Here is a 56,837-nt window from a genome sequence, read left to right as displayed (position 1 = left end):
ATCGTTCGCATCTATCAACCGACGCGGATAGTCAAGAATCCGAGGACGTAACATCATGCCCGAGGCAGAAAAGCTCGCCACCTGCTCCATTGAGGATGTGCAGGCCCGTCAGGACAGCCGCCGCATCCCGATCAACAAGGTGGGCATTAAAGATGTCCGCCACCCGGTCCGGGTGGGCGTCAGGGACGGCGAGGAGCAGCATACGGTTGCAACCTTCAACATGTATGTGAACCTGCCTCAGCACTTCAAGGGCACGCACATGTCCCGCTTCGTGCAGATCCTCGAGGGGCACGACACCGAGATCACGGTGCAGTCCTTCCGCGAAATGCTGCACGAGGTGGCCGAGCGGCTCGAGGCGGAGTCCGGCCACATCGAGATGGACTTTCCGCTGTTCGTGCGCAAGTCCGCGCCGGTCACCGGCGTACAGAGCCTGATGGACTACCAGGTGACCTTCATCGGCGAGATCCACGAAGGCGAGCCGGAACTGGGCATCCGCGTGGTGGTCCCGGTCACCAGCCTCTGTCCCTGCTCCAAGGATATATCCCGCTACGGGGCCCACAACCAGCGCTCGCACATCACGGTCACCGCCCGCACCCGCGACCTGCTGTGGGTGGAGGACCTGATCGACCTGGTCGAGGAAGAGGCCTCCTGCGAGTTGTACGCGCTGCTCAAGCGCCCGGACGAGAAGTACGTCACCGAGCGGGCCTACGAGAACCCCAAGTTTGTCGAGGACCTGGTGCGCGACGTGGCCATCCGCTTGAATGACGAAGACCGGGTCTTGGCCTACAACGTCACCGCCGAGAACTTCGAGTCCATTCACAACCATTCTGCCTTCGCCGAGATCGAGCACGACAAGACCGGCGAGCCCCGACGCTGACCCCGCGACAGCCTTCCCTGGCGCCACCGCCCGGGCAATAACGGGCGGCTGTGGTTACAATGGGCCAAACAGCAGCCCCGGCGAAAGGGATAGAGCGTCCATTGAGAAACCTGCTGATCGCGGCCCTGCTGGCTACCGTGCCGGTGGCCCACGCCACCGAGCACGACGCCAGCCTGGTCGACATCTACCAGAATGCCCTGGAGTACAACGCCCGCTTTGCCGCAGAGCAAGACCGCCTGCGCGCGAGCCGCGAGGCCCTGCCCCAGGCGCGCTCGGCGTTCCTGCCCCAGGTGGGTATCGAGGCCCAGTGGGGTTACACCGATGAGCGGACCCGCCTGGACCTCGGGCTGGATGACACCGACATACCGGGTATCGGCCCCGCCTCCGGAATCACCGACGAGATCGGCATCTCCGACCGCTTCGATAGCGGCTACGAAACCCGCCAGGGGGCGGTGCAGGTGGTCCAGCCCCTCTACCGGCGGGAGAACTTCGCTCGCCTGGAGCAGGCCCGCAGCCAGGTCTCCGCAGCGGAGCTGGGGCTGGACCTGGCGCATCAGAACCTGATCCTGCAGGTAGCCGAGGCCTACTTCCAACTCCAATTGGCCAATGAGACCGTGCGCCTGGTGGAAGCCGAACTGGAGGCCGTGGAGGCGCAGCTGGCGCGGGCGCGCAGCAACCTGGAGGCGGGCATCGGTAGCCGCACCGACGTGGACGAGGCACGCTCCCGCCGCGACCAGGTCCGCGCCGAGCGGGTCAGTGCCCACAACGACCGGGACCTGGCCCGCGAGCAGTTGCAGCAGCTGGCAGGCCCGCTGCCTGGCCCTCTGGCCCCAATCAACCCCGAGTTCCGCCCCTCACCGCTGGACCCGCCGCAGCCGGACCACTGGGCGGGGCTGGCCGAGCGCTACAACCTCACGGTGCAGGTAGCCCAGCGCGACCTGGAAATCGCCCGCCAGGAGATTCAGTTCAGCCGCGCAGCCCATCAGCCCCAGGTGGACCTGGTGGGCCGGTACAGCCGCAGCTGGCAGGACGAGGGGCCGTTGGGCGTCGGTGACCGGCTGGACGTGGAAGGCGCCAGCGTCCGCGTGCAGCTCTCCATGCCACTTTATACCGGTGGCCGCACCCGCTCACGGGTGCGGCAGAGCGAGGCGGAGCGGGATGCCGCCCGGCAGGAGTTGACCGAGATCCGCCGCGGGGCCCGGCTGCAGGCGCAGGAGGCCAGCCGCAACCTGAATAGCGGGCGCGAGCGCATCATGGCCCTGGAACAGGCCCTGCGCTCCGCACGCAGCACCGAAGAGGCCGTGGCGGAGGGCCTGGAGGCCGGCATGCGCACCACCGCCGACCTGCTGCAGGCCAAGCAGCGTCATTACGCCGTGGCGCGCAACCTGACCGCCGCCCGCTACGCTTACCTGCTCAGCTACCTGGAACTGCAGGCGGCGGTGGGCCTGGCCATGGACGCCAGCACCGTCAACGAGGTGGACGATTTTCTGCTGGGCGCCCGCGAGCCCTAACCCACCGCCCCTCTGGTGATCGTGGGAGCTATGGGCCGGAGTCGGCGGTACGGACCTCGTTCACCGGCACGTCCACCGCCGGGAAACCCTCGCCGCCCCCGTGGGGCGTCTCCAGCGCCGAGACGGGGTCTTCACCCGGCTGCACGCTGCCCACCAGGTTCACGAAATCGTGCAGATTCTTGTCCGCCAGGTGCGAGGGCTGCACGTTCTGCAGGGCGCTGAAGATATTCGCCAGCCGCCGCGGCTCGATCTCGCCCCACTCCTTGAGCATCGCCTTGATCATCTGACGCTTCAGGTCCGGCTGCGAACCGCACAGGGTGCAGGGGATAATCGGGAAGGCCATGCGCTCGGCGTACCGCTCCAGGTAGGGCTCCGGCACGTAGGCCAGGGGCCGGGTCACCACGTGCTTGCCGCTGTTGGAGCGCAGTTTCGGCGGCATGGCCGCCAGGCGGCCGCCGTAAAAGAGGTTCAGAAAGAAGGTCTCAAGGATGTCATCCCGGTGGTGGCCCAGGGCAATCTTGCTGCAGCCCATCTCCTCGGCCGCCCCGTAGAGGAGCCCCCGACGCAGTCGGGAACAGAGGGAGCACTTGGTCTTGCCCTCGGGGATCACCCGCTCCACGGTCGAATAGGTGTCCGCCTCCAGAATGCGATAGGGCACGCCCACCGATTCCAGGTACTCGGGTAACACGTGCTCCGGGAAACCCGGCTGCTTCTGGTCCAGGTTCACCGCCACCAGTTCGAAGCGCACCGGCGCCCGCTTTTGCAACCGCAGCAGGGTATCGAGCAGCGCATAGGAGTCCTTGCCCCCGGACAGGCAGACCATGATCCGGTCGCCCTCCTCAATCATCCGGTAATCACGGATGGCGGTACCGGTCAGATGACCGAGACGCTTCTGCAGGGTTTTCAGACCCATGCCCATGACGAGACCTCGCAAGATTGGAATACGGCGCGGCGGTTGCCCCCGTTCGACGGGTGCGGGGCGCGGGCGGTGCCCCTCCCGGCGCCCGAAAACCGCACATAGTAACAAAGACCGGCAATAAACCCTCGACACCGGGCGCCAACTACCCGATGATAGCGCCCCCAAATCAGCAACGACCCCACGGACTCCATGACCGAACGCCTTCGCAACATCGCCATCATCGCCCACGTTGACCACGGCAAGACCACCCTCGTCGACAAGCTCCTGCAACAATCCGGCACGCTGGACGGCCGCGGCGACGCGGTTGAACGGATCATGGATTCCAACGACCTGGAGAAGGAACGGGGCATCACCATCCTCTCCAAGAACACCGCCATCCAGTGGAACGACTGGCGCATCAACATCGTGGACACCCCCGGCCACGCCGACTTCGGTGGCGAGGTGGAGCGCGTGCTCTCCATGGTGGACTCAGTGCTGCTGCTGGTGGACGCCGTCGACGGCCCCATGCCCCAGACCCGCTTCGTCACCCAGAAGGCGCTGGAGCGCGGCTTGCAGCCCATCGTGGTGGTCAACAAGATCGACCGCCCCGGCGCCCGTCCCGACTGGGTGGTGGACCAGACCTTCGACCTGTTCGACCGGCTGGGCGCCAGCGACGACCAGCTCGACTTCCCCATCGTCTACGCCTCTGCCCTGCAGGGCTACGCCAGCGAGGACAGCACCGCCAGCGACGGTGACATGACCCCGCTGTTCCAGACCATCACCGAGTACGTCCCGGCCCCCGACGTGGACGCCGACGGCCCCTTCCAGATGCAGGTGAGTTCTCTGGACTACAACAGCTACGTGGGCGTGATCGGCATCGGCCGGATCACCCGGGGCAAGGTAAAGACCAACACGCCGGTTCGTATCATTAGCCGTAATGGCGAAGAGCGGAACGGCCGCATCCTGCAGGTACTCGGCTTCCACGGGCTGGAGCGGGTCGAGGTGGAAGAGGCGCGGGCCGGTGACATCATCGCCTTCACCGGCTGCGAGGGGCTCAACATCTCCGACACCCTCACCGATCCGGCGGCACCCGAAGCGTTGCCCCCGCTGACCGTGGACGAGCCCACCGTCAGCATGACCTTCCAGGTGAACACCTCGCCCTTTGCCGGCCGCGAGGGCAAGTACGTCACCTCCCGCCAGATCCGCGAGCGGCTGGAGCGCGAGCTGATCCACAACGTGGCCCTGCGGGTCGACCCGACCGACGACCCGGACCGCTTCCGCGTTTCCGGTCGGGGCGAACTGCACCTGTCCGTGCTGATCGAAAACATGCGTCGCGAGGGCTACGAGCTGGGTGTCAGCCGGCCCGAGGTCATCGTGCGCGAGATCGACGGCGTCAAGCAGGAGCCCTGGGAGCAGCTCACCGTGGACGTGGAGGAGCAGCACCAGGGCGGCGTCATGGAGAAGCTGGGCGAGCGCGGCGGCGAGCTGCAGGACATGGTGCCCGACGGCAAGGGCCGCGTCCGGCTGGACTTCATCATCCCGGCCCGTGGGCTGATCGGCTTCCGCACCGAGTTCATGACCGCCACCTCCGGCACGGGGTTGATGTATCACGTCTTCGACCACTACGGCCCGGTAAAACAGGGCGACTTCGGCAGCCGCCACAACGGCGTCATGGTCAGCATGGCCCAGGGCAAGGCGCTGGCTTACGCCCTGTTCAACCTGCAGGACCGGGGCAAGCTCTTCCTTGGCCACGGGGTCGAGGTCTACGAGGGCATGATCGTGGGCATCCACGCCCGCGACAACGACCTGGTGGTGAACCCGCTGAAGGCCAAGCAGCTCACCAACGTCCGGGCGGCCGGCTCCGATGAGAACCTCATCCTCACCCCGCCCATCGACCTGACCCTGGAGCAGGCGCTGGAGTTCATCAACGATGACGAGCTGGTGGAGGTCACCCCGGAGAACATCCGCCTGCGCAAGAAACTCCTGAAGGAGCACGAGCGCAAGCGCGCCGCCCGCTGACCACCATCGGGGTCCCGGTCACCCCCGACCGGGACCCGCCGTACCGCCCCCCTAGCCCCCGAACCCGCCCAGCCCCTCCCGCCCGGCACACGGTCCGCTGCTCAGTGGTAAGATGTACGGATACGCATGGTATTTCCCAAACAACACTCAGGTTGCCAGCACACAAGACTATGGACGAGAAAACCCGTACCGAGTTGGAGGCCGCTGCCTTCCGCGCCCTGGTCGAGCACCTGCGCGAGCGCACCGATGTGCAGAACATCGAGCTCATGAACCTGGCCGGGTTCTGCCGCAACTGCCTGTCCAAGTGGTACTTGGCTGCCGCCGAGGAGCGCGGGCTCGACATGGACTACGACCAGGCGCGCGAGATCGTCTACGGCATGCCCTACGACCAATGGAAGGCCCGCTATCAGCGCGAGGCCACGCCCGCGGAGAAGGCGGCCTTCGCCCGGACCGAGGCCGGAGGCGGGCAAGGCTGATCGCCCAAGGCGACGGGGAACCGGCATGACCAGCGACAAGGGCAGCCAGAACAGCGCGGACAGCCAGCGCCGACAGGAGCGGCTGCGGCACAGCGGGTTGCGTAATACCCGCCCGCGACGCCATGTGTTGCAAGTCCTCGCCGTGGCCGAGCAGCCCCTGAGCAGCCGGGAGATCCACAGCCGGATGGGCGCGGAGGCCTGCGACCTGGTGACGGTCTACCGCTGCCTGGCCGACTTTGAACGGGTGGGCCTGGTGCAGCGCCACGAGTTCGGTGACAGCAACGCGCGTTTCGAACTGAATGACCAGACCGGCCACCACCGGCACTACGTGGTCTGCCGCGTCTGCCACGGCAAGGAGCCGATGGATGTCTGCCCGCCCCATTGGCTGGAGGAAGAACTGCGCGCCCGCGGCTACAGCGACATCAGTCACAGCATGGAGTTCTTCGCGGTATGCCCCCACTGCCGTGACGATAGCCATCCGGGAGCGCCGCAACGGCAATGAGCGCTGAATCGCTGTTGAACGGGGACGACTACCAGGCCAAGCGCCGGGTGACGCTGGTCGGCTCCCTGGTCAATGTGCTGCTGGCGATCGGCAAGATCATCGCCGGTGTTATCGGGCACTCACAGGCCCTGATCGTGGACGGCGTCCACTCCCTCTCCGACCTGGTCAGCGACGCACTGGTACTCTGGGCTGCCCGCGTGGGCAGCTACGGCGCCGACCTGGATCACCCCTACGGCCACGCCCGCATCGAGACCGCCGCCACCGTCGGCGTCGGCGCCCTGTTGCTGCTGGTGGCGGGCGGCTTCACCTACGATGCCGCCATCCGCATGATGAACCCCGAGGACCTGCTCACCCCGGGCTGGATCGCACTGGCGGCCGCCGTCTTCTCGGTACTCGCCAAGGAGGGGCTCTACCATTACACCAAACGCGTCGCCCGCGTGGTCCGCTCCGACCTGATCCACGCCAACGCCTGGCACCACCGTTCCGATGCCCTGTCCTCGGTCGTCGTGATTATCGGTGTCGCCGGGGCCATGGCTGGCGTCCCGTGGCTCGACGCCCTGGCCGCGCTGGTGGTCGCGCTGATGATCGGGGCAGTCGGCTGGCGGCTGGCCTGGCACTCCGCCCGCGAGTTGGTGGATACCGGGCTGGACCCGGATGAGCTGGCCTACATAGGCCGAATCATCGACAGCGTAGACGGGGTCGAGGGGCACGACGATCTACGTACCCGCCGCATGGGTTCCGACACCCTGGTGGACGTGCATATCCGGGTCGCCCAGGACATCAGCGTCTCGGAAGGCCACCGCATCAGCGATGCCGTCCTCTACCGACTGTGCCGGGAGGTGGATCACGTGGCCGAGGTGCTGGTACACGTGGACCACGAAGGCCTCCCCGAGGCCCGGCGCAGCGCCAAGCTGCCGCTGCGCCGGCGGGCCGAGGCCGAGCTCCGCAGCGCTTGGGGGCAGCTGCTGGATGACTACCCCCACAACCGCGCGATCCTCCACTACCGCGATGGCCACCTGGACGTAGACCTGATCATCACGGGCCTCGATGATGCCCCACAGGCCGGTCGGCTGCCCGCCCTGCAACAACAGTTACAGGAGCGCGCGGAACATATCCCCTACGTGGGGCGCATCCGCCTGCTGGCCCACCTGGGTAGCTGACCGATGGACCTCGGGCCACTGGTCAAAGCCCTGGCGGACAGCCCGTTATGGCTGGCCGCCGGGCTGTTCGTCATCGTGATGCTGGAGTCGTTGCTGGTGATCGGCTACCTGATCCCCGCGGCGAGCATCGTCTTCGTGGTCGGTGCGTTGGCGGCATCCGACCCCCTATTGCTGCTCCCCGCCTTCGCCGGGGCGGCCTCCGGCGCCCTGGTGGGCGGGGCAGCGAACTATGCGCTCGGTTACCGGTTGCGTGACCGAACGCCCCGGCTCTGGCCCTTCAGCCACCACCCGGGGCTGCTGGAGCGCAACCAGGCCTTCCTCGCCCGCCATGGCGCGCTCAGCCTCATCGTCTGCCGCTTCGCCAAGCCAATGCGCTCTACCCTGCCCGCCGTGGCGGGCATGCTGGACATGGACCGGCGCCTGTTCTTCATCAGCAATCTGCTCTCCGCCCCCCTGTGGGCAGTGGTTTGGCTGGGGCTGGGGTTGGGCGCGGGCACGTCGCTAGAGGCCGCACTGGGCGAGGCGGGCCGAGCAGCGCTGCCGTTTCTGGCGGCCGCCGTGCTACTGGCGGGGCTCGGCTGGCTGTGGGGGCGGCGCCGCCTCCGCAAGGGCCTGCCCAGCGGCGCGCGGCATTGGCGGCTGGCGGTGATTGCCCTGGTCACGCTGGGCATGGTGGTCTCGGTCCTGGAACTGGTGGCCTGAGGTCAGACCATCAACGGCGGCTCCTCCATGGCCGCCACCTGCTCCCGCAGCGCCAACAAGTGCTCCTCCCAGTACCGATCGCTACCAAACCAGGGGAAGGCCTGCGGAAACGCCGGATCGTGCCAGCGCCGCGCCAGCCAGACGGCATAGCCCATAATCCGAAGGGTGCGCAGCGCCTCGATCAAGTGCAGCTCCCGCCGATCAAAGTCGCGGAATTGCTCATACCCCTCCAGCAGGTCGCAGAGCTGTTCCGTGCGCTCCGCACGCTCACCGGAGAGCAGCATCCAGAGGTCCTGCAGCGCCGGGCCGGTGAGACAGTCGTCCATGTCCACGAAATGCGGGCCCTCGCCGTCGCGCCAGAGAATGTTGCCGGCGTGGCAGTCACCGTGCAGCCGGATCGCGCGCCAGGCACCGGCATCGGCGAACCGGGCCTCCAACAGCATCAGCAGGTGGTCGGTCACGCCCCGGTAGGCCTCCTGGATGTGCACCGGTATCCACCCCGCCTGGAGCAACCAATCCCGATGGTCGCGGGCCACGCCGGTCTCCCGGATCGCCGGGCGGTGGTGGAAGTCGGCGGCCTCTCCGACGGTGTGGATGCGGGCAAGGAACTGCCCCAACCGAAGGCGCACCTCCGGGTTATCCAGAGCGGGTGCCCGGCCACCGCGGCGCTCGTAGACGGCCAGACGGAAGCCTTCGTGCCAATGCAACGTGCGACCGTTGATCCGCATCGGGGGCACCACCGGGATTTCGGCCGCGACCAGTTCCTCACACCAGGCGTGCTCCTCGAGGATGGCCTCGTCACTCCAGCGCTCCGGCCGGTAGAACTTCACGACCAACGGCGCGGCCTCCTCCAGGCCCACCTGGTAGACGCGGTTCTCGTAACTGTTCAGTGCCAGAAACCGCCCGTCCGGCAGGAAACCGAGGGCCTCGATGGCGTCCAGCACCTGGCCGGGCCCCAGGGCTGCGTAGGGGTGATCGACGGGCGCGGGCATCAGGATGCCGGCGGGTCGCCGCGCAGTTCCGCCTCCAGGCGGTGCAACGCGGCCATGGGATCGTCGGCCTGGGTGACCGGCCGCCCCACTACCAGGTGGGTCGCGCCACGGGCCAGCGCCTGCGCCGGCCCCAGCACCCGGGTCTGGTCCCCGCGGGCGGCCCATTGGGGCCGGATCCCCGGCGTGACCCGCAGGAACGCCCCTCCGCAGGTTTCCCGAACCAGACCCGCCTCCTGTGCCGAGCAGACCACGCCGTCCACCCGTGCGCCCTGGGCCAGGCCGGCCAGGCGCCGCACCGCCCCGTCCGCAGGGCCTGCCAGTCCGATCTCGTGAAGGGTCGCATCGCTGTGGCTGGTCAGCACCGTCACCGCCGTGAGCAGCGGGCGGTCATTGGAATCTCCCAAGGCCTCGCGTGCTGCCTGCATCATCTCGCTGCCGCCCAGCGCATGGACGTTGACCATCCACACACCCAGTCGCGCGGCCGAGCGACAGGCACCCGCCACGGTGTTGGGGATGTCATGAAATTTGAGATCGAGAAAAACGCGGTACCCTCGCCCGACAAGCTGCTCCACCAGCCGGGGCCCTTCGGCGACGAACAGCTCCTTGCCCACCTTCAGCGCGCAACGCGCCGGGCTCAGCCGGTCGGCCAATGCCAATGCCGGGCCCGCCTCCGGGTAATCCAGGGCAATGATCAACTTCGGGTCAGACACCAATCACTCTCCCTCTACCCCGCGCAGGGGGCGAATGCTGCCCCAGCTCTTGCAGCCGGGGCACTGCCAGAACAGCGTCCGGGCGGTGAACCCGCACTGGCCGCACAGGTATTGGGCCCGTACCGCCAGGAGGGCTGACAGCACGTGCTCGACCGCCTGTTCCAGCCGCTGGTCCTCCGAGGGCCGCTCGGCGCCCTCGGTAAGTTCCACCAGGCGGAGCAGCCCTCGCACCGAGGGCTGCGAGTGCAACTGCCCGGCCAGCCACTTCGCGGCCACGTCGGCCCCCGATTCGGCACAGAGCCAGTCGACCTTTGCCAAGACCACCGGCGCGGGCGCCTGGCTGGTGGCCAGCAGGCGGTCCAGGAAGGCCGGGTACCGCTCCAACTGGTTCAGGCTCGCCAAGGCCGCGTGGAGCCCCTCCAGGACTTCGCCGATAAACTCCGGCGCCTGCTGGGGTACCTGTTCGTACAGGCGCACCGCCTGTCTCGGGTTACCCATTTCCAGGTGCAGCGCCCCGGACTCGATGCTGGCACGCACGCAGCGCGGGTCATGCGTCAAGGCCCGCTTGTACAGGGCACGCGCGCGGCCGAGGTCGCCCTCGGCCCGCGCCTCCCTGGCCATCTCGCAATAGAAGTGCGCCACCTGCGGGTGCATGTTCTGCGACACGCTTTTCTCAAGGCGGAGTGCCGCACCGATCGCCTGGTCCCACTCCTTCTCCTGCTGGTAGATGGCCAGCAGCTGGCGCAGGGCCGGCTCCACGTGGTGGTTGAGTTCGATGACCTCCTCGAACAGGGTCTCCGCCCGGTCCAGCAGGCCTGCCCGCATGTAATCCTCACCCAGTTCCAGCAACGCGTAGGTCCGCTGCTGACGACTGAGGGCGGGACGGGCAATGAGGTTCTGGTGAATGCGGATGGCGCGATCCACCTCGCCGCGCCGTCGGAACAGACTGCCAAGGGCCAGGTGGGTCTCAACGGTGTCACTGTCCACCTCCACCATGCGGGTGAAGACTTCCAGCGCCTTGTCGCGCTCCTCGTTAAGGAGGTAATTGAGCCCCTGGAAATAGGCCTCGGGCAGTTGCCGGGAGTTGGTGCTCGAGCCACGGGTGGCGCTCCGACGTCCAGCGAACCACCCGGACATCGCCGCCACGGGCAGCAGCAGCCATAGCAACTCCAGCATGGGGTTTGCTCAGCGCCCTTCCTTCAGCGGCAGGCGACGCAGTTCGTTGAGCTCTTTCTGGGCGTCGTTGACCTGGCGCTTGAGCTTCCGGATCTCGCGCCGTTTGCGGAAGACCACCACCTGGCTAGCCAGCACACCCAGGATCGCCCCGAGGATAAGGGTGACGACAAGCACAAAGGAAAGGGGCAGATCGGCCTCGCCGAAGAAGAAGTCCACCACCACGTCGTCGGCGTTGAGGGTGGCAAAGCTGAGCCCCAGGGCGGCCACGATGAGAACAAAGACTATTATTATTGGCTTTCGCATGGTGTCTTACCCTACCCTGGCGTATTCGATGCCGTTCAGGACTGAATGGGGTTGTGCCGACCCTCGTTTACACGGTCGCGCAACTCCTTCCCTGGTTTGAAGTGTGGCACGTATTTGCCAGGCAGTGCCACCGGTTCGCCGGTTTTCGGGTTCCGGCCGATACGCGGGGGACGGTGATGGAGGGAAAAACTGCCAAAACCCCGGATCTCGATCCGCTCACCACCGGCCAGGGTTTCGCTCATCTGCTCGAGCAAGGTTTTTACGGCGAGTTCGACATCCTTGTGAGCCAGATGATGCTGTTTACTCGCAATGACTTCGATCAGTTCGGATTTGGTCATTGGCTGTCTGCCTGAATCCCGGGTACTGAAGCAAAAACGGCGGGACCCCGGTTACCAAGGCCCCACCGACGACAATGCAGCGCACGGGCGGCCGTGGTGGCCACCCGTCAACGTTGCGGGACGACCGATCAGCGGTCGTCGTTCTGCTCGCCCAGCTGCTCCTTGAGCAGGTCACCCAGGGCCGTGGTACCGGCGGGACCGGTGGGCCGGGCGTGATCCTGCACCAGGCGCTGCTCGTCAGCCTGGTCCTTGGCCTTGATGGAGAGGTTGGCCATGCGGTTGCGGCGGTCCACGCCCACGAACTTGGCCTCGATCTCCTCGCCCTCGTTCAGCACCGTGCGGGCGTCCTCGACGCGGTCGCGGGCAATGTCGGAAGCGCGGATGTAGCCTTCCATGTCGCCTTCGAGCAACACGGTGGCACCCTTGGCCTCCACGTCCTTGACCGTGCCCTTGACGATGGAGCCCTTGGGGTGGTCCGCCAGCCAGGAGCCGAAGGGATCCTGGGCCAGCTGCTTGATGCCCAGCGAGATGCGCTCACGCTCAGGGTCCACCGAGAGCACCACCGCCTCGACTTCCTCGCCCTTGCGGTAGTTGCGCACGGCTTCCTCGCCGGCCTCGCCCCAGGAGAGGTCGGACAGATGCACCAGGCCGTCGATGCCGCCGTCGAGGCCGACAAAGATACCGAAGTCGGTGATCGACTTGATCTGGCCGGCAACCCGATCGCCCTTCTGATGGGTGGCCGCAAACTCGTCCCACGGGTTGGGCAGGCACTGCTTCATGCCCAGCGAGATGCGACGACGCTCCTCGTCGATGTCGAGGATCATTACCTCGACCTCGTCGCCGATGGCGACCATCTTGGCGGGGTTGACGTTCTTGTTGGTCCAGTCCATCTCGGAGACGTGCACCAGACCCTCGACGCCCTCTTCGATCTCGACGAAGGCACCGTATTCGGTGATGTTGGTGACACGGCCCGGGACGCGGGCACCCTCGGGGTAACGACCACCGATGTTCTCCCACGGATCGGCGCCCAGCTGCTTCAGGCCCAGGGAGACACGGTTGCGCTCGCGGTCGAACTTGAGGACCTTGACCTCGATCTCCTGGCCGACCTCGACCACCTCGGAGGGGTTCTTGACCCGGCGCCAAGCCATGTCGGTGATGTGCAGCAGGCCGTCCATGCCGCCCAGGTCCACGAACGCCCCGTAGTCGGTGAGGTTCTTGACGATGCCGTTGAGCACCTGGCCTTCCTGGAGCTTCTCGAGCAGCTGCTCGCGCTCGGCGGAGTACTCTTCCTCGACCACGGCACGGCGGGAAACCACGACGTTGTTACGGCGCGGATCGAGCTTGATGACCTTGAATTCCAGGTCGCGCCCTTCCAGGTAGGTGGTGTCGCGCACCGGCCGGATATCCACCAGGGAGCCGGGCAGGAAGGCGCGGATGTGGCCCAGATCGACGGTGAAACCGCCCTTGACCTTGCCACTGATCTGGCCCTTGACGGCCTCGCCCTTGTCGTAGGCGTCTTCGAGGTAGCGCCAGGCGTACGCCCGCTTGGCCTTCTCGCGGGAGAGACGCGTCTCGCCGAAGCCGTCTTCCACGGCATCCAGGGAGACCTCAACCTCATCACCCTCATCTACTTCGAGGTTGCCTTCCTCGTCGTAGAACTGGGAGACGGGGATGACCGCCTCGGACTTCAGCCCGGCGTTGACCACCACGTGATCGCCGTCGATGGCCACGACCATGCCCTTGACGATTGCGCCGGGGCGCATATCGGTGTTGGCAAGGCTCTCCTCAAACAGTTCTGCAAAGCTTTCGGTCATTGCTCGATGTGTCCCGGACCGCGTACGGACCGTTCGGTTGTCTGAAAACCACGAAAGGCCTGGTCACCCGGCCCTGAACCGGTCTGGACCACGCCTTCCCCCTTAACGACCGCGATATCGGATTATCGCGATACTCCACTGCGTTTCATGTGCCGGCGAGACGCGCTCGCACCTGCGCCAGCACCCGCCCTATCACTTCATCCACGGGCACGCCCGTGGTGTCCAGCTCGAGGGCGTCTCTGGAGGGCCGCAGGGGCGCGGCGCTGCGCTCGGCATCGCGACGGTCCCTCTCGGCAATCTCCTCCGAAAGACTCGCAAGCGTAACACCCACCCCCTGCTCCTTCAACTGATTGTAGCGCCGGCGGGCCCGCTCCTCCGCGCTGGCTGTCATGAAGATCTTTACCTGCGCGTCGGGGAAGACCACCGTACCCATGTCACGACCGTCGGCTACCAACCCCGGGGACTGCCGGAAATCGCGCTGGCGCTGCAACAGCGCCTCGCGGACGACGGGGATGGCGGCCACGCGGGAGGCCGCATCGCCGACCTGCTCGGTGCGGATCTGCCAGGTCACGTCCTCCTCGGCCAGCTGGATATGCGGCTCGCCCTGCTCATCCTGCAGAAAGGCAACCGGGAGGCCTGCCGCCAGATCGGCCAGGGCGTGCTCATCGTCAAGGGGCACGTCCTGGCGGCAGGCGTGCAGTGCCGTCAGGCGGTAGAGCGCTCCGCTGTCCAGCAGGTGCCAGCCCAGCTCGGCGGCCACGGCCCGGGCAATGGTCCCCTTCCCGGACCCGGATGGGCCGTCGATCGCGAGCACCGGGGCCTTGTTGTCAGCCTGTCCTGTCATGTTGGTTCGCTCCTTCCCGGGTGCCTCATTGGCGGGCCACGGCGACCCCGGCTTCGCGGGTCAGTTCAACAAAGCCGGGGAACGAGGTGTTCACATTATCGCAGTCTTCGATGTGGATGACGTCGCGGGCCCGGGTGGCAGCCATGGTGAAGGCCATGGCGATCCGGTGGTCGCTGTGGCTGTGCACCCGGCCGCCGCCCCACTCCGGTTGACCGACGATGCGCATGCCGTCCGGCCGCGGCTCGGCGGTCACGCCCAGGGTGTTCAGACCGTCGGCCATTACCGCGATCCGGTCGCTCTCCTTGACCCGCAGCTCTTCCGCGCCAGTCAGCAGCGTCTCGCCCTCGGCACAGGCGGCGGCGATAAACAGTGCCGGAAACTCGTCGATGGCCAGCGGCACCAGGTGCTCCGGGATGGCAATACCCTTCAGCGGCGCGCTGCGTACCCGCAGGTCAGCCACCGGCTCACCGCCCACGACCCGCTCGTTCTGCACCTGGATATCCGCACCCATCAGGCGGAGGATGTCCACCACACCGGTGCGAGTCGGGTTCATGCCCACGTGCTCCAGTGTCATATCGGAGCCCTCGGCGATGCTGGCCCCGACCAGGAAGAAGGCAGCCGAGGAGATATCCGCCGGCACCTCGATCTCGCCCCCCTGCAGCCGGCCACCGCCCTCGACACAGACCCGGCTGCCGTCCCGCTCCACGCGGTAACCGAAACCGCTCAGCATCCGCTCGGTGTGGTCCCGGGTGGGGGCCGGCTCGGTGACGCAGGTCCGCCCACTGGCGTACAGCCCAGCCAGCAGCAGCGCCGATTTGACCTGGGCACTGGCCACCGGCAGTTCGTAGTCGATGCCGTGCAGCGGCTGCCCACCGCGCACCGTCAGTGGCGCGGTACCCGCCCCGGCACTCTCGATCACCGCCCCCATAGCGGTGAGCGGGTCGATCACCCGGCGCATGGGGCGGCGGGACAGGGAGTGATCCCCGGTCAGGGTGGCGTCGAAGGACTGCCCGGCCAGCAGACCGCAGAGCAGACGCATGGACGTGCCCGAGTTACCCAGTTCCAGTGGGGCACCGGGCGCCTGCAACCCGCGCAAGCCGACCCCCTGCACCGTGACCCGCCCCTGGTGAGGGCCGTCGATATCCACCCCCATGGCGCGGAAACAGCGGAGGGTGGCCAAGGCGTCCTCGCCCTCCAGGAAGCCGCTGATGCAGGTCGCTCCATCGGCCAGGGCGCCGAGCATGATGGCGCGGTGGGAGATGGACTTGTCGCCGGGGACGCGCAGCCTGCCACGCAGGGCCCCGCCGGGTTGCACATGAAATTCCACGGTGTTCTCCAGAAACTAGTGTTTGTCTTCTAGCAGCGCGACGAATCGGTCGCGACGCGCCTTGGCGTGCTGGAAGATGTCTTCCAGCGCGGCCCCGTCGCCCCGTTCCACCAGTTCGGTCAGCCGCTGCAGATCCTCGGTGTATCTGCGCAGCGCCCGGGCCAGGGCCTCCCGGTTCGACAGGCAGATGTCCCGCCACATCACCGGGTCGGACGAGGCGATGCGCGTGAAATCGCGGAAGCCACCGGCCGCGTATTCGAAGATCTCCTGCTCGCCCTCCCACCGGGACAGGGTATCCACCAGCCCGAAGGCCAGGGCGTGGGGCAGGTGCGAGGTGGCGGCCAGCACGTCGTCGTGGTGCTCGGCGGACATGGAGGTCACCCGCGCCCCGGCTGCCTCCCACATCCGACGGGTGCGGTCCACTGCCCACTCGGCACTCTCCGCCACGGGCGTGAGGATGACCCGGCGGTGGTTGTAAAGCCGCGAAAAGGAAGCCTCCACGCCGCTCTTCTCCGTGCCGGCGATGGGATGGCCGGGCACAAAGCCGGCCGGCAGGTCGCCGAAAGCAGCGCGGGCATCCTCGATGACCGATGCCTTGGCGCTTCCCCCATCGGTCAGCACCGCGTCCGGCGCCAGGTGGCCGCGGATCTGCTCGAAGACCCCGCGCATGGCCCCCAATGGCACGCAGACCACCACCATGTCGGCACCGGTCACCGCATGCGCCGGGTCGGTGGTGTAGTGGTCCACGACGCCCAGCGCCTCGGCGCGCTGGAGGGTATCGGCGTTGCGCCCGCAACCGACCACCTGGTCCACGGCTCCGGCGTGGCGCAGCGCCCGGGCCAGGGAGCCACCGATCAGGCCGACGCCAATGACACAGAGGCGATGAATCAAGGCACGATCAGTCATGCCGGCGCAGTGATGAGCTGATCCAGGGTATCCAGGAAACGCCGGTTCTCTTCGGGCAGCCCGACGGAGACGCGCAGGTATCCCGGCAGTTCGTACCCCCCCACCGGGCGCACGATGACGCCGGCCCGCAACAGCCCCTCGTTGACCGATTGGGCACCGCCGCCCACGTCGAAGCAGAGGAAATTGCCGGCGGAGGGCAGAGCCGCGAGCCCCATGCGCTGCAGTTCCTGCTCCATCAGGCGCAGTTGCTCGGTGTTCAGCGCGATCGACCGCTCCAGGTGCGCCGCATCGTCCAGCGCCGCCAGGGCCGCCGCCTGGGCCACGCCGTTGCAGTTGAAGGGCTGGCGCACGCGGTTGAGCAGATCCGCCACGTCGGGGTGGCTCAACGCATACCCCACCCGCAGGCCGGCCAGCCCGTATGCCTTGGAGAAGGTACGGCTGACGATCAGGTTGGGGAACTCGTCCAGCCACCGGCTCGCGTCCGGGATATCGTCAGAGAGGGCGCGGGCGTACTCGAAATACGCCTCGTCCACCACCACCAGGACATCCGTCGGAACCTGTTCGATGAAGCGGCGCAGCGCACCCTCGCCCACCCAGGTGCCGGTCGGGTTGTTGGGGTTGGCGACAAACACCACCCGGGTGCGCTCGCCGATCAAGCCCTGCATGGCCGCCAGGTCGTGCCCGTGGGGCTGCCCGCTGTCACCCCCCAGCGCCGGCGCCACCCGCGCCACCGCACCCGCCGCCTGGGTAACAATGGGGTAGACGGCGAACGCATGCCGGGAGAAGACCGACTCGCGATCGGGGCCCAGAAAGGCCTGGGCAATCAGTGCCAGCACGTCGTTTGAGCCGTTGCCCAGCGTGATGCACTCCGGCGCCACCCCGTGCTGGGCGGCCAACCGCGCCTTGAGCTCAAAGGCGTTCCCATCCGGGTAGCGGTGCACCTCGGCCACCGCCTCCCTGGCCGCGGCCAGGGCCTTGGGCGAGGGCCCCAGCGGGCTCTCGTTGGAGGCCAGCTTGATGACGTCACTGACACCGTACTCACGGCGCAGCTCCGAGATGGGCTTGCCCGGCTCGTAGGGCGCCAAGGCCCGTACGCCGGACACGGCCAGGCGGGTCCAATCGGTCCGGTTGTCGCTCATGATCTGATCCTCTCCCCTGGCCGCGCAGGGTGCCAACACGGGCACCCCGCAGACAGGGCTTGTCGTGGTGTAACGACCCGGCTCCCCCGGGGGGTCACAGCGCCCTGGGGTAGGAGCCCAGCACTCGACAGAGGCTGGCCTGCTCCTGGATCTCCGCCAGGGCAGCGCGCACGGCCTCATCCTCCGCGTGGCCGAGCAGGTCCACGAAGAAGACATACTCCCAAACCCCCTGCGGCGCCGGCCGCGACTCGATCCGGGTCATGTTCAGGCCATGCCGGGCCAGCGGCTCCAGCAACCGGTAGAGCCCGCCCGGCTGATTGGCCCGGCTGATGACCAGCGAGGTCTTGTCATCGCCGCTGGGCGGCGGTGACTCGGGACCCACCACCAGGAACCGGGTGGTGTTGCCGGGTTCATCCTCGATGTGGGTGGCCAGCACCGGCAGCTCGTACAGCTCGCAGGCCGCCTCGCTGGCGATGGCGGCCGCCCCGCCCTCCGCGGCCGCCATGCGCGCGGCCTCGGCGGTACTGGTCACCGGGACCTGCTCCACGCCCGGCAGATGGGTGTCCACCCAGGCCCGGCACTGGGCCAGCCCCTGCTGGTGGGAGTAGATCCGCTGTATCCCGCTCCACTCCGTCTCCCGGCTGGCAAGCGCATGGTGGATCGGCAACTGGACCTCTCCGACCACCTGCAACGGCGAGTTCAGGAACCGGTCCACGGTATGGGTGACCACTCCTTCGGTGGAATTCTCCACCGGCACCACCCCGTAGTGGGCGGCCCCGGACTCCACCTCGCGGAAGACCTCCGCGATGGTGCTCAGGGGCGCAGTGCCCATGGAATGGCCGAAGTGCTTGAGCGCCGCTTCCTGGGTGTAGGTGCCCTCCGGCCCCAGGAAGGCCACCCGCAGGGGCAGCTGTATGGCCAGGCAGGCGGACATGATCTCGCGGAACAAGCGGGTGACGGCCTCATTGCCCAACGGCCCGGGGTTGGTCTGACGGACCCGCCGCAGTACCTGCGCCTCCCGCTCGGGGCGGTAGAAATCGCTCGTATGGCCGGCCTCGCGCTTCACCCGCGCCACTTCCTCGGCCATCCGGGCGCGCTCGCTGACCAGACGGAGGATCTCATCGTCCAGCGCATCAATGCGCGCCCGCACCTGCTGCAGGGCGGCCTGATCGTCCAGTGGCGCCTGTTCCTCACTCATGCTTGCAAAAGCCTCACTCGATCACCCGCACGCGCAGCACCCCCTCCACGGCGCCTATGGTCTCGACCACCGCTGGGGGGATGGCACCCTCCACGTCCACTACCGTGTAGGCCAGCTCGTCACGGGACTTGTTGTACATGTCTTCGATATTCAACCCGGCATCGGCCAGCGCCGTGGAGATCCGGCCGAGCATATTCGGCACGTTGGCGTTGACCACGCACAGCCGATTACCCTTGCCGCCCCGGGGCATCACCACCTCGGGGAAGTTCACCGCGTTGCGAATGTTGCCGGTCTCCAGATATTCGCGCAGCTGGTCGGCAACCATGATGGCGCAGTTCTCCTGCGACTCCACCGTGGAGGCCCCCAGGTGCGGGAGCGCGATCACGTTGTCGCGCCCCTTCAGGGCGTTGCTGGGGAAGTCGCAGACGTAGCCGGCCAGGTGCTCTCGGTCCAGCGCCTCCAGCACCGCCTGCTCCTCCACCACCTCGGAGCGGGCGAAGTTGAGCAGGACCAACCCCGGGTTGGCCGCGGCCAGGCGACTGCCGTTGATCAACCCCCGGGTGGCCTCGTTGAGCGGCGCATGAACGGTGACCATGTCCGCCCGGCTCATCAGTTCGTCCACGCTGTGGGCCTGGTCCACCCGACTGGAGAGCTGCCAGGCGCGGCGGACGGTGATCTCGGGGTCGTAGCCCACCACGTTCATGCCGAGGGCGATGGCGGTGTTGGCCACCTCCACCCCGATGGCGCCCAGCCCGATTACGCCCAGGGTGCGGCCGGGCAGTTCGAAACCGGTGAAGCGCTTCTTGCCCTGCTCCACCGCCGCGTTGATCTCGGCATCGGTCCCGTCGAGGTCACGGGCGAAGGCCCAGGCCTGGCAGATATGACGCCCGGCCAGGAAGAGCCCGGCGATGGTCAGCTCCTTGACCGCGTTGGCATTGGCGCCGGGGGCGTTGAACACCGGGATGCCCCGGCGGCTCATCGCCTCCACCGGGATGTTGTTGACACCGGCGCCGGCGCGCCCGACGGCCAGCACGGCCTCCGGCACCTCGCTCTCCTGGAGCTTGTGCGAGCGCAGCATGACGGCATCGGGATGGGCGATATCGGACGAAGTCTCATACTGATCGCGCGGAAACCGCTCCAGCCCCTTCACCGAGATGTTGTTAAAGGTCAGGATCCGGTACATGGGACACCCCCTCAGGCATTGCGCCGTTCAAAGTCCTGCATGAACTCAATGAGCTTGTCGACGCCTGCCTCCGGCATGGCGTTGTAGATGCTCGCACGCATACCGCCGACCGAGCGGTGCCCCTTGAGCGTGGTCAGGCCCTGCCGCTTGGCCTCGTCCAGGAACGTGGCATCCAGCTCCGGCTTGGCCAGCACGAAGGGGACGTTCATCCAGGAACGGCAGTCAGGGTCCACGGGGTTGCTGTAGAAGGGAGAGTCATCGATCGCCCGGTAGAGCTTCTCCGCCTTGCGACGGTTGATCTCGCCCATGGCCTCCAACCCGCCGTGGCGTTTCAACCACTGGAACACCAGACCGGCGATGTACAGCGCGTAGGTCGGCGGGGTGTTGAGCATGGAGTCCGCCCCGGCCTGCTTGGCGAAATCCCAGACCATGGCGGTGTCGGGGCGGGCTTCGCCGATCAGGTCCTCGCGCACGATCACCAGGGTGATGCCGGCCGGGCCGATGTTCTTCTGGGCCCCGGCGTAAATCAGCCCGAACCGGGAAACATCCACCGGGCGGGAGAGGATGGTGGAGGACATGTCCGCCACCAGGGGCGTATCTCCCACCTCCGGCACCGCGTGAAACTCCACCCCGCTGATGGTCTCGTTGGGGGTGTAATGCAGGTAGGCCGCGTCATCAGACAGCTGCCAACCGGAGCGGGCGGGAATGCTCATGAAGTCGCTGGCCTCGCCGCTGGCCGCGACGTTGACCTCGCAGTACTTCTTCGCCTCGGCGATGGCCTTCTTCGACCAGGCCCCGGTGTTGATGTAGTCCGCCTTGTTCCGGCCGCGCAGCAGGTTCAGCGGAATGGCCGAGAACATCCCGGTGGCGCCCCCCTGCAGGAAGAGCACCTTGTAGTTGTCGGGGATGCCCATCAGCTCCCGCAGGTCCGCCTCGGCCTGCTCCGCGATGCTGACGAACTCCTTGCCGCGGTGACTCATCTCCATGACACACATACCGGAGCCCTGCCAGTCCAGCATCTCGTCCCTGGCCTGACAAAGGACCTCTTCCGGCAGCATGGCGGGGCCGGCACTGAAGTTATACACGCGGGACATCGGCAGTCTCCTTCTGGTGCTGTGTGTCAGATCCGAAAGGGATTAGAGGGCCATATCACTCCGAGGGCTCCGGCGCACTGCCGGATTCAGGCCCGGCCTCAGCGGCCTCGTCATCGTCCTCGTCGCCCAGGGCCTCAATGCGCGCCAGGCCCACCAGGGTCTCGTCAGTGTCCAGACTGATCAGCTTGACCCCCTGGGTGTTACGGGACAGCCGGGAGATATCGGCCACCGGGGTGCGGACCAGGGTCCCGTGGCGGGTGATGAGCATGATCTCGTCTTCATCCACCACTTGCACCGCACCGACCACCTCGCCGTTGCGGTCGCTGGTCTGGATGCAGATGACGCCCATGCCGCCGCGACCCCGCAGGGGGTATTCCTCCACCGGGGTACGCTTGCCAAAGCCGTTGGCGGTGGCCGAGAGGATATCCCCCTCGCCGAGGATCAGCAGCGCGATCACCCGCTGACCCGAATCCAGCCGGATGCCACGGACACCGGCGGCGGTGCGGCCCATCGCGCGCACCTCGCTCTCCTCGAAGCGGATCGCCTTGCCAGCGTCCGAGACCAGCATGACGTCGCGGCTGCCGTCGGTGATGGCCACATCCACCAGCCAGTCGTCGCCCCGCAGATCCAGGGCGATGATGCCGTTGCTGCGCGGCCGGGAGAAGTGGGACAGCGGCGTCTTCTTGACCGTGCCGTTGCGGGTGGCCATGAAGACGAAGTGCGCCTCATCGAACTCCTGCACCGGCAGCACGGCGTTGATGCGCTCGTCCTTCTCCAGCGGCAGCAGGTTGACGATGGGCTTGCCGCGGCTCTGCCGACTGCCCTGGGGCAGCTCGTAGACCTTGAGCCAGTAACACTTGCCGTGGCTGGAGAAGCAGAGCAGCGTGTCGTGGGTGTTGGCCACGAACAGCTTGTCGACGAAGTCCTCTTCCTTCATGGCCGTGGCGCTCTTGCCCCGCCCGCCGCGACGCTGGGCGCGATAGCTGTCCAGCGGCTGCGACTTCGCATAGCCATTGTGCGAGAGCGTGACCACCACGTCCTGCGGGGTGATCAGATCCTCCAGGGTCAGGTCCAGCGCCTGCGGCATGATCTGACTGCGGCGCTCATCACCGTACTGCTCGCGGATGGCCACCAGCTCCTCGCGGATGACCTCCATCAGGCGGTCGCCACTCTCCAGGATATGGATCAGCTCGGCGATCTGATCCAGCAGCCCGCGGTACTCTTCGAGGATCTTGTCCTGCTCCAGACCGGTCAGCCGGTGCAGGCGCAACTCGAGAATCGCCTGCGCCTGGGCCGCACTCAGGCGGTAACCGTCCTCTCCCAGCCCCACGCCGGGCTCCAGGTCGTCCGGGGTGGTGGCGTCGGCGCGATCGAGCATGTCGGTGACCATGCCGGGCGCCCAGACCCGGCCCATCAGTGCGGTCTTGGCCTCCGCCGGGCCGGGCGAGGCCTTGATCAGGGCGATCACCGGATCGATGTTGGCCAGCGCCACCGCCAGCCCCTCGAGGATGTGGGCGCGGTTGCGCGCCTTGCGCAGCTCGAAGATGGTGCGGCGGGTGACCACCTCGCGGCGGTGGCGGACGAAGGCGTCAAGGATCTGGCGCAGGTTGAGCAGCTTGGGCTGGCCATCCACCAGCGCCACCATGTTGATGCCGAACACCGTCTGCAGCTGGGTGTGCTGGTAGAGGTTGTTGAGCACCACCTCGCCCACCTCGCCCCGGCGCAGCTCGATGACCACGCGGATACCGTCCTTGTCGGACTCGTCGCGCAGTTCGGTGATGCCCTCGACGCGCTTTTCCTTGACCAGCTCGGCGATCTTCTCGAGCAACCGCGCCTTGTTCACCTGGTAGGGCAACTCGGTGACGATGATGCGCGGCTTGCCGGACTTGTCGTCCTCTTCGATCTCGGCCCGAGCCCGCATTACCATGCGGCCGCGGCCGGTACGGTAAGCCTCGTGGATGCCGGCGGTGCCGTTGATGATGCCCGCGGTGGGCAGATCGGGCCCCGGCAGGTATTCCATCAGCCCGTCGATGTCGAGGGTGTCGTCATCGATCAACGCCACGCAGGCATCGATGACCTCGGCGATGTTGTGCGGGGGGATGTTGGTGGCCATGCCCACCGCGATGCCGGAGCCCCCGTTGACCAACAGGTTGGGCACCCGCGTCGGCAACACCGTCGGCTCGCTCTCGGAGCCGTCGTAGTTGTCGAGGTAGTCAACGGTCTCTTTTTCGATGTCCGCCAGCAGCTCGTGGGCCAGGCGGGCCATGCGCACCTCGGTGTAACGCATGGCGGCGGCCGCATCACCGTCGATGGACCCGAAGTTACCCTGACCGTCCACCAGCATGTAGCGCATGGCGAAGGGCTGCGCCATCCGGACGATGGTGTCGTAGACCGCGGAATCGCCGTGCGGGTGGTACTTACCGATCACGTCACCGACCACGCGCGCGGACTTCTTGTACGACTTGTTCCAGTCGTTCCCCAGCTCACGCATGGCGTAAAGCACGCGCCGGTGCACCGGCTTGAGGCCATCTCGCACATCCGGCAGCGCCCTGCCCACGATCACGCTCATGGCGTAATCCAGGTAGGACTGCCGCATCTCGTCTTCCAGGTTTACGGGCAGTATCTCTCTAGCGACGCTCGCCATCCGGGATCTCGACTCGCTGCAAAACAGGTCTAAGGCGCACAACGCCACCCCGCGGCCCGAGTGGCCGGGGGCAGGCTGCGCGCCCGCGTAAAGGCGGTCATTCTAGCACAGGAGCGGGGGGCACCCGCGCCTGCAGAGGGGGTGGTTACTCGGCGCCCTTGCGGTAGGCCCGCTGCACGACGATGTCCTCTTCCGGGACATCCTGGTGCATGCCACGGTTACCGGTCCGGATCTGGGCAATCTTGTCCACCACGTCCATGCCGTCCGTGATCCGCGCGAACACCGCGTACCCGAAATCGCGCGTGCCGTGGTCGAGGAAGGCGTTGTCGGCCAGATTAATGAAAAACTGCGACGTGGCGCTGTCGCGCTGCTGCGTGCGGGCCATGGACAGGGTGCCGCGCTCGTTCTTCAGACCGTTATCAGCCTCGTTCTTGATCGGATCACGGGTAGGCTTCTGCTGGAAGTCCTCGTCGAAGCCACCCCCCTGAACCACGAAGCCGGGGATCACGCGGTGGAAGATAGTGCCATCGTAAAAGCCGTCATCAACGTACTGGAGAAAGTTCTCCACGGTGATGGGTGCCTCTTCGGGGAACAGCTCCAGGGTGAGCTTTCCGTGGCTGGTCTCGAATACAACCATGGGGGTCTCCGTTTGCTGGTTTTGACTATCCGGGTGATCCATCTCGCCGCCGACGGCCTTCGCCACGGCAACGGACAGACCGATAAAAAACATGAAAGTAATCACCTTACCGGCTGCGCGCAGTGCCATTATGATTCTCTCTAAACCGCGTGACCCCTTAGAATACCCCAGCAGCACGCGCTTGGCAGCCGCAGACGCCTGCCGCTTGCGTTAGACTGCGGCCGGATGCCGCACCAATCAAGCTAACCGGAAGGCCCTTTTGGACTTCACCAGCCAGGTCATATTTTTCGGCAGCCTGCTCCTGCTGATCAGCATAATCGCCAGCGTCATATCCAACAGGATTGGTGCACCGCTGCTGCTGGTCTTTTTGGTCATCGGCATGCTGTTGGGCGAAGAGGGTCTGGGGGGGCTGGGCTTTGACGACTTCCAGACCGCACACCTGATCGGCAGCCTGGCCCTGGCCGTTATTCTGTTCGACGGCGGTCTGCGCACCCGTACCAGCAGCTTCCGGGTGGGGCTGCGTCCGGCGGTTGCCCTCGCCACCGTAGGGGTCGTGATTACCGCCGGGCTGACCGCCCTGGTGGCCCGCTACGCCATTGGCCTCGGCTGGCTGGAGGCAGCCTTGATCGGCGCCATTGTCGGCTCCACGGACGCCGCTGCGGTCTTCTCCCTGCTCCACTCCAAGGGGCTCGAGCTCAAGCAGCGGGTGGCCGCCACCCTGGAGATCGAGTCGGGCAGCAACGACCCCATGGCCATCTTCCTCACCGTGGCACTCATCGAGTTGCTGATGGGCCAGCACGCGAGTCTTGGTTGGGGCATGGGCCTGGAGTTTGTCCAGCAGATGGGCCTGGGGGCGCTGATCGGGGTACTGGGCGGCTTCCTACTTGCCTACACCATCAACGGCCTGCAACTGACCCCGGGCCTGTATCCATTGCTCGCCCTGGGGGGCGGGCTGGTGATCTTCGGCGCCGCTGCCGTGGCCGGGGGCAGCGGCTTCCTGGCCGTCTACCTGGCCGGGTTGATCGTGGGCAACCGGCGCATCCAGGCAGCACAGAACATCCAGCGCTTCAACGACGGCATGGCCTGGCTGTCGCAGATCACCATGTTCGTGATGTTGGGGGTACTGGTCACCCCATCCGAGCTGCTGCCGGTCGCCCCGAAAGCCGCCATCGTGGGCCTGGCGCTGATCTTCTTGGCCCGGCCCCTGGCGGTGTTCACCTGCCTGGCCCCCTTCCGCTTCCCCTGGCGGGAGCAGCTGTTCATCGCCTGGGTGGGCCTGCGCGGTGCCGTCCCCATCATCCTGGGCATCTTCCCACTGGTGGCCGGGCTTGCCGGGGCCGAGCAATTCTTCAACGTGGCCTTCTTCGTGGTGCTGCTCTCGCTGGTGGTCCAGGGCTGGACTATCGCGCCGGTGGCACGGCTGCTCCGCTTGGAACTGCCGCCGGATGCCGGCCAGACGGAGCGGGTGGAACTGGATGTGCCGCAACAGGCGGACTACGAGTTCGTCTCCTACCGCATTAAGGCGGATAGCCCGGCACTGTACAAACCCGTGCACAACCTTCGGCTCCCCAACAGCGCCCGCGTGCTGACCCTGTTCCGGGGCGGCACGCCGGTACACGAGGAGCAGGGCGACATCCTGCGCCCCGGTGACCAGATCTACCTGCTCAGCCTGCCCGAGGACCTGCCGGCACTGGACCGCATGTTCGTCGCCCCCGCGGGTCCGGCGCACCTGGAGGAGCAGCGCTTCTTCGGTGAATTCACCCTGGACGGCGACACCCGGCTGGGCGACCTGGCCGCGGTCTACGGCTTCAACCTCCCGCCCCGGGTGGAGCCCGGCCAATCCCTGAGCGATTACCTGCTGCACCTGTTCCGCGGCAAGGCCGTGGTCGGCGACCGGGTCCGGCTGGACCACCTGCAATTTACGGTGCGGGAAATGGAGGGTAACCGCATCGTAAAGGTCGGCCTGAAGCTAAGCTAGCGGTGACGGCATGGGTGCATGCGCGCCCGAGGGCAAAAACAACCAAGATTCCGTTGTTTTTGTTGAATAGCATTCACACCAGACAATACTTGAGAGTCGAACCGCTCACCCCCGATCAGAGGCCCGGCCCCGGTGGACAACATCTTCGTAGCCCGCCAGCCCATCTATAACCGCGAGTTGGAAGTCGTCGCCTATGAGTTGCTCTACCGCGGCGACCAGCCGGGACACGCCGGTGTAGTGGACGGCGACCAGGCCACCAGTCAGGTGTTGGTAAACACCTTCACCGAGATCGGCCTGGAGCGCCTGGTGGGTGATGTCCCCGCCTTTGTGAACCTGACCCGGCCCTACCTGACCGGCGAATACGAACTCCCTTTCCCTCCCGGCCAGGTCGCGCTGGAGGTCCTTGAGGACATCCGACCCGATCCACCGCTCGTCGAGGGCATTCGGCAGCTGTCCGACCAGGGCTACCTGATCGTCCTGGATGACTTCGACTACCGGCCGGAGTTCGACCCGGTGCTGGACTGCGCGGACCTGGTCAAGCTGGAGGTACAACAGGCCTCGGAGACCGAGCTGGCACGGACGGTGGCGCAGATGCGGCGCTTTAACGTGCAGTTACTGGCGGAAAAGATCGAAACCGACTGGCAGTTTCGGATCTGCCGCGATCTGGGCTTTGATTTCTTCCAGGGCTATTACTTCAGCCGCCCCAACCTCGTCTCTGGCAAACGGCACGCCAACAGCAAGATCGGACTGATGCCGTTGCTGGCCAAGCTCAACGATGAGGATGCCGATTTCGCCGAACTGGAAACCCTGATCGCGCAGGACCAGGTGCTGGTCTACCGGCTGCTTCGCTGCGCCAATTCCGCCGCCGTCGCCCCCCGTCGCCCCATCGAATCGCTGCGCAACGCATTGCTGATGCTGGGCACTCGCACCGTGCGCACCTGGATTCTGCTGATCTCGCTGTCCGCGGTGGACGACAAGCCGCCAGAGCTGTGCCGTATTGCCCTGGCGCGGGCCCGCATGTGCGAACTGCTGGCACGCGAGTTCCGGACGGCAAGCCCTACGGCCTGCTTCACCGCCGGCTTGCTCTCCCTGCTGGACAGCCTGCTTAATCAACCCATGGAGGAGGTGGTGTCATCGCTGCCCCTGACCGACGAGATCAAGGAGGCCCTGCTGCACCGGGCGGGCCCGCTGGGCCGGGTACTGCAGTGCGTCTGCGATTACGAGCAGGGCCATTGGCACGCACTGGATTCCACACCGGCAGAAAGCAGCCTTGCCAAGGCCTATCTCCAGGCGCTGACCTGGGCCGACGACATCATGGACGTCATCACCCCCACCCGTTCCCCTCACAGCCTCGCCGGCACTTAAGTGCGCCCCCGGCCGGGGGCTTGTCGCCGGCCGCCCCATGCTGCACTTCGGAAACACGCCACCTTGACCTCCCTGCAAAGGGCTACAAGACTGAATTCAGGAGACCCCGCGTAACGGGGCGCGAAGGACACCCCTGATAACGGCACCAGGGCGCGGGTTGCCCTCGGGGCCAGCCCCAAGAAGAACGATTTAAAACACAGATGGAGGAGAGCCATGAGGTGTCGAACCATCCAGACGGTTGCTGCCGCCGGAACCCTGGCCCTGATCGGGGGGCTGACCTCCGCCGCCACCGCCCAGGACGTGACCCAACTGCGCTGGGCCACATCGGCCACCGGCTCGGCCGGGTACGCGGTGAAGGTGGATTTGATGACCATCCTGAACCGCGAATGGGAGGGCTATAACATCACCGTTCTGCCCACCGCGGGTGCCGTGGCCTCGGTGCGCGGTTACGCGCTCGAGGAATTCGACGGCTACTACGGGGCCGACGTAGCGTTTGCGGAACTGGCCGATGACTCGGGCCGCTTCAGTGGTTTCCGTGACCAGATGAAGCGGGAACCGGTCCAGTCCTTCTGGGCCTACACCATGGAAGTCGGCCTGGCTGTCCGGGCGGACGAACTCGATGACTACGATGGCTGGGCAGACCTGGCCGGCGCGCCGGTCTTCACCGGACCAGCTCCGTGGGACGTGCGCGCCCAGCTAGAGCGCGCCATGGGCGCCGTGGACGTAGGCCACGAGTACACCGAGATCGACCTGAGCATTGCCGGGTCGTCGCTCAACGAAGGCACCATTGACGCCTTCATCGCCTACACCAGCGGCCAGACCAGTGTCGCCCCCTGGGTCAACGAGGCGATGCTGTCCGCCGACACCGGGATCCTCAACCCCTCCGAGGAGGAACGGGCGGCCATTGAGGCCGCGGGCATGGAGGTGGTCACCGTCGCGGCGGACCGCTTTGACACCGACATCGGCGTCGACGAGGCGCACTTCGTACCCTTCTTCTACGGCTTTCACCTGGGCCCCGACGTCCCCGAGGATGACCTTTACGAGATGCTGACGATCATCAAGGAGAAGGCCGGGGAGCTGCGGGAGGCCAACGAATCCTTCGCCCAGGTGGACGATGACATGGTAGGCCTGCAGCACCGGGGCGTGGCCGCCAGTGGCGGGAGCGTACCGATACACCCCGGCCTTGCCCGCTTCCTGCAGGAACACGATGCCTGGGAAGAAGAGTGGGACGACTGGGTCTACCGGTAAGGCCCGCCGACCCTGCCGGGCTGAACCGGACGGGCGGCTAGCGCCGCCCGTTGCCTGACCATTCATCCCTCTGCCCGTCGCCTCCGCTGGTGGAGCGCGGCGGGCCTTCCCGGACCGGGCCAGGCAATGAGCCAACAGCAAGCGACGAGCAAGGCGGGCGCACCCCCTCAAGTCGACGCCTCGCGCCGGCGGAGCCCGGTGCACCAAGGTTGCCACATCCTTTCCCAACTGCTGTTCTACGGCCTGTCGCTCTATTTCTTCGGCTATCTCAGCATCTATTACTTCACCGGCGCGGGGGGCGCCACGCTGCTGGCCGTCACCATGGTGCCGATCGCGGTGGCGATCGCCTTCATCAACGACCTGCGCCACGACAATCTCTACCCCCTGCTGCCGCCGCTGATCGCCACCCTGATCGGTATCGTCTACGCCGGGGCGTTGGTCTACGCCTCATACTACCTCGTCACCGAGTTCGAGCAGATCCGCGTTTACCGGGTGGGGTTCTGGAATGACGCCGACAAGGTGGCCGGTGGCATCGTGGTGGCGCTAACCCTGGAGTACACCCGCCGACGCTACCTGGCCCTGGCCATCGTGATCGCACTGCTCATCCTGTATACCGCCTACGGGCAGTTCGTACCCGGCATGTTCAACCACCCGGGCATGAGCTGGAACCGCATTTTGACGGCCACCAGCCTGGAGATCTCCACGGGGGTGTTCGAACGCCTGCCACAGCTCGGCCTGACGCTGATCGGCTCGTTCATGCTGGTGCTCGCCGCCCTGCGGGCCTTCGGCTGTATCGAGTCGATACTGGCCGGCAGCTCGCGACTGGCCACCCGCGCACCCCGGCTGCTGCCGCAGGCTGCGGTGATAGGCAGCTTCTCGGTGGCAGCGGTATCCGGCAGCGGCGCCGCGAATGCGGCGACCACCGGCTCGGCCACCATCCCGGTCCTGATCCGGGCGGGTTTTCCGCGGGTAAAGGCGGCCGCCGTCGAGACCGCCTCGTCCCTGGGGGGGCAGCTGATGCCGCCGCTGATGGGCATTGGTGCGTTCCTGATGGCCGAGTACATGCGCGTCAGCTACTTCGACGTGGTGGCGCGGGGCTTCGCCCCGGCGATCCTCTACTTCATCGGTGTCAGCGTGGCCGTCTACCTGCTGGCTGGACGCTACATGCAGCGGGAAGTCGCTCCACGCAAGGAGCCCATCAACTGGGTGGACATCGTCAATCTCTCAGCCTACGCGCTCGCCGTGATCGGGCTGATCTGGTTCATGGGCGTGGAGCGGCGCGCGGCCATGTCATCCGCGCAGCTGGTGTTCATGGGGCTGTTCCTGGCCCTGGCGAGCCTCTTCCTGGCGCGCTTTTTCTGGGCACTGCGGAGGCAGTTCGGGCGGCTTTTGACCCTGGAGCGGCTCCGGACCCTGTTCCGGCCCTTCATCCGGCTGATCGAGACCTTTTCCACCAACACCGCCGAGCTGACCGTCCTGCTGGCCACCCTGGGCATCCTCACCGCCACGTTCACGATCACCGGGGTCCCCACCAAGGTCGGTATCCTGCTGATGGAGACGGCCGGTGCCCACCTGTCCCTGATGGTGCTGGTGGCCTTCGCGTTCGGTTACCTGGTGGGCATGGGGCTGCCGGTCGCCCCCACGTATATCATCGTCGCCGTGGTGGTGACCCCGTTCATGATCCGAGCGGGGGTGGACCCCTGGGTGGCGCACTTCTTCGCCTTCCTGGTCGCGGCCTTCGGCGAGCTGTCGCCCCCGACCTCCCTGGTGGCCGCCGTCACCTCGCGGATTGCCGAAGCGCCCTTCGTGCAGACCATGATCTCGGCGCTGGGGCTCTGCGTGCCGCTGCTCATCCTGATAGTAGGGGTGTTCACCCGGCCCGGTCTGGTCTTGGAACCGGGCGTGGCGCAATTGCCCGCATTCGGCCTGCTACTGATCGGCACACTGGGGGTCATTTTCACATTCCAGGGCCGTTTCGAGGGGAGCCGGGCCAGGGATTGGGGCTTTCGTCTGGGGCTGGGCCTGCTGAGCCTGGTGGTCGTGCTGTATCCGGATGAGCGCGTGGGGTGGGCGGTCGCGGTGCCGGTACTGGCGCTGGCCGGCTGGGGCCTTTGGCGCACCGGGCGCGTATTGCAGGCCCGGCCGCTGGCACCCAGCGCTGATGCTGCAGGGTAAAGCGCCTCAGGCGGGTCGCGGGTCAGAAGCCGACGGCCTGACCGTCCTTGCGCGGATCGGAGCCGGCCACGTAACCGTCGCCCAGGCGCTGGATGATCTGGGCCCCGCCGAAACCGAAGGCGGCCTCCGGCGCCTCCACACTCAGCTCGTGGCCCAACTCCGTCAGCCCCCGCACGGTCCGCTGCGGCAGCGTGGCCTCCACCGCCACCTGGCGGCCGCCCAACACCCGCCAACGCGGGGCATCGCAAGCGGTCTGGGGGCTCTGGTCGAAGTCCACCAGCCGCACCGCCATCTGGACATGCCCCTGGGCTTGCATGGGGCCGCCCATCACGCCGTAACTGGTCAGCGGGGTGCCGTCGGGGTGGGTCAGGAAACCGGGGATGATGGTGTGAAAAGGCCGTTTTCGCGACCCCACCTGGTTAGGATGGCCCGGCGTCAGGACAAACCCCGCCCCCCGGTTCTGCAGACTGATCCCGGTGCCCGGCACAACCACCCCGGAGCCGAACCCGAGGAAATTGGACTGGATGAACGAAACCATCCGGCCTTCGGCATCGGCGGTGGTGAGGTAGACCGTCCCCCCGGGGCTCGGCACACCGTACCCCGGGTCCCCTGCCACCCGCCGGTCGATCTGGGTAGCGCGACGGTCCAGGTAGGTGGGGCCCAGCAGGGTCTCGGGCGGCACCGTCATGGCCGCCGGATCACCGACGTAGGCCTGGGTGTCCGCCAGGGCCAGTTTCATGGCCTCGATCTGCAGGTGCAGCCCGGGCACGCTGTCCGGGGCCACTTCCGGCATCTCGGTCCGTTCCAGGATACCCAGGGCGATAAGGGCCGCCAGGCCCTGCCCGTTAGGCGGCAGCTCGTGGGCCTGACGCCCCCGGTAGCGGACAGCCAGGGTGTCCACCCACTCCGGCCGGTGACCCGCCAGGTCCGCCTCGGTAAGCGCCGCGCCGTGCTCCCGCGCGGCACCGGCAATGCGCCGGGCCAGCCGCCCGCGGTAGAACGCCTCACCGCCCGACTCGGCGATATGGCGCAGGGTGTCGGCGAGCGCCGGGTGGCGGAAGCGCTCCCCCGCGCGCGGCGGCCGCCCGTCCGGGAGAAACGCCCCGGCAAAGCCGGGCTGGTCACCCAACCTGTTAGCCCCGTTGGCCCACAGGGTGGCGATGACCGGTGAGACCAGAAAGCCCTCTTCCGCCAGCACCACCGCCCGCTCGAACAACCGCTCGAAGGGCAAGGCGCCGAACCGTTTGGACAAGGCCACCCAGGCGGATACCGCACCAGGGGTGGTCACCGAGTCCCAGCCCACGGCGGGCATGGCATCGTGGCCGATAAAGTATTCCGGGCTCCAGGCCGCCGGGGCGCGGCCGCTGGCATTGAGGCCGTGTAATCTTCGACCATCGTGCACAATCGCGAAGGCATCGCTGCCCACTCCGTTACCGGTGGGCTCCACCACGGTCAGGGTGATGGCCGCGGCCAGGGCCGCATCCACCGCGTTCCCGCCACGGGCCATGGCGTCCAGCCCGGCCTGTGCGGCCAAAGGGTGGGACGTGGCCACCACGTTGTCCGCCAGCACCGGGCTGCGCCGCGACGTGAACGGATTCTGGAACCGCATAGGGTGCCCCTCCTCCAGCTACACCGATTTGACCAGCCCGCCATCCACCCGGATGACGCTGCCGGTAATGTAACCGCCCCGCTCGGAGACGAGGAACGCCGCGGTGTCACCGAACTCCCCCGGGGCCCCGTAGCGGCCTAACGGGATCTGCGCCTGCGACTGGCGTTGCACCGTTTCCAACGGCAGGCCCTGCCGCTCGGCGTTTGCCTGGTCAATCTGCCGCGTCCGGTCCGTGGCCACCCGGCCCGGCGCCAGGCAGTTGACGGTAATGCCATCGCCACCCACCTCGTTGGCCAGCGTTTTGCTCCAGCCCACGATGCTGCTGCGCAGCCCGTTCGACAGCCCCAGGTTGGGAATGGGCTGCTCGACACCGCTGGACACAACCGTAAGGACTCGCCCCCAGCCCCTGCTCCGCATGTCCGGCAGACACAGCGCCGTCAGCTCGAAAACCGGTAACACCATGGCTTGGAACTGTGCTTGCCAAGTGGCCCTGGCCGCATCCGCGATGGGCCCCGGGGGCGGACCGCCGCTATTGTTGACCAGGACATCCACCGGCCCCAACTGCTCCGCCGCGGCGGAATGGATGGCCGTCGCCGCCGAAGGCTCGCCCAGGTCCGCGGCGTGAACGGCCACCCGCCCCGGGCCCGTCTCATGCAGGGTGTGCGCCGTCTTCTCAAGGCTTTCCTGGTGGCGGGCACAGACCAGCACGTTCGCTCCCTCACGAACCAAGGCAAGGGCAATCGCCCGCCCCAGCCCCCGGCCGGCACCCAGCACAATGGCGTTGCGGCCTTGCAGCCCCAGGTCCATATCCCCTCCCGGCGATCAGCCGTTATTGTCTCCGCCCTGCAGCATCCAGGCTCTCGGATTGTGCTCGAACCCTAACTTTCGATAGTAGTCATTGGCCTGGGGCGCTGCGAGCAGCACGATCTGACACTCGGCCCCCAGACGCTGGCGTGTCTCGTCGATCAGGCGCCGACCGATGCCGCGACCCTGGAAGGCCTCGTCCACCGCAAGATCGGCCAGGTAGGCCACGTAGTCGTAGTCAGTCAGCGTCCGGGCCACCCCCACGAGGCGATCGCCGCACCAGGCGGTTATCATGATGCTGGCGTTGTCCAACATGCCCCGGAAGATATCCGGGCGGTCCACCGGCCGGCGCGGGCCCAGCGTGGTGCGGCGATAGAGCGCGATTGCCTGCTCCGGGGTGGGCCTGGCATCGTCGCGGTAGGTGATCTCCATTGAACCCCCTGTGGCTCGGCAGCTACCCGACACTCTGCCCCAGGCCCTGCCGCGAAGTCACCCGTGGGAGTACCGTGCATGAGCCCCCTGGTCCGTTACACGCTGCTGCAACTCCCCGGCCTGCTGCTCATCGCCTGCCTGGGGTGGTGGGCCTGGTCCGCCGGCTGGGTGAGCGGCAGGACCGCCGGCACGCTCTTTCTCGTCTGGCTGGTTAAGGACGTGCTGCTCTACCCGCTGTACCGACCGGCACTGGATCACGACGCCCCCTACGGCGGGCAGGCCCTGATCGGCGGTACCGCCCGGGTGAGCACCGCGCTCGCCCCCGTCGGGCGGGTGCATATTCGGGGCGAGAGCTGGCGCGCCCGCAGTATCGACAACGCCCCGATCCCTCGCGGGGCGAAAGTGCGCATCGTCGACGCCGAGGGCCTGACGTTGCAGGTACGACCAGCCGATGCGGATGCAGACCGGCGTTGATCAGCGCAGGCGGTTGTAGCCGTTCAGCGCCGCCACCCGGTAGGCCTCGGCCATGGTCGGGTAGTTGAAGGTGGTGGTCAGGAAGTACATCAGCGTATTGGCCTCTCCGGGCTGGGCCATGATGGCCTGGCCAATGTGCACAATCTCCGCGGCCTGGTCCCCGAAACAGTGGATGCCCAGCAGTTCCAGGGTCTCGGGGTGAAAGAGCAGCTTCAGCATGCCCGCGTTCTGGCCGGCGATCTGCGCCCGGGCCAGGTCCTTGAAGAAGGCGTGCCCGACCTCGTAGGGCACCTTGGCGGCAGTCAACTCCTGCTCGGTGCTGCCCACCGAACTGATCTCCGGGATGGTGTAGATACCGGTGGGAATATTCTGAACCAGCCGGTAATCGCAGCGGCCATTCAGCATGTGCGAGGCGGCAAAGCGCCCCTGGTCAAAGGCCGCACTGGCCAGGCTGGGGTAGCCAATGACATCGCCCACCGCGTAGATGTGGGCCTGGGCCGTCTGGTAGTTCTCGTTCACCTGCAGCTGCCCCCGGCTGTTCGGCTCTATTCCCAGTGCCTCCAGCCCCATGTCCTCCGAGTTGCCACTGCGCCCGTTGGCCCAGAGCAGGATGTCGGCCTTGATCTGCTTGCCGGAATCCAGATGGACACGGACGTGGTCGTCGTGGGCATCCACCCCGGTGAAGGACTCGTCGTGACGGATGATCACGCCCTGTTCCCGCAGGTGGTAGCTGAGCGCATCGGAGATCTCGTTATCCAGGAAGGTCAGGAGCCGCTCGCGGTTGTCGATCAGGTCCACCTTGACCCCGAGCCCGCGGAAAATGGAGGCGTACTCGCAACCGATCACGCCGGCGCCGAAGATGGCGATGGTCCGCGGGGTGTGCGCCAGGGAGAGGACCTTGTCGCTGTCACAGACCCGGGGGTGGTCAAAGGGCACGCCGTCGGGGCGGTAGGGACGGGAGCCGGTGGCGATCAGAAAGCGCTCCGCGTGCAGGCGCACCACCTTGCCCTCGGCACCCTGCACCTCCAGGGTGTGCTCGTCGATGAACCGGGCCCGCCCGTGGATCACCGGGATATCGTTCCGGCTGTAGTAGTTCGCCCGCAGCCCCACTTGCCGGTTGACCACCTGCTGGGCGAAACGCAGCACCCGGGGGAAGGACAGCCGCTTCGGGGCGCCCACGTCGTGAAACAGCGGGTTGGTGTTGTACTCCATCATCCGGCGCACGTTGTGCCGCAGCGCCTTGGACGGGATGGTGCCCCAGTGGGTGCAACCACCCCCCACCTCCGAGTGGGCCTCCACCACCGCAACTCGCTTGCCGCCCTTGGACAGCGTCAGTGCCGCCCCTTCACCGCCGGGCCCGCTACCGATCACGACGGTATCGAACTGCTGCTCCTTCATGGCAATACCTTCCCCTTGCCGGCTGTTGCCCGGAGTGTAGCCAAGGGGCGGCGACCGGTGTTCCGGGCGCGTCAGATATCGAACAGCGCACTGACCCCCTTGCCGACGAAATCGCTCACCACGCCACGTTCGGTGACCAGCACGTCGATCAGCTCCGCGGGAGTGATATCGAACACGGGATTCCAGGCCCCTGCCCCCTCGGCGGCCACCCGCCGCCCGTTCATATAAAGCAGTTCCTCCGCGGGGCGCTCCTCGATGGGGATATCCTCCCCACTCAGGCAGTCCAGGTCGATGGTGCTGGAGGGGGCCACCACCATGAATTTCACCCCGTGCGCCTTGCAGGCCAGGGCCAGCGCGTAGGTGCCAATCTTGTTGGCGGTATCGCCGTTGGCCGCCACCCGGTCGGCGCCGACAATCACCCAGTCCACCTCACCACGCTGCATGAGCAGCGGCGCCGCCCCCTCGGCGATCAGCTTCACCGGGATGGCGTCGGCCACCAGTTCCCAGGCGGTCAGCCTTGCCCCCTGCAGCCAGGGGCGGGTTTCGTCGGCGTACACAGCGGCCAGGCCCTTGCCGGCCCAGGCACTGCGGATCACCCCCAGCGCGGTGCCGTAGCCCCCGGTGGCCAGCGAGCCGGTGTTGCAATGGGTCAGCACGCGGGCACCCGCGGGGATCAGCTGGGCCCCCAGGTGGCCCATGCGGCGGTTGGCCGCCAGGTCCTCCTGGTGAATGGCGACCGCCTCGGCCTCCAGCACCTGCAGCGGGTCGGTCGGATCACTGTCGATCATCCGCTGCATGCGGTCCAGGGCCCAGAACAGGTTGACCGCGGTGGGCCGGGCAGTGCGCAGGCGTGTCAGGTCGTTGGCCATGGCCCCCCGCCAGTCCTCCGGCTGCCGGCGCAGCGCCGAGCGGGCCGCGAGCACCACACCGTAAGCGGCGGCAATGCCGATGGCCGGCGCCCCCCGCACCACCATGTCGCGGATGGCGTCGGCCGTCTCCGGGGCGGTACGGCAGTCGAGCCAGGTGGTCTCCACCGGCAAGCGGCGCTGGTCCAGCAGCCGCAGATGGTCACCCTGCCAGTCCAGGGCGCGTACGGTGTCGTTGCGGGGCATGGGCACTCCGATTCGGTTGCATCCTTGATGGCCCATTGTATCGCCTGGGCTGGGTATCGCCTCGGCTGGCGGACGAACGGGGTTCGGCAATTTCCCGGGGCGGCCCGTTGGTGCCACAATAGCCGGCATCCGACGCGACACCCGGAGAAAGACACGATGCAGAAGGTCGACAGCCTGGTTTCCGCCCGCTGGGTGATCCCCGTTGAGCCGGAAGGCACCACCTTGTCCCACCATACCGTGGCCATCCGCGACGGGCGCATCATCGACTGCCTGCCCACCGCGCAGGCGGAGCAGCAGTACCAGGCCGATCGGCACCAGCAGCTGGCCACCCACGCGCTGATCCCCGGGCTGGTCAACGCCCACACCCACAACGCCATGAGCCTGATGCGGGGCCTGGCGGACGACCTGCCCCTGATGACCTGGCTGCAGGACCATATCTGGCCGGCGGAGGGCAAGCACGTCTCAGCGGACTTCGTGCACGACGGTGCCGAGCTGGCCATGGCGGAGATGCTGCGCGGCGGCACCACCTGTTTCTCCGATATGTACTTCTTCCCGGAAGTCACCGGCCGGCTCGCGGACCGGGTGGGGATGCGCGCGGTGCTGGGCATGATCGTCATCGACATGCCCACGCCCTACGGCAGTGGCCCGGAGGACTACCTGGACAAGGGCCTGGCCCTGCACGACGCCTGGCGCAATCACCCGCACATCAGCACCGTGTTCGCGCCCCACGCCCCCTATACCGTCTCGCCGCAGTGGCTGGAGCGGATCCGCGTGCTGGCCGATCAGCTGGACACCCGCATCCACATGCACGTGCATGAGACCGCCGGCGAGGTGATGGAAAGCGTCGCCACCACCGGTCAGCGCCCGCTGGAGCGGCTGGACCGATTGGGCCTGCTGAACCCGTCGCTGATCGCCGTACACATGACCCAGCTGAACAGCGACGAGTTGGACCGCATCGCGGAAACCGGTGTCCACGTGGTGCACTGCCCCGAGTCCAACCTCAAGCTGGCCAGCGGCTTCTGCCCGGTGCACGAGATGCAGCACCGCGGCATCAACGTGGCTATTGGCACCGACGGTGCGGCCAGCAACAACGACCTGGACCTGCTGGGCGAGGTGCGCACCGCGGCCCTGCTGGCCAAGGCGGCCAGCGGCAATGCGGCCGCCCTGCCCGCCCACCGGGCGTTGCGCATGGCGACCCTGGACGGGGCCCGCGCCCTGGGCCTGGACGAGGAGATCGGCTCGCTCACCCCCGGCAAGTACGCCGACCTGTGCGCCATCGACCTCTCCGGCCTGGAGAGTGAACCGCTCTACAACCCGGTCTCGCAACTGGTCTACACCAGCCAGCGGGACAAAGTCAGCCACGTCTGGGTGGCGGGCCGGCTGCTGCTCAATGAGCGCCGCCTCACCACCCTGGACGAGGCCGACATCCTGGCACGCACCCGGGCCTGGCAGGCCCGAATCGCCCCGGAGGCCCCCCATGACTGAATCGGTGACCAACACCACCCGACGCAACGTCCACGCCCACGAGGTGGCCAAGTTCGATGCCGCCGCCTCGCGCTGGTGGGATCCGGGAGGCGAATGCAAGCCGCTGCACGACATCAACCCCCTGCGCCTGGATTACGTCGCCCAGTGCCTGGGCGGACTGCAGGGCCGGCGCATCCTGGACGTGGGCTGCGGCGGCGGCCTCCTAGCCGAAGGCATGGCCCGGCGGGGGGCCGAGGTCACCGGCATCGACATGTCCAAGCCCGCACTGCAGGTGGCGCGGCTGCATGCGCTGGAGATGGAAGTGAAGGTGGATTACCGCCAGATCACCGTGGAGGAATTGGCGGAATCGGACGAACCGCGCTTTGACGTGGTCACCTGCCTGGAGATGCTGGAACACGTTCCGGACCCGGCCTCCGTGGTGCGCGCCTGTGCCCACCTGGTCAAGCCGGGCGGTCAGGTGGTGTTCTCCACGCTAAACCGCAACCCCAAGAGCTATCTCTTCGCCATCGTCGGCGCCGAGCATGTGCTGCAACTGCTGCCCAAGGGTACTCATGACTGGCAGCACTTCATCCGCCCGTCGGAACTGGACAGCTGGGCCCGCCAGGCAGACCTGCAGCTTTGCGGACTGAAGGGGCTCACCTACAACCCGCTGACCCGGCAGTACCGGCTGACCGACGATACCAGCGTCAACTACCTGGCCCACTACCAGCGTGGTCCGGCACCGGCCGGGGCCGGGGCGTGATGCGGGGTCGCGAGGTAGAAGGGGTCCTGTTCGACCTGGACGGCACCCTGCTGGACACGGCCGCAGACCTCTCCGATGCCCTGAACCGTGTACTGGTGGAGGAAGGCCGCACCCCCCTGCCCGATGCCCGTATCCGGCCCACGGTGTCGCACGGTGCCGTGGTGATGCTCTGCCACGCCCTGGCCCTGGCCCCGGATGACCCCCACATGCCGGGGCTGCATGAGCGCATGCTGCAGCACTACGAGGCGCACATCGCCGAGCGGACCCGCCCCTTCCCCGGCATGGAGGCGGTGCTGGAGCGGGTGGAAGCGCAGGGCCTGCCCTGGGGGATCGTGACCAACAAACCGGAACGACTCACCCGGCCGCTGCTGGCAGCCCTGGGCCTGGACCGGCGGGCCGGGGCGGTGGTCTGCGGCGACACCGCCGCAAAGCCCAAGCCCCACCCGGCGGCCATGCAGGCCGCCTGCAGCCAGCTGGGCGTGGCCCCGCAGCACTGCCTGACCGCCGGCGACGCCCTGCGGGACATCCAGGCCGGCCACCACGCCGGCTGCATGACACTGGCCGCCCTGTTCGGCTACCTGGGGGCCGGTGACCACCCTGTCAGCTGGGGCGCGGACGGCCTGATCGCCAGCCCCTCAGACATGCTGCGCTGGTTGCCCTGAGCAGGCCGCGCCGGGCCGCGATCAAATCAAGTCCCGCGGGATGCTGCGCGAGATATTGTGCGCGTGGACCCGCTCATCGCCCTCGTAGGCGTCCATCTCCGCACGCAGGTGGAACTGGCCCGCATCGGACGTGAGTACGGTGCGGGTCTCCACCCGCACCCGCCAGTCGTCCCGCCACAGCTCACGCACCGCCCGGGTCTCGCCGCGCACCGAGCCGTACTGGTTGCCGGTGTGGCTGTACCACTCCACGGTGCGGATACGCATGCTGAGGCCAATCTCGTCCAGCTGAAAGGCCCCTTCGTCCTTTTTGACCTCCAGCGTGGAGCGGTCGGACGCCAGGTCCCGGGTAACCGTCCAGCCGTAATCGCGCGGCTGCAGCAGCGTCATCGCCGGTCCGGGGCTTTGTACCGCTGGCCCGGGCCGGCGCAGATTCTCCTCTTCGGCCGCCGACTCCCGCACCGGCAGTTCCAGGCAGCAGCCCTCGGTGAGGAAGGTGAGCCGCGGCGACTCCGGCGCCGGCCAGACCAGCGGCCAGTAAGAGGTGGAGATGGAGACCCGCAGGCGGTGCCGGGCCGGGATACGCTGACCGATGTCGTTCAGCTTCACCCGCACGCTGTAGAACTCGCCCGGCTCCAGCGGCTGGGGGTCGTCGTGGCCATTGCGGTGGGTGAGGTTGAGCAGCCCGTAGGTCAGGCGCGTGGCCTCATCGTTGGCCGCCACCTCCGACAACCGCACTGCCACCTGGGCCACCGGCTTGTCGGCCGCCACCATCAGGGTGACCGCCGGCTGCCCCAATAACTCCAGGTCCTGCTCCAGCGGGTCACTGGTGAAGATCAGCGCGCCGCCGTCCTCCTCGCGCTGATCATGGGGCAGATCCGGGGTGGCGGTGAACGAACACCAGCGCCCGGCAAACAGCCCCACCGACAACGGCGACTGCAGGGTCAGATCGGTGTGTTCCGCCGGCCGGGCGCTGCTGTCGCCGATCTGCCCCGGACGCAATGCGAGGCACTCGCGGCGCACGCCCGGGCTGGGCCAGCCGGGCTCCGCGACCCAGCGCCCGGGCCGGTGCCGCGCCCCGGTGATCGGCGGCATGGTGTCCTGCACCCAGGCCCGAAGCATGGGTTCCGACTCCACCCCGTTGGGTACCTCCTTGAGCCAGCGGTCGAACCAGCGGAGCACCTCGCCCAGAAAGTCGATGGCCGGCCCCGGCACCCCCTGGTGGGGGTACTTGTGGCCCCACGGCCCCACCAGGCCCATTCGCGGACCCGGCAGGTTCTCCAGCATGCGGAAAACCGCGTTGGAGTACCCGTCCGCCCATCCCGAGACCGCCATCACCGGGATCTGTACCGAGTTGTAATCCTCGTTGATGGAGCCGTGCCGCCAGTATTCATCCCGGCGCTGGTGGCTCAGCCAGTCCTCCAGCCAGAAGCCGCTCCCCCCCATGCGCTTGTGCCACTCCTCCCGCCAGCCGTCACCCACCAGGGCGGGATCGGGCGGCAGCGCAGAATGGCTGTACATGGCCGACGCCCAAGAGAGGTTGTCGCCGAGCAGACACCCGCCCATGTAATGCACGTCATCGGTGTAGCGGTCGTCAGTGGAACAGACGGTGACGATGGCGCCCAGCTCCCGAGGCTGCCGGGCCGCCAGCTGCAACCCGTTGAAGCCGCCCCAGGAGATGCCGATCATCCCCACCCGGCCATTGCACCAGTCCTGTTCGGCCAACCAGCGCAGAATGGCCTCACCGTCATCCAGCTCAATGGGCAGGTACTCATCGGTCAGCAGCCCCTGCGACTCGCCACTGCCACGGATATCCACCCGCACGCAGGCGTAGCCGTGACCGGCCAGGTAGGCGTGGGTGGCATCATCGCGCGGCCGGGTGAACTCCCGCTTTCGGTAGGGGATGTACTCCAGGATGGCCGGCACCGGATCGTGCACGGCGGATTCCGGGATCCAGGCCCGGGCCGCCAGCTGCACCCCGTCCGGCATGGGGATCCACAGGTTCTCGACCACCCGGACACGTTCGGGCAGTTCACTCAGGGGTATCACCTGCGGTTTCTGCGGCATCAGGCCACCTCCGGCTTCTCGATGCGGAAATCCAGCCCGTCGCGGATCGCCTCGAAACGGGCCTCGATGTCCTCTTCATTCTCGCCGCCCAGGAACACCAGCGCCAGACAGTAACTGTAGCTGTCCTGATCCCAGAGCCGGGAGAGCCAGGCGCCCTCCCGGGCGTGCACCTCGATGCGCGTGCCCGGATAACGCCGCTCCAGCGCCCGCACCTCCGCCTCGGTGGGCACCCGAGTGACCTTGCCGTCCTCGAACGCCCGCACAAAGCACTTGGCGGCCATGGGCGACGCCCCCTGCCGCTGGGGGAACTCCGGGGCCCGGCCCAGGGCCAGGTCGACGGCCACCTCCTGGTGCGAGACGCCATCCACCTGTTCGAACAGATAGCAATGGGATTGCGACAACCGGGTATTCACCTCCAGCAGCCAGACGTGATCGCGCGCACGATCCCAGTAGAACTCGATATTGAAGGGCGCATTGTCGTAGCCGATGTGCTGCATGAACCGGCGCGACTGGTCGATCATGCGCTGCTGCACCGACGCCGGCAGGGCCGAGGGGTACTGATAACGGCGAAAGGAGATGCCGTTGGCCTCCGGTACCGAGTCAATCACCCCGTAGACATGAATTTCGCCCTGGTAACCGTAGCCCTCCAGGGTGCACTGCTCGCCGCCGATAATGCCCTCCGCCAGGCAGTGACCACCACCCACACCGCGCACGGCCTCCGGGAGGTCCACGTGGTCGAGCAGGTAGTCGAAGGGTTCGGCGAAGCGGCCAATCTCTTCACGGAGCCGCCTCCGGGCCCGCTCGAAATCCTCCGGCCCGTCGATGCGAAAGCCCAGGTAGCTGGAGAAGGACTTGATGGGCTTCACCCAGAAGGGGTACCCGATCTCGGCCTCCAGCCGCTCCCGCGCGCCCTCATCGAAGGGGTCGAAGGCAGCGAAAGGCGGGCAGGCCTCGGGAATCACCCTGGCCTGCTCCACCCGGGCCCAATACTTGTGCTCACAACAGAGGACGGCCTCCAGGGAGGCGGAGGGCAGCCCGTACTCCCGAGCCAGCAGCGGCACCGTGGTGCTGACCGGGAAGTCGATGTAGTGGATCAGCCCGTCCACCGAGCCCTGGAACCCCTTCAGTCGCGCATGGACCTTCTCCATCAGGTGGGGGATGTCGTAGTCATCCCGTTCCACCAGTTCAGACTGATCCAGCAGACGGTGAAAGGTGTAATCCTCCGCGTGCCGGACGCGCTTGAGGAAGGCGTGGTTTTCCTCATTCAGGCCGAATACGAAGATGTTCTTCTGCGCCATACCACCACCCCCTCTCGAACATCACATAAATGACTGGCTATCTATCAAGCTGGGATTCACGGTGCGCCATTTCAAGGCGCTGCGTCCCCAGGCCGCACCGTGTTAGATTAGCCGTTCTGTTTACCGACGACGCGTGCCGCCCCGTGCAACCACTGGACTACTGCCGCAGCAAGGCTGCGCCGCCCGGCTCCAGCCTCCACTACGCCCTGCTTTTTGCCCGCCCCGACCAGCGCGACGGGCTGCTGGCGCTGCACGCCTTCCATGCGGAGGTGTCCGCCATACCGGCGCAGGTGAGTGACCCCATGGTGGGGCAGGCCAAACTGAGCTGGTGGCGCGAGGAGCTGGACCGCATCTACCGGGGGCAACCGGAACACCCGGTGGGCCACGCCCTGCTGCCGGCGGTTCAATCCGGGCTACCCCGGGACCGGTTCCAGGACATCATTACCGGCACCGGGATGGACCTGGAGTACGGCCTCTACCCCAGCTTCCGGGAGTTGTCCGCGTACGGGCACCAGGTGGGCTGCGCCATGGCCGAACTGGCCATGCGCCACGCCGGGTATACTGACCCGCAAAGTGCACGCTTCGGCCATCATCTGGGCATGGCGTTGATGCTCACCGGCCGGCTGCGCCAACTGGGCCGGCACGCCCGGGCCGGACGGCTCTACCTCCCGGAGGACGAGATCCACGCCGCCGGGCTCTCCCGGGATGCCCTGCTGGACCTGCCGGCGGATCACCCCGGGCTGCAGACCCTCCTGCAACAACAGGTGGACCGGGCGCGGGACTTCTTCCGCCAGGCGGACGACGGCCTGGCCGACAGTGACCGCGCCGCGCAGCGCCCGGCACTGGTACTGGCCGCGCTCTACCAACGGCTGCTGGACGAGCTGGAGCGCCAGGGGCTGCCGATGCTGCAGCGGCGCGTTCACCTGACCCCGCTGCGCAAGCTCTGGATCGCCTGGCGCACGGCACGCAAGACACCCAAACCCAACTAGATACCGAGGCAAAAGCGGCATGAGCAACCCCCTCAGCGGCAACTACAAGGCGTCCCCCGAGCACTTCCAGGACCGCGTCATCATGGTGACCGGCGCCTGCGGCGGGATTGGTGGCGCCGTCTGCCGCCAACTGGCAGAAGCCGGCGCCACCGTGGTTGCCCTGGACAAGGACATGAAGAGCCTGGAGCGGCTCTACGACGACCTGGACGGCCGAGGCCCCGCCGAGCCCGCGCTCTACCCGATGAACCTCCAGGGCGCCATGCCCGAGGACTACGACGAGATGCGCGACCGGCTGACCGAGAACTTCGGCCGGCTGGACGGCCTGCTGCACTGTGCCGCCGTGCTGGGTCGCCCGGCGCCGGCGGAGATCTACGACCTGGAATCGTGGTTCATCACCGTGCACATCAACCTGCACGCCCCCTACCTCGTTACCCGCGCCTGCCTGCCCCTGCTGCGCAAGTCCGAGGACGCCTCGCTGCTGTTCACCAGCGCCCGCGAGGGGCGCGAGCAGATGGCCTACTCCGGTGCCTACGGGGTCTCGGCCGCCGGGGTAGAGGGGCTGATGCGCATCCTCGCCGCGGAGATGGCCGACACGACATCGGTGCGGGTCAATAGCCTGGACCCGGGCCCCGTCCGCACCCACTTGCGCTATCAGGGGTACCCCGGCGAAGACCAGAGCAAGCTGCCCACCGGCAACGACGTGGCCGGCGCCTTCACCTGGCTGCTGGGTCCGGAAAGCCGGGACGTCCACGGCCAGTCCCTGACCCTCGGCCGCTGATCGGTCCGCATGCCCCAGGCGCTCACCGGCCCCCGGCTCCAGGCCATCTACCAGGCGCTGCGCGCCCACCACGGCCACCTGGACTGGTGGCCCGGAGACGGTCGTTTCGAGATCGCGGTGGGTGCAGTGCTCACCCAGAACACCGCCTGGACCAACGTGGAAAAGGCCATCGCCCGGCTGCAGGCAGAGGACCTGCTGGCGCCGCGGGCCATGCTGGACTGTCCCACCGACACCCTGGCCGAGGCGATTCGCCCTTCCGGCTACTTCAACGTCAAGACGAAGCGGTTGCGGGCGCTGTGCACCGCCTGGCTGGAGAACGGGGGCGAGCAGGGGCTGGCGGGGCTGGACACCGACCCCCTGCGCGAGCGCCTGCTGGCGGTGCACGGGGTGGGCCGGGAGACGGCCGACGACATCCTGCTCTACGCCTTCGAGCGGCCGGTGTTTGTCATTGATGCCTACACCCGCCGCATCCTCTCCCGGCTGGGGCTGGTGTCGGGGGATGAGGGGTATGACGTGCTGCGCGGGACCATTGAGCAGGCACTGGGGCCGGACGTGGCGCTGTACAACGACTACCACGCCCAGATCGTGGCCCTGGGCAAGGATACCTGCCGGCCGAAGCCCCGTTGCGGGGCCTGCCCGCTGGCGGCCGATTGCCCAACCGCCGATCAACCGGGGTCAGCCTGACCCTCAGATAAAGTCGAACAGGGACAGGCCCTGCAGCCGGGTATAGGTCTGCTGGGCAGCCTGCAGGCCCACCAGCTCCTGGTTGAAACGGCCGCTGGCCTCGGCGTAGTCCAGATCCTCCAGCTTCGACTTGGCCGATTTCAGGTCGAGCAGCGCCCCCTCGTTGGCGTCGCGGCTGGAGTCCAGCGCGTTCATGCGCGCGCCCAGTTCGGACCGGACCCGGACGACGTTCTCCATGCCCTGGTCGATGTCGGCAAGGAAGCGGTTGATGGCGTTGTTCATGGCCGGGCCGTCGCCATCGTTTTCCAGGGTCTTGATGAGGTCGTCCACGGACTTGAAGATGGATTGGGGTTGCGCGGCTTCGACGTTGAAGCTGTCACGGTCGGCCGGGTTGCCGTCCATCTTCACCTGGAGTTCCTGAGCGTTATCGTTACCGGTCGGGATGCTGATGGTCATGCCGGGCTCGTAGGGTTCTTGCTCTAAACCATCAACGGGATTCTCCTCACTCGGGTCACCCGCGTAAACGGTGTAGGTGAGCTCTCCTCCATCCTCGGAGAACTCCACCACGAACCGCTCATCCGGGTTCAACCTTGCTGGGGTATCCCCCACGGTAATGATGCCGCTGCCAGCGTTCTCCGAATCCTCGGACACCTGGTACTGCCCGTTGCCATTCGGGATCTTCATGAAGGCATCGAAGCCGGAGTTGTCCACCGCGATGGTGCGGGAGGGGCCGATGCGGACCTCGCGCTGGCCCTGGTCCCCGTTGTATTCCACCTTGCCGCCGGCAGTCTTGGTGAAGGGCTGGGTGCGGGTCTCGGAGCCGGCGAACAGGTACTCGCCGTTGCCGTCGTCGGTGTTGGCCAGCTGCACCAGCTGGTCCTGGGCCTCGCGCAGCTCCGAGGCGATATAGGCCCGAGTCTCCCTGTCCTGGGAGCCGTTGGCGGCCTGCACGGAGAGCTCGCGCACCCGCTGCAGGGTGTTGCCGAACTCGGACAGCACGTTCTCCGACAGCCCCAGCCGGGTCTCGGCCTGGTCGGCGTTGCGGTTGTAGCGCTCGACCGTGTTGATGGCCTTGTCCAGCTCCAGGATGCGCGAGGCCCCCGCCGGGTCATCAGAGGGGTTGAGGATCTCTTTACCGCTGGCCAGTTGCGCCTGGGTCTTCGACAGCGAGGACTGCTGCGAGAGGATATTGTTCACGCCCTGGAGGGCCAGTTGGCTGGTGGATAAACGCATGGCTGCTTACCTCTGCACCGCGCCCAGTAGGGTCTGGAACAATTCATTGGAGACGGAGATGACCTGCGCCGAGGCGGCGTAGGCCTGCTGGAAGCGCAGCATGTTGGCCGCCTCCTCGTCCAGGTTGACGCCGGAGAGCGCCTCGCGCGCCTCGACGGACTGGTCCAGCAGGGTCTCCTGGGCATCCCGGTTGGACTGGGAGCGGCTCGTGTTGGCGCCCACGTCCCCGACCAGGCTGCTGTAGGCCTCCTGGAAGGTGCTGTTGCCGCCGTCCATGGTTTCCAGATCTTCAAGGCCGACCATGGCCAGGGCGTTGCCGTTGTCACCCACGGCGTTCTGGTTGCCCTTAATGGTGAAGGTATCGCCTTCTCTGGGTTCACCGGAGATCGTGAACTCACCGTCCAAGCCATCGAGATCAAGGTCATCACTCAGGCTGAATACCTTACCCTGCTGGATATCGAACCCATTCTCCGGATCATCCGGGTTGTACGGCAGAAAGATATCTTCCCCGTCTACCTCGACGCTAAACCCCGGGCCTTCACCTTCATCCTGAACAAATTCGAGCTCAATTTCGTCGTCAAAAGGCAACGAATCATTCGCGGCAGTCAGTTGAACGGGACTGATTTCGCCCGTGCCGGTGTTAGAGGACTGGCCGTCATCACCAACGCCCTCGCCGGAGATCAGTGCCGAGGCGGCCGCAACCTGATTGGGGCGGCTCAGGCGGGTATCAATGCTGGAGGCGCCGTTGCGGGTCGGCTGCACCTCGAAACGGTCGCCCTCCGCATATTCATCGGAAACATCAAAGGTCAGCCCTTCCATGGAGAACTGACCGTCGTCGATGTCATCCTCGCCGAACGTTTCCGAATCTCCAGTGGAGCGGTTCGTGACGGTCCACTCATCACCGTCGAACTCCATCCGGTAGTTCTGCCCGGTCAACTGACCGATGTTGTCCCGGTCAAAGCTGACCTCGGGCTGGCTGTCCGTATCGTCTGAAACGGAGACCGACGTGACCCGCGGCGGTGCCACGCTGAACAGGTCCGCGCCCGGCTGCGGTTCGCCCGAGTCGAACTGCACACCCAGGTTGTGCTGCCGGTTCATTTCCTCGGCCACGGTGATGGCGATGCGCCCGAGGTCATCATTCACCGGGTTGAGCACGTCGTCGCGGAACTCCATCAGCCCGCCCAGCGACCCGCCGGAGATGTTGCGGGTGACATTGGTGCGGCTGCTCGGGGTTTCCACGAAGAGGTCGAACTGCTCCGGGTCGCCATCGCTGGGGGCAATATCAAGTTCGTTCGCATTGACGCCGTTGACCACCGGCTGGCCACTGCCGATTGCGACGTTCACCGCCCCGTCGGCCTGCTCCACCACGCGCACGTCGGTGATCTCCGCCATCTCGCGCAGCAGCTCATCGCGCTGGTCCAGCAGGTCGTTGGGCGGCTGCCCGACGCGGTTGCCCTCTCGCACGATCTCGCGGTTCAGGTCGGCCACCGCCTCGGAGAGCTGGTTCAGCTCGGTGACCTTCTGCTTCATCTGCTGGTTCACCTCGCGCTCCAGTTCGGCGGTGCGCTGGTCCAGGGTGTTGAAGCGGGTGGCCAGGCTGTCGGCGGCGCTCAGTACCTGCTGCTTGGCGGTGGTGGAGTTGGGGTCGTTGGCCAGGTCGTCCAGGGCGGCGAAGTAGTCCTGCAGCGCCGGGCTGAGACCGGCATCGGCGTCCGCCAGCAGGTTATCCACCCGGCCTGACAGGCCGGCCATGGTGTCCAGGCGCTCGAACTCGGAGGTGTTCTTGCGGACGTTCTCGATCAGGTTCTGGTCGGCGAGACGGCGGACCGTGTCCACCTGGGTGCCGTTGCCGACAAAGCCGGCACCGGTGCCGGAGGGCGGCCGGGTGCTCTGCTCCACCCGCTGGCGGCTGTAGCCGTCGGTGTTGACGTTGCTGATGTTGTGCGACGTGGTCGCCAGCGACCTCTGCGCCGCCATCAACCCCGAAATGCCTGTCTGCATTGTGCCCGCCATGCCTGGTTACTCCCTCAAAAGGCCGCCTTGCAGCCCTTCAGATACTGTTATCGGCCATCGCACCGCCAACTTGACCGGCTGCGTCACCCGGCACCCGACTCGCCGCTGTCGGCCATGCGCAGGGGGTTGTCATCCACGTGCCGCAGGTGCTCGCTGTTCATCACCCGCTCCAGCTTCTCGGCGTAGCGCGGGTCGGTGGCATAGCCGGCATCCTGCAAGGCGTGCACAAAGGCGGAGGGGTCCTGCCCCTGGGCCAGTGCCTCGCTATAGCGCGGGTTGCGCTGCAGGAAGTCGGCGTAGTCGCGGAAGCTGTCGGCCACGCCCTGGTAGGCACGGAAGCTGGCCTGCTCACGCTGGGCCACGCCGTCACGGTATTCCAGGGTGGGCACAGTAACGCTCTCGCCCTCCCAGCCGTGGGACTTGATGTTGAAAAGGTTGTGGCTGCTGCCCTCACCCTGGTTTATAACGTGCTGCCCCCAACCGGTCTCCAGCGCCGCCTGGGCGATCAGCGCACGGGGCGAAACGCCCAGTTCGGCCGCCGTCTCCTTCGCCGCCGGCAACAGGTCGTTCACGAAGGCTTCCGGGCTGTCCCAGGGGGGGCCGCCGGCCGACGCCCGCGGCTCGCCCGCCGCCCCAGCGGCATCATCCACGGCACCGTCGCGTTTTTCCGCCTCTCTACTCGGCACCTCGGACTCGATCTCCGGCATCTTGAGACCACTCATCGCCGGCACCACGTCCTCGCGCTCGGCATCCGCACCGTCCATCAACGGCTGGGCCCGCTCCGCCGGGGTGGCCCGGGCGGGGATGGCCTGGCGGCGGTAGTCCTCCAGATCCCGGGGGGCCGGGTTGCCGCCCTCATCGTCCAATCCGGCGTGCTGCAGCATCTGCCGCTCCACCATCTCGGCCAGCCCCAGGCCCTGCCCCGACCCGGCCATGTCCATGCCGATCTGCTGGTCGAAGACCTCCATGTACTGGTCCTCGGCGTTGCCGCCGAACAGGTCGTTGCCCGGGGTAGTTGAACGCATCTGCTTGAGCATCATCTGGATGAACAGGCTCTCGAACTGCTCGGCCACCTGCGAGATGGATTCCCGCGATGGGTTCTGCAGCCCCTGGCGCAACTTCGCCGTGCCCGATGCCGGGTCCAGGGCATTGTTGGCGTGTACCTGTGCCGACTGGTTATGGATGCTCATCGCGCCTGACCTCAGATGATGATCAGTTCCGCCCGCAGGGCCCCGGCGCGCTTGAGCGCTTCGAGGATAGACACCAGGTCCCCCGGCGCCGCGCCCACCTGGTTCACCGCGTTGACGATCTCATCCAGCGTGGTGCCGGGGCCGAAGACGAACATGGGGTTCGCCTCCTCCTCGATCTCGATATCGGTCTGCGGTACCACCATGGTCTCGCCCTCGGTGAAGGGATCGGGCTGACTGACGAAGGGCGCCTCGGTGATGGTCACCGTCAGACTGCCGTGGGTAATGGCCGCCGGACGTACCTTCACCTCGCTGCCGATCACCACCGAACCGGTGCGCGCATTGACGATCACCTGCGCCGGGGCATCCCCCGGTGTCACTCGGATCTCTTCAAGAAAGCTCATGAAGCTGACCCGCTGGTTGGGCGTGCGCGGCGCCTGGACCTGGATCGAGACGGCATCCTGCGCCTGGGCGGTGTTCGGCCCCAGGTTCTCGTTGATGGCCTCCGCCACACGGTGGGCGGTGGTGAAGTCCGGGGTATTGAGGTTCAGCACGATATCGCCCTGCTCGGAGAAGGGGCTGTTCACCTCCCGCTCCACCGTGGCTCCATTGGGAATGGTGCCGGCGCTGGGGATATTGACGGTGATGCTGGAGCCGTCTGCCCCCTCGGCACCAAAGCCGCCCACCAGCATGTTGCCCTGGGCCATGGCGTAGATCTCTCCATCCGCGCCGCGCAGGGGTGTCATCAACAGGGTCCCGCCTCGCAGGCTATCCGCGTTGCCCAGGGAGGAGACGGTGATATCCACCTCCTGCCCCTGGCGGGCAAAGGGTGGCAGTTCGGCGGTGACCATCACCGCCGCCACGTTGTCCACCTGCATGTTCACGTTTTCGGGGATGGCGATACCCTGGGAAGACAGCATGGAGCGGATGCTCTGGATGGTGAAAGGCGCCTGACTGGACTGGTCGCCGGTGCCGTCAAGCCCCACCACCAGGCCGTAACCCACCAGCTGGTTGCTCCGTACGCCCTGCACCGAGGCGATGTCCTTGATGCGCTGCTCGGCCTGGGCCACGCCGGTGAGCAGCAGCACCAGGGCCAGGAGCAGAGCGGGTAGCGTTACCCGTAGTACCAGATTGAGCTGTCGCATGATCCCCCCTTGCACTGCCTTCACAGCGGCCACCAGCGGCTGTTGAACACGCGGGTCAGCCAGCCGGGCCGGTTGCTCTCGGCCAGCGCGCCGGTGCCGGTATAGGCGATCTGCGCATTGGCCACCCGCAGCGACGACACGGTGTTGTCGGCACCCACGTCGTCCGGCCGCACGATGCCGGAGATGGTCACGTACTCGGCGCCCTGATTGAGGGTCAGCTTCTTCTGCCCCTCGATGACCAGGTAGCCATTCGGCATGGTGTCGGTGACGATGGCGGTCAGCGTGCCTGTAAGTTCGTTGCTCTGGTCCGCCGCGCCGTCGCCGCTGAAGCTGCGGTCCGCCTCGGCATCGAACTCCAACGGCACGCCGCCCCGGGTGGCCTCACGGCCGGCCCAGGTGGGCGCTGGCAGATTGGCGTTGCTGCTCTTGTTCATGGAACTGCTGGTGGACTTGCTGGCGTCGGTGTTCTCCTCGAAGAGCACGGTGATCACGTCACCCACTCGGCGGGAGCGCCGGTCCTCGAACAGACGTTGTTCGCCCCCCGCCTGAAAGATGGCGCCGTTGTTCTGACGCTCCGGCTCGGCGATCTCGGGCAGCGGCAGCGGCTCCGGCGCCTGATCCGGCACGGAGGCGCACCCCGCCAGCACCGCGGTGGCGAGCACCAGGAACAGCAGTTTGACTAGCCGGTTATCCATGGCCCGCCCCCTAGATATTGTTATTGATGAACTGCAGCATCTGGTCCGTGGACGAGATGGCCTTGGTGTTGGTCTCGAAGGCGCGCTGGGTCTCGATCATGTTCACCAGCTCCTCGGCAATGTTCACGTTGGAGCTCTCCAGCGCCCCCTGCATGAGGGTGCCCACGCCATCCAGCCCGGGGTCGGAGATCTGCGGCGGCCCGCTGGCCGCGGTCTCCTGGAACAGGTTGCCGCCCATTGGGTCGAGGCCGGCCGGGTTCACGAAGTCCGCCAGCTGGATGTTGCCCAGCTGCTGCGGCTCCGCCTGGCCCGGCAGCTTCGCGCTCACCGTCCCGTCGCGGCCGATGGTGACGCTGGTGGCATCCTCGGGGATATTGATCGGGGGCTGCAGCTGGTAACCGGACGAGGTCACCATCTGGCCCTGGTCATCCACGTTGAAGCTGCCGTCCCGGCTGTAGGCGATCTCACCGTCGGGCATCAGGATCTGGAAAAAGCCGTCGCCCTCGATGGCCACATCCAGCGAGTTCTCGGTCTGCTGGATATTGCCCTGCATGTGGATCTTCTCGCTGGACATCACCCGCACACCGGTACCCAGATTGAGCCCGGTGGGCAGCAGGGTGTCCTGGGTGCTCTGGCCGCCCGCCTGCCGGACGTTCTGGTAGATCAGGTCCTCGAAGTTGGCCCTGTCTTTCTTGAAGCCGGTGGTGTTGACGTTGGCCAGGTTGTTGGACACCACCTGCATGCGCGTCTGCTGCGCATCCAGGCCGGTCTTGGCCACCCAAAGTGCTGGATTCATGGCATCTGCCTCCGTGGTGTCGAATTCCTGCCGTTACCGGCTTACTTGCAAGCTCCGGGCCATTCAGCTGTTGCGCAGCAGCTGGGCGCTGGTCTGGTCGTTCTCTTCCGCCGCGGACATCATCTTCACGTAGGTCTCGAACTGCCGGGCGTGGTCGATCATCTTCACCAGCGCATCGACCATGTTGACGTTGCTGCCCTCGAAAGCGCCGGAAACCAGACGCACCCCGGCGTCGGCCTCGGCCTCCTCGCCGTCAGCCAGGCGGAACAGGCCGTCCTCGCCCTTCTGCAGGTTCTCATTGCCCGGATCCACCAGCTTGATGCGGTCCAGCTCTACCCACTGGTTGGGGTTCTGGCCGGCCGGTATGATGCTGATCGTGCCGTCATCGCCGATCTCGATCTCGTCCGCCGGCGGCACGGCCACCGGGCCGGCCTCACCCATCACCAGGTTGCCGTCACCGGTGGTCAACAAACCGCCGTCGGCGATCTGCAGGTCACCCCGGCGGGTGTAGGCCTCGTTGCCATCCGGGCCCTGCACCGCCAGCCAACCGTCACCGTTGATGGCCACGTCCAGGTCCCGGCCCGTCTGCACGATGCCGCCCTGGGTGAAATCGCTGCCCACCGTCAACTCCTCGGAGTAGACCCGGGAGTCATGGCCCGGGCCGCTCACCGGTGCGGACATCAGGGCATCCAGATCGGCGCGGAACCCGGGGGTGTCCACGTTGGCCAGGTTGTGGTTGTTGTGGTGCTGGGCCTCCAGGGAATGCTTCGCCCCGGTCATGGCCAGGTAAACCATGCGGTCCATGGATCTTGCCTCCCCGCCCTGGCCGGGCGCAGGGCCCGGCGCGGCGGTCATGCCTCATCAGCGGATGTTGAGGATTTCCTGGGTGATCTGGTCTTCGGTGCTGATCATCTTGGCGTTGGCGGAGAAGTTCCGCTGCGCGACGATCATGTTGACCAGCTGTTCGGAGATATCGACGTTGGCCTGCTCCAGGGCGCCCGATTCGATCTGACCGAAATCGGAAGTGCCCGGCGTGCCGATAACCGGCTCACCGGCCTCGAAGGTGTCCGCCCATTCGGTATCGCCAACCGGCTGCAAGTTTTCCTGGCTGGGGAACTTGGTGATGCCCACACGGCCCAGCGATTCGGATTGGCCGTTGGTGTAGCGGGCGAAGATAGTGCCATCGGACTCCACGTCCAGGCTGGAGAATTCACCAGCGGCGAAGCCGTTCTGGTTGATGTCGCTGACGGCGAAGGGGGAGCCGAATTGGGTGATCTCGGAGAAATCCAACTCAACTTCTTCGTCTTCGCCCAGCCCGAAATCCAAGTTCTCGAAAATACCGTCGCTCTCCAATACGCCGTTTCCATCGAACTCCAGCGATGGGTCGTCGTCCGCACCAAGTCGAACAGGCTCATCAAGGCCATCCACTTGCGCGTGCACATCCCACTTATTATCGTCGACCTTCCTAAAGAAGAAGTTTGCCGTGCGCTGGTTGCCCTGCGAGTCGAAGAAGGTGGTGCTAGTGGATTCGTTGTAGGTCGCCGTGTCCGATGGGTCGAAGGCGTCTTCCTCGTCGATTACTTCTGCACCCGCATCGAGATTCGCCTGAACACTCGCCTCAGTGGTAGCGCTCGGAGCCACATTCCCGGTTTGAACCCGGAGTTCCTGCGTGCCGTCGCCGACATTGTTGCCGTCTTCATCCACGTTGTACCCGGTCAGCCGCTTACCCGCCGAGTTGGTGATCCAGCCATCCCGGTCCAGTTGGAACGCCCCGGCACGGGTGTAGGTCACATCCCCGTCATCGCTCATGCGGAAGAAGCCGTTACCGCTGATCCCCAGGTCCAGGCTGTTCTCGGTGAAGTCGAACTGCCCCTGGTTGAACTGCTGGCCTACGTTCTGCAGACGCACGCCCTGCCCGATGGACAGACTCGTCACCCCCAGGTTGCTGAAGGAAAACAGGTCGGCGAACTCCGCCCGGCTCTCCTTGAAGCCCGTGGTATTGCTGTTGGCAATGTTGTTGCCCGTGATGTCCAGGTCTGATTGCGCGGCGTTCAGGCCGGTCAGCGAGGTTCCGAATGACATGATGCTTCCCCTTTTTATTGATCGCTGTTACTGCACTCGACGGATGTCGGACAGGGCCATCTCGCCCAGACCGTCCAGGTTGACCCTCGGGCCCCGCTCGCCCTCCCCGGCCAGCGTCACACTGAGCACGGAGGCGGCATTCATGATCGGCAGGCCCTTTTCCTCGCCGTCCACCTGCGTGGTGGCGCTCACGCGGTAGTCACCGGGAGGCATCTCCCGCCCGTCATCGGACAGCCCGTCCCAGGCGAAGGGCAGGTCGCCGGCTGGCTGCTCACCGGTGGAGAGGGTCCGGACCCGCTCGCCGGCGGCGTTGTGGATGCTGATGTTGGCGTTGCCCACCGCTGCCGGAAGTTTGACGATGCCCGTCAGCTCCCCCTCAGCCGGCAAGCGCCCCTGATCGGTCTCCACCAGCACGTCACGGCCGACAAGAGAGGCGGCCTGCAGCGCCTGGTTGGAGCGCATGTCGCTCTGGAACTCGGAGAACGACTTCTGCAACTCGTCCATGCCCGAGGCCGTGGTGAACGAGGCGATCTGCGACATGAACTCGCCGCTCTCCATGGGGTTCATCGGGTCCTGGTTCTGAAGCTGGGTGATCATCAGCTTGAGAAAGTCCTCCTGCCCCATCTCATTGCCCATCTCGCGCTGGGTCGGCTGTTGCCGTTGGCTGTCACTGGCTTCGGCGCCGCTCACGTTCATGGTGATTCCCTCCGTCTAGTGCCGGTGTCCGGCTGCCGCCCGTTACTGCTGCCCGAGTCGCAGGGTCTGCAGCAGGAGTTCCTTGGAGGTATTCATTACCTCCACGTTGTTCTGGTAACTGCGCGAGGCGGAGATCATGTTGGTCATCTCCTCCACGGAGTTGACGTTGGAGCGGTACACGTACCCTTCATCATCCGCCTCCGGGTGATTGGGCATGTACATGGGCTGCACCGGGGCGTCGCTCTCGACGATCTCATCCACCTGCACGCCCACATTGGTGCCATCGGGCTGACCGGGGTTGCCCATCACGCTGCCACTGCCCTGCCCCTGCTGGGCTGCCTGGAGCACCGAGGCGAAGACCGGCTGACGCGAGCGGTAGGCCGCCTCCGGGCTTCCCGCCACCGTCTCCGCATTGGCCAGGTTGCTGGCCACGGTGTTCAGGCGGGTCTGCTGGGCGTTCATGCCCGAGCCGGATACGTCAAAGACCTTGAATAAAGACATGTGTCAAATCTCCGTCATTCGCCCCGGATCGCGCCGAGCAATCCGGTGATCCGGTCACCGAGGAAGGTCAGCGAGGCCTGGTATTGCACCGAGTTCTCGGCGAACTTGGCCTGCTCCACGTGACTCTCCACCGTGTTGCCATCCAGCGCCGGACCATGCGGCACCCGGTACAGCGCTTGCGGGTCACCGTCCAGCCCACCGCCGGGACTGACATTGAAGTGCTTCTCGTGGGTTGCCTGCATGGGCCCGGTCCCACGGCTCTCGGCGGCCTGCATGGCCGCCTGGAAGTCCATGTCCTTCGCCTTGAAGTTTGGCGTGTCGGCGTTGGCGATGTTGGATGCCAGCATCTGCGAGCGCTCGCCGCGCAGGCGAAGCGCCAGTTCCTGGGTTCCGAAGGCTTTATCCAGCGAAAGGCTCATTGCTCACCTCACACGAGTTTCCTGTGAGAGATAAAGCAAACGGCATGCCAACTAAAAAGGGGTGGGGAATAAAGAGGGTTCGGTGAAGGGCTGCAGGGTGGGCGGCCAGGGTTTTCCGCTCAGCGGCAACCCCCAACCGGATTCCAGGCTGTCAGGGCCGGCGGTAAACCACGCCGCCATCCAGCCGATGCATTTCGAAATCTCCGGCGTACCCGGAGAGGGACTCGGAGGCGCCGATGATCAGCCAGCCACCCGGTCGCACACTCTGCGCCATACGGTGGATGATGTCCCGGCGGGAGTCGGTGGAGAAATAGATCAGCACG

General features: G+C 66.7%; 53 protein-coding genes (1 of these 53 cut by a window edge). 18 read left to right on the top strand and 35 right to left on the bottom strand.

Going from position 1 to position 56,837, the window contains the following annotated elements:
* Positions 1-55: 55 nt before the first annotated feature.
* Positions 56-877 (top strand): GTP cyclohydrolase FolE2, encoded by an 822-nt coding sequence (gene folE2, locus DFR31_RS09035; protein ID WP_121442358.1) that lies wholly within the window; start codon positions 56-58, stop codon positions 875-877.
* Between the two features lie 101 nt (positions 878-978).
* Positions 979-2,388 (top strand): TolC family outer membrane protein, encoded by a 1,410-nt coding sequence (locus DFR31_RS09030; protein ID WP_170153648.1) that lies wholly within the window; start codon positions 979-981, stop codon positions 2,386-2,388.
* Between the two features lie 28 nt (positions 2,389-2,416).
* Here the strand turns inward: DFR31_RS09030 and ttcA are convergent, their stop codons facing one another.
* Positions 2,417-3,307: a tRNA 2-thiocytidine(32) synthetase TtcA gene (ttcA, locus tag DFR31_RS09025; protein WP_121442356.1), complete on the bottom strand. Its 891-nt coding sequence runs from the start codon at positions 3,305-3,307 to the stop codon at positions 2,417-2,419.
* 189 nt (positions 3,308-3,496) lie between these two features.
* Here ttcA and typA point away from each other — a divergent pair, with 189 nt between their 5' ends.
* The 5 genes from typA (at position 3,497) to DFR31_RS09000 (ending at position 8,145) form a co-directional block, all read left to right on the top strand.
* The gene (typA, locus tag DFR31_RS09020; protein ID WP_121442355.1) at positions 3,497-5,305 is read left to right on the top strand and encodes a translational GTPase TypA; all 1,809 of its coding nucleotides are present in this window, start codon (positions 3,497-3,499) and stop codon (positions 5,303-5,305) included.
* 170 nt (positions 5,306-5,475) lie between these two features.
* The gene (locus tag DFR31_RS09015; RefSeq protein WP_121442354.1) at positions 5,476-5,781 is read left to right on the top strand and encodes a DUF1244 domain-containing protein; all 306 of its coding nucleotides are present in this window, start codon (positions 5,476-5,478) and stop codon (positions 5,779-5,781) included.
* Positions 5,782-5,806: 25 nt separating this feature from the next.
* Positions 5,807-6,283 (top strand): Fur family transcriptional regulator, encoded by a 477-nt coding sequence (locus DFR31_RS09010; protein ID WP_121442353.1) that lies wholly within the window; start codon positions 5,807-5,809, stop codon positions 6,281-6,283.
* Positions 6,280-7,443 (top strand): cation diffusion facilitator family transporter, encoded by a 1,164-nt coding sequence (locus DFR31_RS09005; protein ID WP_121442352.1) that lies wholly within the window; start codon positions 6,280-6,282, stop codon positions 7,441-7,443. Before DFR31_RS09010 ends, DFR31_RS09005 begins: the two co-directional genes overlap by 4 nt.
* Positions 7,444-7,446: 3 nt before the next feature.
* Entirely contained in the window at positions 7,447-8,145 is a 699-nt protein-coding gene (locus tag DFR31_RS09000) for a DedA family protein (RefSeq protein ID WP_121442351.1), read from the top strand.
* A 2-nt stretch (positions 8,146-8,147) separates the two neighbouring features.
* Here the strand turns inward: DFR31_RS09000 and DFR31_RS08995 are convergent, their stop codons facing one another.
* The 15 genes from DFR31_RS08995 to DFR31_RS08925 all read right to left on the bottom strand — a co-directional run bounded on the left by DFR31_RS08995 (position 8,148) and on the right by DFR31_RS08925 (position 24,492).
* Positions 8,148-9,137, bottom strand: coding sequence for a serine/threonine protein kinase (locus DFR31_RS08995; RefSeq protein ID WP_121442350.1), 990 nt, complete (start codon positions 9,135-9,137; stop codon positions 8,148-8,150).
* The gene (pyrF, locus tag DFR31_RS08990) at positions 9,137-9,847 is read right to left on the bottom strand and encodes an orotidine-5'-phosphate decarboxylase (protein WP_121442518.1); all 711 of its coding nucleotides are present in this window, start codon (positions 9,845-9,847) and stop codon (positions 9,137-9,139) included. Before pyrF ends, DFR31_RS08995 begins: the two co-directional genes overlap by 1 nt.
* A 3-nt stretch (positions 9,848-9,850) precedes the next feature.
* Positions 9,851-11,023 carry a lipopolysaccharide assembly protein LapB gene (gene lapB / locus DFR31_RS08985; protein ID WP_121442349.1) on the bottom strand — a complete coding sequence of 391 codons (1,173 nt, stop codon included), beginning with the start codon at positions 11,021-11,023 and terminating at the stop codon, positions 9,851-9,853.
* A 9-nt stretch (positions 11,024-11,032) separates the two neighbouring features.
* Entirely contained in the window at positions 11,033-11,326 is a 294-nt protein-coding gene (locus DFR31_RS08980; RefSeq protein ID WP_121442348.1) for a LapA family protein, read from the bottom strand.
* A 35-nt stretch (positions 11,327-11,361) separates the two neighbouring features.
* The gene (locus tag DFR31_RS08975) at positions 11,362-11,664 is read right to left on the bottom strand and encodes an integration host factor subunit beta (protein ID WP_121442347.1); all 303 of its coding nucleotides are present in this window, start codon (positions 11,662-11,664) and stop codon (positions 11,362-11,364) included.
* 128 nt (positions 11,665-11,792) lie between these two features.
* Positions 11,793-13,478 carry a 30S ribosomal protein S1 gene (rpsA, locus tag DFR31_RS08970; RefSeq protein ID WP_121442346.1) on the bottom strand — a complete coding sequence of 562 codons (1,686 nt, stop codon included), beginning with the start codon at positions 13,476-13,478 and terminating at the stop codon, positions 11,793-11,795.
* 145 nt (positions 13,479-13,623) lie between these two features.
* Positions 13,624-14,322 carry a (d)CMP kinase gene (gene cmk, locus DFR31_RS08965; protein ID WP_121442345.1) on the bottom strand — a complete coding sequence of 233 codons (699 nt, stop codon included), beginning with the start codon at positions 14,320-14,322 and terminating at the stop codon, positions 13,624-13,626.
* Positions 14,323-14,347: 25 nt separating this feature from the next.
* The gene (aroA, locus tag DFR31_RS08960; RefSeq protein WP_211328280.1) at positions 14,348-15,649 is read right to left on the bottom strand and encodes a 3-phosphoshikimate 1-carboxyvinyltransferase; all 1,302 of its coding nucleotides are present in this window, start codon (positions 15,647-15,649) and stop codon (positions 14,348-14,350) included.
* A gap of 15 nt (positions 15,650-15,664) precedes the next feature.
* Positions 15,665-16,555, bottom strand: a complete 891-nt coding sequence (locus DFR31_RS08955; RefSeq protein WP_121442343.1) for a prephenate dehydrogenase — start codon at positions 16,553-16,555, stop codon at positions 15,665-15,667.
* Positions 16,552-17,694 carry a histidinol-phosphate transaminase gene (gene hisC / locus DFR31_RS08950; protein ID WP_121442342.1) on the bottom strand — a complete coding sequence of 381 codons (1,143 nt, stop codon included), beginning with the start codon at positions 17,692-17,694 and terminating at the stop codon, positions 16,552-16,554. Before hisC ends, DFR31_RS08955 begins: the two co-directional genes overlap by 4 nt.
* 94 nt (positions 17,695-17,788) lie before the next feature.
* Positions 17,789-18,892: a prephenate dehydratase gene (pheA, locus tag DFR31_RS08945; RefSeq protein ID WP_211328279.1), complete on the bottom strand. Its 1,104-nt coding sequence runs from the start codon at positions 18,890-18,892 to the stop codon at positions 17,789-17,791.
* A gap of 13 nt (positions 18,893-18,905) precedes the next feature.
* Positions 18,906-20,075: a phosphoglycerate dehydrogenase gene (locus DFR31_RS08940; protein WP_121442341.1), complete on the bottom strand. Its 1,170-nt coding sequence runs from the start codon at positions 20,073-20,075 to the stop codon at positions 18,906-18,908.
* A gap of 11 nt (positions 20,076-20,086) precedes the next feature.
* A complete protein-coding gene (gene serC / locus DFR31_RS08935) occupies positions 20,087-21,169 on the bottom strand; it encodes a 3-phosphoserine/phosphohydroxythreonine transaminase (RefSeq protein WP_121442340.1) in 1,083 nt (360 codons plus the stop codon).
* A gap of 55 nt (positions 21,170-21,224) precedes the next feature.
* Positions 21,225-23,813: a DNA gyrase subunit A gene (gene gyrA, locus DFR31_RS08930; protein ID WP_121442339.1), complete on the bottom strand. Its 2,589-nt coding sequence runs from the start codon at positions 23,811-23,813 to the stop codon at positions 21,225-21,227.
* A 145-nt stretch (positions 23,814-23,958) separates the two neighbouring features.
* A complete protein-coding gene (locus DFR31_RS08925; protein WP_245971161.1) occupies positions 23,959-24,492 on the bottom strand; it encodes a peptidylprolyl isomerase in 534 nt (177 codons plus the stop codon).
* Between the two features lie 217 nt (positions 24,493-24,709).
* Here DFR31_RS08925 and DFR31_RS08920 point away from each other — a divergent pair, with 217 nt between their 5' ends.
* The 4 genes from DFR31_RS08920 to DFR31_RS08905 all read left to right on the top strand — a co-directional run bounded on the left by DFR31_RS08920 (position 24,710) and on the right by DFR31_RS08905 (position 31,216).
* Positions 24,710-26,428 (top strand): potassium/proton antiporter, encoded by a 1,719-nt coding sequence (locus tag DFR31_RS08920; protein ID WP_121442338.1) that lies wholly within the window; start codon positions 24,710-24,712, stop codon positions 26,426-26,428.
* A 132-nt stretch (positions 26,429-26,560) separates the two neighbouring features.
* On the top strand, positions 26,561-27,793 hold the full coding sequence (locus tag DFR31_RS08915) for an EAL and HDOD domain-containing protein (RefSeq protein ID WP_121442337.1): 1,233 nt from the start codon (positions 26,561-26,563) through the stop codon (positions 27,791-27,793).
* Between the two features lie 213 nt (positions 27,794-28,006).
* Complete coding sequence (locus DFR31_RS08910) at positions 28,007-29,041, top strand: TAXI family TRAP transporter solute-binding subunit (RefSeq protein WP_121442336.1); 1,035 nt, start codon at positions 28,007-28,009, stop codon at positions 29,039-29,041.
* A gap of 126 nt (positions 29,042-29,167) precedes the next feature.
* Positions 29,168-31,216, top strand: a complete 2,049-nt coding sequence (locus DFR31_RS08905) for a TRAP transporter permease (protein WP_121442335.1) — start codon at positions 29,168-29,170, stop codon at positions 31,214-31,216.
* Between the two features lie 22 nt (positions 31,217-31,238).
* On the opposite strand, the gene DFR31_RS08900 is transcribed toward DFR31_RS08905, so the two are convergent.
* The 3 genes from DFR31_RS08900 to DFR31_RS08890 are packed head-to-tail and all read right to left on the bottom strand — an operon-like array spanning position 31,239 to position 34,061.
* Complete coding sequence (locus DFR31_RS08900) at positions 31,239-32,825, bottom strand: gamma-glutamyltransferase family protein (protein WP_121442334.1); 1,587 nt, start codon at positions 32,823-32,825, stop codon at positions 31,239-31,241.
* Between the two features lie 18 nt (positions 32,826-32,843).
* Positions 32,844-33,632 (bottom strand): SDR family oxidoreductase, encoded by a 789-nt coding sequence (locus tag DFR31_RS08895; RefSeq protein WP_121442333.1) that lies wholly within the window; start codon positions 33,630-33,632, stop codon positions 32,844-32,846.
* A 15-nt stretch (positions 33,633-33,647) separates the two neighbouring features.
* On the bottom strand, positions 33,648-34,061 hold the full coding sequence (locus DFR31_RS08890; RefSeq protein WP_121442332.1) for a GNAT family N-acetyltransferase: 414 nt from the start codon (positions 34,059-34,061) through the stop codon (positions 33,648-33,650).
* 78 nt (positions 34,062-34,139) lie between these two features.
* On the opposite strand from DFR31_RS08890, the gene DFR31_RS08885 reads away from it, so the two are divergent.
* The gene (locus DFR31_RS08885) at positions 34,140-34,535 is read left to right on the top strand and encodes an NfeD family protein (protein WP_121442331.1); all 396 of its coding nucleotides are present in this window, start codon (positions 34,140-34,142) and stop codon (positions 34,533-34,535) included.
* Here DFR31_RS08885 and sthA read toward each other — a convergent pair whose 3' ends face one another.
* Positions 34,536-35,933, bottom strand: a complete 1,398-nt coding sequence (sthA, locus tag DFR31_RS08880; protein ID WP_121442330.1) for a Si-specific NAD(P)(+) transhydrogenase — start codon at positions 35,931-35,933, stop codon at positions 34,536-34,538.
* Positions 35,934-36,004: 71 nt separating this feature from the next.
* A complete protein-coding gene (mtnA, locus tag DFR31_RS08875) occupies positions 36,005-37,045 on the bottom strand; it encodes an S-methyl-5-thioribose-1-phosphate isomerase (protein ID WP_121442329.1) in 1,041 nt (346 codons plus the stop codon).
* Positions 37,046-37,201: 156 nt separating this feature from the next.
* Here mtnA and DFR31_RS08870 point away from each other — a divergent pair, with 156 nt between their 5' ends.
* The 3 genes from DFR31_RS08870 to gph are packed head-to-tail and all read left to right on the top strand — an operon-like array spanning position 37,202 to position 39,934.
* Complete coding sequence (locus DFR31_RS08870) at positions 37,202-38,530, top strand: TRZ/ATZ family hydrolase (RefSeq protein ID WP_121442328.1); 1,329 nt, start codon at positions 37,202-37,204, stop codon at positions 38,528-38,530.
* Positions 38,523-39,272 carry a bifunctional 2-polyprenyl-6-hydroxyphenol methylase/3-demethylubiquinol 3-O-methyltransferase UbiG gene (ubiG, locus tag DFR31_RS08865; protein ID WP_121442327.1) on the top strand — a complete coding sequence of 250 codons (750 nt, stop codon included), beginning with the start codon at positions 38,523-38,525 and terminating at the stop codon, positions 39,270-39,272. The genes DFR31_RS08870 and ubiG overlap by 8 nt, the downstream gene beginning before the upstream one ends.
* Positions 39,272-39,934 (top strand): phosphoglycolate phosphatase, encoded by a 663-nt coding sequence (gene gph / locus DFR31_RS08860; RefSeq protein ID WP_121442326.1) that lies wholly within the window; start codon positions 39,272-39,274, stop codon positions 39,932-39,934. The genes ubiG and gph overlap by 1 nt, the downstream gene beginning before the upstream one ends.
* A gap of 21 nt (positions 39,935-39,955) precedes the next feature.
* Here the strand turns inward: gph and DFR31_RS08855 are convergent, their stop codons facing one another.
* On the bottom strand, positions 39,956-41,998 hold the full coding sequence (locus DFR31_RS08855) for a CocE/NonD family hydrolase (RefSeq protein WP_121442325.1): 2,043 nt from the start codon (positions 41,996-41,998) through the stop codon (positions 39,956-39,958).
* Entirely contained in the window at positions 41,998-43,296 is a 1,299-nt protein-coding gene (locus tag DFR31_RS08850) for an ATP-grasp domain-containing protein (RefSeq protein WP_121442324.1), read from the bottom strand. The genes DFR31_RS08855 and DFR31_RS08850 overlap by 1 nt, the downstream gene beginning before the upstream one ends.
* Positions 43,297-43,439: 143 nt before the next feature.
* On the opposite strand from DFR31_RS08850, the gene DFR31_RS08845 reads away from it, so the two are divergent.
* The 3 genes from DFR31_RS08845 to DFR31_RS08835 are packed head-to-tail and all read left to right on the top strand — an operon-like array spanning position 43,440 to position 45,747.
* Positions 43,440-44,285 (top strand): squalene/phytoene synthase family protein, encoded by an 846-nt coding sequence (locus DFR31_RS08845; protein WP_170153647.1) that lies wholly within the window; start codon positions 43,440-43,442, stop codon positions 44,283-44,285.
* 19 nt (positions 44,286-44,304) lie between these two features.
* Positions 44,305-45,063, top strand: coding sequence for an SDR family NAD(P)-dependent oxidoreductase (locus tag DFR31_RS08840; protein ID WP_121442322.1), 759 nt, complete (start codon positions 44,305-44,307; stop codon positions 45,061-45,063).
* A 9-nt stretch (positions 45,064-45,072) separates the two neighbouring features.
* A complete protein-coding gene (locus DFR31_RS08835) occupies positions 45,073-45,747 on the top strand; it encodes an endonuclease III domain-containing protein (protein WP_121442321.1) in 675 nt (224 codons plus the stop codon).
* Between the two features lie 3 nt (positions 45,748-45,750).
* Here the strand turns inward: DFR31_RS08835 and flgL are convergent, their stop codons facing one another.
* From flgL to DFR31_RS08775, 12 genes are all read right to left on the bottom strand, one after another.
* On the bottom strand, positions 45,751-46,980 hold the full coding sequence (gene flgL, locus DFR31_RS08830; RefSeq protein ID WP_121442320.1) for a flagellar hook-associated protein FlgL: 1,230 nt from the start codon (positions 46,978-46,980) through the stop codon (positions 45,751-45,753).
* A gap of 6 nt (positions 46,981-46,986) precedes the next feature.
* Positions 46,987-48,993 carry a flagellar hook-associated protein FlgK gene (gene flgK / locus DFR31_RS08825; RefSeq protein WP_121442319.1) on the bottom strand — a complete coding sequence of 669 codons (2,007 nt, stop codon included), beginning with the start codon at positions 48,991-48,993 and terminating at the stop codon, positions 46,987-46,989.
* An 83-nt stretch (positions 48,994-49,076) separates the two neighbouring features.
* On the bottom strand, positions 49,077-50,183 hold the full coding sequence (gene flgJ, locus DFR31_RS08820) for a flagellar assembly peptidoglycan hydrolase FlgJ (RefSeq protein WP_121442318.1): 1,107 nt from the start codon (positions 50,181-50,183) through the stop codon (positions 49,077-49,079).
* Positions 50,184-50,194: 11 nt separating this feature from the next.
* Entirely contained in the window at positions 50,195-51,325 is a 1,131-nt protein-coding gene (locus DFR31_RS08815; protein WP_121442317.1) for a flagellar basal body P-ring protein FlgI, read from the bottom strand.
* 20 nt (positions 51,326-51,345) lie between these two features.
* Entirely contained in the window at positions 51,346-52,020 is a 675-nt protein-coding gene (gene flgH / locus DFR31_RS08810; protein ID WP_121442316.1) for a flagellar basal body L-ring protein FlgH, read from the bottom strand.
* 10 nt (positions 52,021-52,030) lie between these two features.
* The gene (gene flgG / locus DFR31_RS08805) at positions 52,031-52,816 is read right to left on the bottom strand and encodes a flagellar basal-body rod protein FlgG (protein WP_121442315.1); all 786 of its coding nucleotides are present in this window, start codon (positions 52,814-52,816) and stop codon (positions 52,031-52,033) included.
* 63 nt (positions 52,817-52,879) lie between these two features.
* Positions 52,880-53,620 carry a flagellar basal-body rod protein FlgF gene (gene flgF, locus DFR31_RS08800; protein ID WP_121442314.1) on the bottom strand — a complete coding sequence of 247 codons (741 nt, stop codon included), beginning with the start codon at positions 53,618-53,620 and terminating at the stop codon, positions 52,880-52,882.
* Between the two features lie 57 nt (positions 53,621-53,677).
* Positions 53,678-54,898 (bottom strand): flagellar hook protein FlgE, encoded by a 1,221-nt coding sequence (flgE, locus tag DFR31_RS08795; protein ID WP_121442313.1) that lies wholly within the window; start codon positions 54,896-54,898, stop codon positions 53,678-53,680.
* A gap of 27 nt (positions 54,899-54,925) precedes the next feature.
* On the bottom strand, positions 54,926-55,594 hold the full coding sequence (locus DFR31_RS08790) for a flagellar hook assembly protein FlgD (protein ID WP_121442312.1): 669 nt from the start codon (positions 55,592-55,594) through the stop codon (positions 54,926-54,928).
* Between the two features lie 42 nt (positions 55,595-55,636).
* Positions 55,637-56,095 (bottom strand): flagellar basal body rod protein FlgC, encoded by a 459-nt coding sequence (gene flgC, locus DFR31_RS08785; RefSeq protein WP_121442311.1) that lies wholly within the window; start codon positions 56,093-56,095, stop codon positions 55,637-55,639.
* A 14-nt stretch (positions 56,096-56,109) separates the two neighbouring features.
* Positions 56,110-56,514, bottom strand: coding sequence for a flagellar basal body rod protein FlgB (gene flgB / locus DFR31_RS08780; protein ID WP_121442310.1), 405 nt, complete (start codon positions 56,512-56,514; stop codon positions 56,110-56,112).
* A gap of 151 nt (positions 56,515-56,665) precedes the next feature.
* Positions 56,666-56,837: the end of a CheR family methyltransferase gene (locus DFR31_RS08775; RefSeq protein WP_121442309.1), read on the bottom strand. Its footprint extends 656 nt past the window's final position; only the last 172 of its 828 coding nucleotides appear in the window; its start codon lies off the right edge, out of view — the gene reads right to left on this strand; it ends in the stop codon at positions 56,666-56,668.

Origin of the sequence: Alkalispirillum mobile (genome assembly GCF_003664325.1) — a bacterium.
In the GTDB taxonomy this organism is placed as follows: Bacteria; Pseudomonadota; Gammaproteobacteria; order Nitrococcales; family Halorhodospiraceae; genus Alkalilimnicola; species Alkalilimnicola mobilis.
Note: the sequence above shows the minus strand (reverse complement) of the source record. Positions and strands in the feature narration are given on the sequence as shown.

Coding starts and splice junctions, on each gene's coding strand:
- gph (WP_121442326.1), top strand. CDS start 39,272: ATGCGGGGTCGCGAGGTAGAAGGGGTCCTGTTCGACCTGGACGGCACC.
- ubiG (WP_121442327.1), top strand. CDS start 38,523: ATGACTGAATCGGTGACCAACACCACCCGACGCAACGTCCACGCCCAC.
- DFR31_RS08840 (WP_121442322.1), top strand. CDS start 44,305: ATGAGCAACCCCCTCAGCGGCAACTACAAGGCGTCCCCCGAGCACTTC.
- DFR31_RS08955 (WP_121442343.1), bottom strand. CDS start 16,555: ATGACTGATCGTGCCTTGATTCATCGCCTCTGTGTCATTGGCGTCGGC.
- DFR31_RS08910 (WP_121442336.1), top strand. CDS start 28,007: ATGAGGTGTCGAACCATCCAGACGGTTGCTGCCGCCGGAACCCTGGCC.
- flgE (WP_121442313.1), bottom strand. CDS start 54,898: ATGTCATTCGGAACCTCGCTGACCGGCCTGAACGCCGCGCAATCAGAC.
- flgJ (WP_121442318.1), bottom strand. CDS start 50,183: ATGAGCATCCATAACCAGTCGGCACAGGTACACGCCAACAATGCCCTG.
- DFR31_RS09015 (WP_121442354.1), top strand. CDS start 5,476: ATGGACGAGAAAACCCGTACCGAGTTGGAGGCCGCTGCCTTCCGCGCC.
- flgG (WP_121442315.1), bottom strand. CDS start 52,816: ATGAATCCAGCACTTTGGGTGGCCAAGACCGGCCTGGATGCGCAGCAG.
- DFR31_RS09000 (WP_121442351.1), top strand. CDS start 7,447: ATGGACCTCGGGCCACTGGTCAAAGCCCTGGCGGACAGCCCGTTATGG.
- DFR31_RS08855 (WP_121442325.1), bottom strand. CDS start 41,998: ATGCCGCAGAAACCGCAGGTGATACCCCTGAGTGAACTGCCCGAACGT.
- DFR31_RS08870 (WP_121442328.1), top strand. CDS start 37,202: ATGCAGAAGGTCGACAGCCTGGTTTCCGCCCGCTGGGTGATCCCCGTT.
- DFR31_RS08835 (WP_121442321.1), top strand. CDS start 45,073: ATGCCCCAGGCGCTCACCGGCCCCCGGCTCCAGGCCATCTACCAGGCG.
- sthA (WP_121442330.1), bottom strand. CDS start 35,933: ATGAAGGAGCAGCAGTTCGATACCGTCGTGATCGGTAGCGGGCCCGGC.
- DFR31_RS08975 (WP_121442347.1), bottom strand. CDS start 11,664: ATGACCAAATCCGAACTGATCGAAGTCATTGCGAGTAAACAGCATCAT.
- flgF (WP_121442314.1), bottom strand. CDS start 53,620: ATGGACCGCATGGTTTACCTGGCCATGACCGGGGCGAAGCATTCCCTG.
- DFR31_RS08900 (WP_121442334.1), bottom strand. CDS start 32,825: ATGCGGTTCCAGAATCCGTTCACGTCGCGGCGCAGCCCGGTGCTGGCG.
- DFR31_RS09010 (WP_121442353.1), top strand. CDS start 5,807: ATGACCAGCGACAAGGGCAGCCAGAACAGCGCGGACAGCCAGCGCCGA.
- DFR31_RS08850 (WP_121442324.1), bottom strand. CDS start 43,296: ATGGCGCAGAAGAACATCTTCGTATTCGGCCTGAATGAGGAAAACCAC.
- lapB (WP_121442349.1), bottom strand. CDS start 11,023: ATGCTGGAGTTGCTATGGCTGCTGCTGCCCGTGGCGGCGATGTCCGGG.
- DFR31_RS08890 (WP_121442332.1), bottom strand. CDS start 34,061: ATGGAGATCACCTACCGCGACGATGCCAGGCCCACCCCGGAGCAGGCA.
- DFR31_RS08980 (WP_121442348.1), bottom strand. CDS start 11,326: ATGCGAAAGCCAATAATAATAGTCTTTGTTCTCATCGTGGCCGCCCTG.
- rpsA (WP_121442346.1), bottom strand. CDS start 13,478: ATGACCGAAAGCTTTGCAGAACTGTTTGAGGAGAGCCTTGCCAACACC.
- DFR31_RS09005 (WP_121442352.1), top strand. CDS start 6,280: ATGAGCGCTGAATCGCTGTTGAACGGGGACGACTACCAGGCCAAGCGC.
- cmk (WP_121442345.1), bottom strand. CDS start 14,322: ATGACAGGACAGGCTGACAACAAGGCCCCGGTGCTCGCGATCGACGGC.
- mtnA (WP_121442329.1), bottom strand. CDS start 37,045: ATGCCCCGCAACGACACCGTACGCGCCCTGGACTGGCAGGGTGACCAT.
- flgL (WP_121442320.1), bottom strand. CDS start 46,980: ATGCGTTTATCCACCAGCCAACTGGCCCTCCAGGGCGTGAACAATATC.
- flgH (WP_121442316.1), bottom strand. CDS start 52,020: ATGGATAACCGGCTAGTCAAACTGCTGTTCCTGGTGCTCGCCACCGCG.
- typA (WP_121442355.1), top strand. CDS start 3,497: ATGACCGAACGCCTTCGCAACATCGCCATCATCGCCCACGTTGACCAC.
- ttcA (WP_121442356.1), bottom strand. CDS start 3,307: ATGGGCATGGGTCTGAAAACCCTGCAGAAGCGTCTCGGTCATCTGACC.
- DFR31_RS08885 (WP_121442331.1), top strand. CDS start 34,140: ATGAGCCCCCTGGTCCGTTACACGCTGCTGCAACTCCCCGGCCTGCTG.
- gyrA (WP_121442339.1), bottom strand. CDS start 23,813: ATGGCGAGCGTCGCTAGAGAGATACTGCCCGTAAACCTGGAAGACGAG.
- DFR31_RS08790 (WP_121442312.1), bottom strand. CDS start 55,594: ATGAACGTGAGCGGCGCCGAAGCCAGTGACAGCCAACGGCAACAGCCG.
- folE2 (WP_121442358.1), top strand. CDS start 56: ATGCCCGAGGCAGAAAAGCTCGCCACCTGCTCCATTGAGGATGTGCAG.
- DFR31_RS08940 (WP_121442341.1), bottom strand. CDS start 20,075: ATGTACCGGATCCTGACCTTTAACAACATCTCGGTGAAGGGGCTGGAG.
- serC (WP_121442340.1), bottom strand. CDS start 21,169: ATGTCCCGCGTGTATAACTTCAGTGCCGGCCCCGCCATGCTGCCGGAA.
- flgK (WP_121442319.1), bottom strand. CDS start 48,993: ATGGCGGGCACAATGCAGACAGGCATTTCGGGGTTGATGGCGGCGCAG.
- DFR31_RS08905 (WP_121442335.1), top strand. CDS start 29,168: ATGAGCCAACAGCAAGCGACGAGCAAGGCGGGCGCACCCCCTCAAGTC.
- flgB (WP_121442310.1), bottom strand. CDS start 56,514: ATGAGCCTTTCGCTGGATAAAGCCTTCGGAACCCAGGAACTGGCGCTT.
- DFR31_RS08815 (WP_121442317.1), bottom strand. CDS start 51,325: ATGCGACAGCTCAATCTGGTACTACGGGTAACGCTACCCGCTCTGCTC.
- hisC (WP_121442342.1), bottom strand. CDS start 17,694: ATGAGCGACAACCGGACCGATTGGACCCGCCTGGCCGTGTCCGGCGTA.
- DFR31_RS08895 (WP_121442333.1), bottom strand. CDS start 33,632: ATGGACCTGGGGCTGCAAGGCCGCAACGCCATTGTGCTGGGTGCCGGC.
- pheA (WP_211328279.1), bottom strand. CDS start 18,892: ATGAGTGAGGAACAGGCGCCACTGGACGATCAGGCCGCCCTGCAGCAG.
- DFR31_RS08925 (WP_245971161.1), bottom strand. CDS start 24,492: ATGGATCACCCGGATAGTCAAAACCAGCAAACGGAGACCCCCATGGTT.
- DFR31_RS08995 (WP_121442350.1), bottom strand. CDS start 9,137: ATGCCCGCGCCCGTCGATCACCCCTACGCAGCCCTGGGGCCCGGCCAG.
- flgC (WP_121442311.1), bottom strand. CDS start 56,095: ATGTCTTTATTCAAGGTCTTTGACGTATCCGGCTCGGGCATGAACGCC.